Origin of the sequence: Rahnella bruchi (assembly GCF_003614975.1) — a bacterium.
GTDB lineage: Bacteria > Pseudomonadota > Gammaproteobacteria > Enterobacterales > Enterobacteriaceae > Rahnella > Rahnella bruchi.
Map to the genome: position 1 here is coordinate 57,672 of NZ_QZWI01000010.1, position 57,671 is coordinate 115,342.

Below are 57,671 nucleotides of genomic sequence, written 5' to 3' on the forward strand. Positions count from 1 at the left end.
TACGGTCTGATTCACACCAGCCCGCCGCCTCGCTGATGTAGCTCTTCTGATAAAGCCCCGGCACGTTGTTTTCCTGAATGGCTTTCAGGGTATTGAAAAACTCAGCGGGGGAGCGGTCGATGTCTGCTGCCGGATAAAGGCTGATATAGAGTTCCGGGGGCATCTCCAGCGCGGCATGGCCGGTTGAAATTACGCCATGCACATCTACTGCTGCGATATAACGGTTGAACACCGGGCGCGGTACCGGCGAGTTCGCCGCCGAGCCTTCCGGTGTCCAGATATGCACAATGAGGGAACCTTCGGCGCGGGCAATGGCCGCTGGCAACGCAATAACGGGGATCAGACCGGGAGGTGCCATCATGGCGGAAAGCGTAACGCCGTCGCGCATTTTAAAAGCGCGGTATGCCAGTGGAATACATTGGATCCCACCGAGGATCATGATCATGCCGACAAACTGTGAAATGGTGCCGTGGTGATGGGTGGGATAGGGCAAAAACAGAAACAGGGCAAAAATCAGCTGAGCAACACCGCTGAAAAAGACCTGACGCCAGCGGTCATACCGCACCACCCAGGCTGACGCCATGACAAAAAGACCGGTAATGAAAAACGCGAAACCAAATAAAATGGCCAGCAGCAGATTACTGCTCTCGCGACCTGACAGGATCAACACCGCAATAAAGCAAAATATGCCGCCCTTAAAATAGAAGACTGACTTTTTCGCGCCGGACGCACTCCCGGCCAGAAAAAGCGTCACCAGGCTTTCTGCCAGCAGGATCAGACCGAAAACATGAAAAGGGAAGTAGCGCATTCCTTCCAGACCATCCATAAAGACAATCACGCCCAGCCCGCTCCATAACACGCCCATAATGGCCAGAACCGGCGCAGATTTACGCACAAAATTGGCACCCATCAGTAACAGTGCAAGTTGCAGCATCGCTTACGCCTCCCTGACTGTTCGGGTGAAGCCCCGGTTGGGCAATTCTTCTGACCAGGAGCCAATAATGACCACACCTTCCGGTTGCGGCAGGCCTGTCAGTTTCGTTTCCTGAAGCTGTATTTTTATTTTCGGCGAGAGCTGGATCAGGAAAGAGAAAGTGTCTGTGACCATGCCGCCGTGGCTGATGGTTTCCCAGCGCGCGCGCATTCGTTTTGCGTCGTCCGGCGAAAGCAGCGCCAGCAGCTCATCCGCATGATGAATCTTCAGAAGATGTTGCGTAAGAGGCGTAACCGACGTCTGGTCCCAGGTCAGACGCCCGCTTTGAGGGATCAGATAATAAGAGGACGCCATACCCGGCACATTCCGCTTAAGCACATACACAAAATTTAGCAGCAAAGCGGTGCCGGAGAGATAGCATTGCGCCAGCAGCAGCGGTTCTCCTGACCGTAAGCCCGGAATAAACAGCGGGCCAAGACGGTGCCAGGAGCAATAAATAACAATCGTGCTGAAACTGAGAAAGGCCAGTGCACCAAGACGGTTACCGCTGGCAATCGGGATGGCGATCATGATCATGACCGGGATGCAGGCCAGGATAAAATGCAACGCTTCGCTACGCGCATCATCAAAAGGTTGACTGAAAACCCACGCGGCGCAAAGACATAACCCTATCCATAATCCGCCACCGGTCAGGCATTTACGTAAAACTAAGGGTTCCGGTTTCCAGAACAATCCCATGATAATGGTGGTCAGCAAAATGGTGCCGACCACATTCGCCGACCACCAGATCCACAGCGTCTGAACAAAATTGATATTGTGACGATACAACACCCATCCCGCGCCTGCAGCCGCGGCGACTGCGCTTATTACCACCGTGGCAGCCAGCCAGATCAGCACGTTGACCTGCATGTCATCCGGACGTCTGAAGCGCCGCACGAGCCACGCAATCGCAAAATCGTTGCCCAGTGAAATCATCGAATGCACCAGCGAGGTTTCCAGCGAGTGCCGCATCGTGACGTCCAGCAGCGTCCGTACGATAAACAAACCTAAAAACAGAGGAGGCCAGAACCTGCGTGGTGTTAACAAAAATGCCGCCACCGCAAGGCCAGCGGGAAACCAGACAAATGAAACCTGGCTCAGGGGATCATCAAGAAACAAAGAGATATACCCGAGAGAAAAGTAGAGCGCGCACCATAACAGCAGCTGTAAATAGAATTTAGCAGGGGACAAAGCGACCTCGCGATTAGATTCAAAGCACTGAGTTGTAGCTAAAGCGTAGAACAAATGGATCCAACAGAGAGGGTTTTACCTCTGTCAGCGAAAACCTCGAAGAAGGCAGGCCGGGAACGCAGGAGAGTATAAACTTTAAAGCTGGCGTCTTTTCTTTTTCAAATCAGAAGGTGTTATGTACAAAATCTATCTTATTCTTGCCGTTTCGATATGCGCAGAAACACTGGCTACCTCAATGATGAAAGCGTCTGACGGTTTTACCCGATTATTCCCCAGTATCATTGTGGTCGTGGGTTATGCGATTTCATTTTATGGGCTTTCTCAGGTCGTAAAAGTCATGAATATCGGCATCGCCTATGCCATCTGGGCGGGTATGGGGATTTTCCTGGTATCGACCCTGTCATTTTTCATCTACAAACAACGACTGGATATCCCCGCGCTGATTGGTATGGCCTGTATCGCCATCGGCATCATGATTATTCAGCTCTACTCAAAATCAGTGACGCACTAACCGGTCTACGCCGCGTGTGATTTATCGCCCTGCCAAATGATGATTACCGGCCATATCCGCCGGTTTTATGGTGGCGCTTACATTAGTTACAACATACTTATATGTGGAGACATTTTCTGATCGAGTTATCTGTATGTGCCTTTTTCGTTTGAGACTCTGCGCGCCTCTGTAGCCCGCATGGCAGGCGGGAACTGGCTTAGCTGCGTAACGGATAAGAATTACCCTAACAGTCATTATGAAAATGCCTTGACCCTGTGATAGTGATCACGTTTATTACGATGATTCTACCGTTTTGAAATAATTCACCTTGCTAAGTATAAGGATAATAAATAATGACTGAGTGCTCATCGCTGGACACCCGGCCAGAAACCTCTGCTTTCCGCCGCTGGCTGGCGGTTTTCTCACTCGCCTGCGGCACGTTCGCGCTGGTTAATACTGAATTTCTGCCGATCGGATTGCTTTCGCCAATCGCGCAATCTCTGGGTGTCACTGAAGGTCATGCCGGGCTGGCGGTGATGTTGCCCGGTTTGGTGGCGGCGATTTCTGCGCCGCTGATCATGTTGTTCGCCCGCAAAATGGACCGACGCAACCTGCTGCTGTTGCTCTCCGCGACGGTGATTGTGGCCAACGGAATCGCCGTGATGGCGCAGACTTTCAACATTCTGCTGATCGGACGCATCATTCTGGGCATCGGCGTGGGCGGCTTCTGGTCGTTTGCCATTCCGTCCGGGCGACGGCTGGTGTCGGAAGAGCAGGGCGCACGGGCGATTTCCCTGATCACCGCAGGCGTGGCGGTCGGCACCGTCGCGGGGGTTCCGGCGGGCGCGTTTATTGGCGACCTGTTTGGCTGGCGCATGGCGTTTACCCTGAACGCGGTGCTGGCGCTGGTATTCTTCGTGTTGCAATGGCTGGCGCTGCCTTCGTTGCCCGCGCAGCAATCTATAGGCCTGCGTGCCATGCTGGGCGTCACCAAAGTGGCGGGGATACGTTACGCGCTGATCATCGGCATCTTCATGGCGGGCGGTCATTTCGCGGCTTATACCTATCTTGAGCCGTGGCTGCGCTTCAATCTGCATCTTTCTGCCAGTGACATCTCGTTGCTGCTGATGGGTTATGGCGTCGCGGGTCTGGTGGGAACGCTGACGACTGAAATCAGCGTGCGTGAATTCGGCGTGAAGAGAGCGTTCATGCTCAATATGCTGCTGCTCAGCGTATCGGTGCTGGTGTTGTCACTGTTTCAGGTGCCGTTAGCGCTGGCCTGTGCGCTGGTGATCTTGTGGGGATTAGCGTTTGGCGCACTGCCGGTGTGTCTGAATATCTGGACGTATCAGGCATCGCCTGCGCTTTTCGAAACCGGTTCGGCGTTGCTGGTGTGTGTCTTTCAGACCTCGCTGGCGCTGGGCGCGTTGTTTGGCGGGATCCTGGCTGACAATTCCGGCGTCAGCAGTGCTTTCCTGCTCGGCGGCGTGCTGACATTGCTGGCGGGCATTACGATTTTCCTGTCACGCCCGCAGCCCGTTACCTTGCATGGTTCGACGCAGTGATCGGATAACGATCAGGAAATCTTTCCACATTTGAAAATTCTTCTTTTCCAAAGCCTGCATAGTGCGGGCTTTAATTTTTTCTGGTTTTTTGCATTAGGTTATTTCATTTTCGTATTTGCCGATCGGGAATCGATTTGAAACACTGTCGGCTTAACAGTTTGTTTCAACTTGAATATTTATTCACGGAAAGAGTAAACCTTTATGCGCACCTTATTAAAACTATCCGTTCTGGCATTATCTCTGGCGGGCGCACTGGCGCTGAGCGCTTGTGATCAGAAATCCAATGAGAATCACATCAAGGTCGGGATCAGTGCAGGTATCGATCAGCAGATGTGGGAAACCATCAAAAAAACCGCCAAAGACAAATACAATCTGGATGTCGACGTGGTGACGTTCAACGATTTTGTATTGCCGAATTCCGCGCTGAGCAGCGGTGATATCGACGTTAACGCCTTCCAGCACCGTCCTTATCTGGATAAACAAATCAAAGAACGCGGTTACAAGCTGGCGGAAGTGGGGAAAACCTTCGTTTATCCGATCGCTGGATATTCCCGCAAAATTAAATCCATCGATCAGCTGAGTGACGGCGCACAGGTGGCGGTGCCTAACGATCCGACAAATCTTGGCCGCTCGCTGTTGCTGCTGCAAAAAGTCGGGCTGATCAAACTGAAAGAGGGCGTGGGTCTGTTGCCGACGTCGCTGGATATTATCGAAAATCCAAAGCATCTGAAGATTGTTGAAATCGAAGCGCCTCAGCTGACCCGCGCGATTGACGATAACAAAATCGAGCTGGCGATCATCAATACGACGTATTCAGGCCAGATCGGGCTGACGCCAGGTAAAAACGGACTCTTTGTGGAAGACAAAGATTCACCTTACGTGAACATCATTGTGGCGCGTGAAGATAACAAAGACAGTCAGGCGGTGAAGGAACTGGTGGAAGCTTATCAGACTGACGCCACCGTCAAAGCGGCAGATGCCATCTATCATGGCGATGCAGTAAAAGGCTGGTAATACGTAGATAAGTATTAATGATTATTGAATCCTGAGATTCTAAAATCTCAGGATTTTTTGTTTCTGCGAAGTTAGACTCAGCAAACGCCGAAATCGCCTTCTTCCTGATACAGGCTCACGGTATCTGCTTTCACTTCAATTTCCTTTGCACCGAACTCGTCCTGACGCGTACACCACAGGGTGTCGCCTTCAACACGTTGCACGACCAGTTTCGGGCCGCCGGTCTTGGACTGAACGATATCTTGGGGGTTAAACATGTTTTTTCCTCTGTTTTCAATGACGTTGTAATGATGGAAAAACGTGTCCGCAGGCCGCATAGCCCGGCCAACCTCGCGAAACACCGATCTGAAGCTATACTTAAAGTTAATGTAATACAAACCGGAGGAAAACATGACCATTCATAAGAAAGGGCAGGCGCATTGGGAAGGTGACATCAAACACGGTAAAGGTCACATCTCTTCTGAAAGCGGCGCGCTGAAGGAACAGCCTTATGGTTTCAACACCCGTTTTGAAGGAAAACCCGGAACGAACCCGGAAGAATTAATAGCAGCAGCGCATTCTGCCTGCTTCTCGATGGCTCTTTCGCTGATGCTCGGTGAAGCGGGTCACACTCCTGAAAGTATCGATACCGTCGCAGACGTTTCACTGGATAAAGTGGATGGCGGCTTTGCGATCACCAAAATCGCGCTCGACAGCAAAGTAAAACTGCCGGGGATCGATAAAGACACATTCGACGAAATCATCAAAAAAGCCAAAGCCGGTTGCCCGGTATCTCAGGTACTGAAAGCAGAAATCACGCTGACGTATCAGCTTGAAAATTGATGAAAGCCTGAAATTTTGAATCTGAAAGCCACGCGAAGTTTGCGTGGCTTTTCTGTTGTTAGCCCATGATCAACTTTTTAAACAACAGTTCCTGAACATTTTGCCGCTGCGAAAGAAGCACGTACACGGAGATAAGGTTTGCCGATTCATCATAGGTATAAATGATGCGGTAACCATTCAATGTATTACATTCGCGAAATTTGATGATACCCAGCGCGGCGAGATCGGGTGCAACCGGGCAGGATAAAGGAAAAACTTTCACTTTTGCTTCAAACTCATCCAACACTGCGTTGATGATTTTTAGCGCATCGTTTCCCTGTGAGGTCTGGAACGACGCAATTTCATCAATAGACAACTTTACAGTTTGCAGGTACTCAATCGTGATTTTACTTTTCGTCGCAGACATAAATTGATCCCAATAATCAGCAGATCAGATGAGAGGTTCATCTGGCAAGATCTGCTAACAACTGTTCTCTCGTGAATGTCCGGCCCTCTGCTTTATCATTTTCTGCCAGTGTAAGCAGCTTGAGTAAAGCAATGGTTTCATCCCTTTTTTGTCTGTCTTCAAAGGATTCAATCACGTAAGCCGGTTCACCATTCTGAGTGACCAGTATCGGTTGTGATAAATCAAGTACAGCAGCATGCTTCTTTACGAAGCTGATAGTCTGTATTTGCATGTTTAATTTCTCCGCCAAGTTTTACGGTCTAAATATAGTTCTTTTAAAGACTGCTTGCAAAGTAAGTTTCCCATTCTCCGGTATGCCTCGCAAAACGCCTGTCCCCGGTTTGACAAAAATCCGCCCTCTGCCATTACTTGATCATTCCCTAAAACCGAATGCTGACGCTAAGGATTCGGTTTTTTAATGCGATGAGAGAGTCGTTATGCTGACGCTGCGCCAGATCCGCCATTTTATTGCCGTTGCCGAGACCGGATCGATATCCGCTGCTGCCCAGGCCTCTTTTGTTTCACAGTCCTCGCTGACTCAGGCGATTCAGCAACTTGAGACGGAAACGGAGGCGCGTCTTTTTGACCGCCACCCCAAAGGGATGACGCTGACCCATCAGGGGCATCAGTTTTTACGCCAGTCCTATCTTATTCTCGCCACCGTCGATAACGCCAAACGCAGCCTGCAAATGGGTACCGAAAATGTCACCGGTCAGCTGACGCTGGGCGTGACCAGCCTGGTGGCCGGATACTTTCTGGTGGATTTACTCAAGCAATTCAACGCCTATTACCCGAATGTCGACGTCAAAGTGGTGGAGGATGAACGCCAGTACATCGAACATCTGCTGGTTAGCGGCGAAATAGACATTGGGGTGCTGATCCTCTCAAATCTGGAAGACCGCGATGCGCTGCAAACCGAGGTGCTGACGCATTCTTCGTACCGCCTTTGGCTGCCGCCGCTGCATCCTTTGCTTGAACGTGAAAGCATTTCTCTGGCGGATATTGCGAATGAACCGCTGATCCAGCTCAACGTGGATGAGATGGAAAAACATGCGCAGCGGCTGTGGGCGCGTGCCGGGCTGAAGCCTAATATTGCGATGAAAACCGCGTCAACGGAGGCGGTGCGCAGTCTGGTGGCTGCCGGGCTGGGCGTATCCGTGCAGCCGGACATGGCGTACCGCGCCTGGTCACTGGAAGGAAATATGATTGAAGCCAGCAAGCTGGAAGATTCTATCGAGCCTCTGGATATCGGACTGGCATGGCGTCGCGGTAGTGCGCGGCCAGAACTGGTGACGCCTTTCCTGACGATTGCCCGTGAAAACAGCGCCAAGAGAAAGCCGTCATAACCGGAGCATTCGTTTTTTCCGAACGCAGCCTTCAGTAATTGCTATTTGTTGCCCTCAGAGAAATTACCTAATGTGAATTAGCAGTTTTGTTACTAGCTAATAACATTTTTGTTAATTGATGGTGACTGACTTCTCTGAGGGGCAGTACGATGTCGGATGCAGAATTTGTTGCCATTTTCTCTGATAAACACGCAATCAACGGCGACCTTCTGCACGGCGAGGGCGCAACGCAAAGTATTTTTAATCCCGCCAGCGGAGAGGTGATTGCAGAAGTGGCGGAAACGTCACTGGCACAGGTGAATATGGCGGTGAATGCTGCCAGTCAGGCGTTTACCCGCTGGTCACGTACCACTCCCGCCGAACGTGCCACTCTCCTGTTGCGGATTGCCGATGCTATTGAAAGGCAGGCGCCGCAGCTGGCGCGTCTTGAAGCCCTGAACTGCGGTAAACCGCTGTATCAGGCGCTGAATGACGACCTGCCTGCAGCCGTGGATGTGTTCCGTTTTTTCGCCGGAGCTGTCCGGTGTCAGCAGGGTCAGTTGTCCGGTGAATATCTGCCCGGTCATACCTCGATGGTGCGCCGTGATCCGCTGGGCGTGGTCGCTTCTATCGCGCCGTGGAATTACCCGCTGATGATGTCAGCGTGGAAAATCGCCCCGGCGCTGGCTGCCGGAAACACCGTCGTTTTCAAACCTTCCGAACATACTCCGCTGACCATTCTTGCCTTACTGCCTGCCCTGCAGGACATCCTGCCGCCGGGCGTTCTTAACGTGATCACCGGCAGCGGCGAAGGTGTCGGCAACGCACTGGTCAGCCATTCTCACGTTCGTCTGATTTCCCTGACCGGCGATATCGTCACCGGTCAGCGGATTTTGCAGGCCGCCGTGAAAACTGTGAAACGCACCCATCTTGAACTGGGCGGCAAAGCGCCGGTGATTGTGTGTAATGACGCGGATATCGACGATGTGGTTCACGCCGTCAGCACCTGGGGTTATTACAACGCCGGACAGGATTGCACCTCCGCCTGTCGCGTATATGCGCAGGCCGGAATTTATGAGCGTCTGGTGGAAAGACTGGGCGACGCCGTGGCGCAGCTGCCGTTTGCCAAAAAGAACGACAGCGAAAACTTTATGGGGCCGCTGATAAGCAGCCGACAGCGCGACCGCGTGTCCAGCTTTGTCGAACGGGCACTGAGCCAGCCGCATATCGAGCGCATTACCGGCGCGGCGTCGCATTCCGGCTCCGGTTTTTACTATCAGCCGACGCTGCTGGCGGGCTGCCTGCAAACTGATGAAATCGTGCAGCGCGAAGTGTTCGGGCCGGTGGTCAGCGTCACGCGTTTTGACTCGCTCGAACAGGTCGTCAGCTGGGCCAACGAATCCGAATACGGGCTGGCATCGTCAGTCTGGACACAAAATATCGACCTCGCCATGCAGATTTCCTCGCATCTGCAATATGGCACCACGTGGATTAACACCCACTTTTCTCTGGTCAGTGAAATGCCGCACGGCGGACTCAAACGCTCCGGCTACGGTAACGATCTTTCCAGTTATTCCTTACAGGACTACAGCGTAGTCAGACACATCATGGCGAAGTTCAAACCTCAATTCTAAAAACAACATTTACGACGACAGGACAGGAGTAAGCGATGAATAAGAACAACGGTGTTTACGCTTTATCTGCAATTTGTTTGGGCCTGCTGAGTTTCTTAAATAGCGCGCTGGCCGCAGACGCACCCACCAGTATTGGCAAAGGCGAAGGCCAGTTAAATATTGTCGCGTGGCCGGGTTATATCGAGCGCGGCGAGAGCGACAAAAATTACGACTGGGTGACGCAGTTTGAAAAGCAAACCAGTTGCAAGGTGAATGTAAAAACCGCAGCGACGTCCGATGAAATGGTCAGCCTGATGGCGAAAGGCGGCTATGACCTGGTGACGGCGTCCGGTGATGCGTCGCTGCGTCTGATTTACGGTAAACGCGTGCAGCCTATTAATCCTGCGCTGATCCCGAACTGGAAGAACGTCGACCCGCGCCTGACGAAAGGCGCATGGTTCAATGTCGGCGGCAAAGTTTACGGTACGCCGTACCAGTGGGGGCCGAACCTGCTGATGTACAACACTAAAACGTTCCCGACGCCGCCGGACAGCTGGGCGGTGATTTTCGTGCCGCAAAATCTGCCGGATGGTAAACCGAATCAGGGACGCGTTCAGGCGTATGACGGTCCGATTGCCATTGCTGACGCCGCGCTGTACCTGAAAAGCACGCAGCCGGATCTCAAAATCGAAGACCCGTATCAGCTCAACGACACCCAGTATCAGGCTGTGCTGAAACTACTGCGCGCCCAGCATCCGCTGATCCACCGCTACTGGCACGATGCGTCGGTGCAGATGAGCGATTTCAAAAACGAAGGCGTGGTCGCCAGCTCCTCATGGCCGTATCAGGCCAACTCGCTGAAAGGCGAAAAACAACCAATCGCCACCGTATTCCCGAAAGAAGGCGTCACCGGCTGGGCGGATACCACCATGTTAGCGGCGGATTCCGAACATCCGAACTGTGCCTATCAGTGGATGAACTGGTCGCTTGAGCCGAAAGTGCAGGGCGACGTCGCCGCCTGGTTTGGTTCCGTGCCCGCTGTTCCGGCAGGATGTAAAGCCAGCCCGTTGCTCGGTGCAGAAGGCTGTCAGACCAACGGTTTCGATAAATTTACGTCGATTTCATTCTGGAAAACGCCACAGTCCGAAGGCGGCAAGTTCGTTCCATACAGTAAATGGACTCAAGACTATATCGCCATCATGGGCGGCCGTTAATACGCGGCATCCTTTGCTTATTCCAGTGAAAACTTTGAAACCGGGAGCGAACTATGCCCGCCGTACAATTTATCAATGTTTCCCGAATATTCGGGGAAACTAAAGCCGTCGATAATGTGTCTATCGATATTCAGGACGGCGAGTTCTTTTCGATGCTCGGGCCTTCGGGCTCGGGGAAAACCACCTGCCTGCGCCTGATTGCCGGGTTTGAAACGCTGTCATCCGGTTCCATCCGCATTCATGGTAAAGAGGCCACAAAGCTCGCGCCGTATGAGCGGGATGTGAATACCGTCTTTCAGGATTATGCGCTGTTTCCGCACATGACCGTGCTGGAGAACGTCGCGTATGGCCTGATGGTGAAAGGCGTGGGCAAAAAGGAGCGCAATATCCGCGCGATGGAAGCCCTTGAGCGGGTGGCGCTCGGGTTTACTGCGGCACGCAAGCCGGCATTTTTATCCGGCGGTCAGCGTCAGCGCGTGGCTCTGGCGCGGGCGCTGGTCAATCAGCCCAGCGTTTTGCTGCTTGATGAACCACTCGGTGCGCTCGATCTCAAACTGCGGGAGCAGATGCAGGGGGAGCTGAAAAAACTGCAACGCGAACTGGGTATTACCTTTATTTTCGTCACTCACGATCAGAGTGAAGCGTTGTCGATGTCAGACCGCGTGGCGGTGTTTAATAACGGGCGCATCGAGCAGGTGGATTCACCGCGCGAGCTGTACCTCAATCCGCGCACGGCGTTTGTCGCGCAGTTTGTCGGTACAGCCAATGTGCTCAATTCAGATCTCTCCCTCAGGCTCACCGGGCTTTCCGGCAGCCGTTCGATTCGTCCTGAACATATCCGCCTGACACCACAACCCCAAGCCGACAGCAATGTCGTGCAGGTCAGCGCTATTCTGAAAGATATCCATTTTCAGGGAGCGGCGACGCGCTACGAACTGGCGCTGGACGGCGGCGAGCGGCTGTTTGTCAGTGAACCGAATAATCTGGCGGCCAGCCAGCAAACGCGCTTCCAGACCGGCCAGCCGGTGGTGGCATGCTGGGATCGTGACGCTATGGTGGCGCTGCTTGAGGGTTAAACGATGGATATCAGTATGACTCCTTATGAGAAGCGGGCGCGGCGTGGCCGGGCGCTGATCACCTTTCTGCATCATCGCCCCGGATTTTATCTGGCGCTGCTGCTGGTTCCGCCACTGTTGTGGTTCGGTGCCATCTATTTAGGCTCACTGTTTGCGCTGCTGTGGCAGGGTTTGTATACCTTCGACGATTTCACCATGACGGTGTCGTCGACGCTGACCACCGCAAATCTGCGCGCGCTGTTCGATCCGGTGAACGCTGACATCATTATCCGCACGGTGAGTATGGCGCTGCTGGTGTCGTTTTTCAGCGCGGTGCTGGCGTTTCCGATCGCTTATTACATGGCGCGCTACATTACGGGCAAGAAAAAAGCCTTCTTCTATGTCGCGATCATGTTGCCGATGTGGGCGAGTTACATCGTCAAAGCCTATGCGTGGACGTTGCTGCTTTCCAAAGGCGGCGTGCTGCAATGGTTCCTGGAACATCTCGGGCTGGAACCGCTGCTCGCGGCGATGCTGAGTTTGCCGGGCATCGGCGGCAATACGCTGTCAACGTCGGGGATTGGTCGCTTCTGGGTGTTCGTCTACATCTGGCTGCCGTTCATGATATTGCCGATTCAGGCGGCGCTGGAACGTCTGCCACCGTCGCTGATCCAGGCATCTGAAGACTTAGGCGCAAAACCCTGGCAGACGCTGCGTTATGTCATCTTTCCGCTGTCGGTGCCGGGCATTGCGGCCGGTTCGATTTTCACCTTCTCCCTGACGCTTGGCGATTACATCATCCCGCAATTGGTGGGGCCTCCGGGGTATTACATCGGCAATATGGTGTATTCCCAGCAGGGGTCGATTGGCAACATGCCGATGGCGGCGGCGTTCACGCTGGTGCCGATTGTGCTGATTGCTGTTTATCTGTCGATGGTTAAACGACTGGGAGCTTTCGATGCACTCTAAACGCGCACCCTGGTTACTCAAACTTTCCGCGTGGGGCGGGCTGGTATTCCTGCATTTCCCGCTGCTCATCATCGCGGTATACGCCTTTAACACTGAAGACGCGGCGTTCAGTTTTCCGCCGAAAGGCTTCACGCTGCACTGGTTTGCGGTGGCGGCCGGACGGCATGACATCCTCGACGCCATCTGGCTTTCGGTGCAAATCGCCTGTTACGCCACGGTGATTGCGATGGTGCTCGGCACGCTGGCGGCAGCGGCATTGTACCGGCGCAATTTCTACGGCAAAAACAGCATCACTTTACTGTTCATGCTGCCGATTGCCTTACCGGGGATCATCACCGGTCTGGCGCTGCTTAACGCATTTCATGCGGCGCAAATCGAGCCGGGCATGCTGACCATCGTTATCGGTCACGCCACGTTCTGCATGGTGATTGTTTATAACAACGTGATCGCGCGGTTCCGGCGCATCACCCACAGCCTGATTGAAGCCTCGATGGATTTAGGCGCGGACGGCTGGCAGACCTTCCGCTACATCATTTTACCCAACCTCAGCACTGCGCTACTGGCGGGCGGAATGCTGGCGTTTGCGCTGTCTTTCGACGAAATCATCGTCACTACGTTCACCGCCGGACACGAGCGCACGCTGCCTATCTGGCTGCTCAATCAGCTGGGACGTCCGCGCGAAGTACCGGTCACTAACGTGGTAGCGCTGTGCCTGATGGTACTGACCATGATCCCGATCCTGGGCGCGTGGTATCTGACAAGAAACGGGTCTGATGTGGCCGGTGACGGCAAATAATAAGGAAAAATAATGCAAACGAATATGCTGATTAATGGTGAGCTGGTTGCCGGAGAAGGGACGTCGTTGCCGGTTTACAACCCGCATAACGGGCAGGAAATTGTGCGTCTGGCGCAGGCCAGCGAGCAGCAGACCAAACAGGCCGTCGATCAGGCGCATCGCGCTTTTACCGACTGGGGACAGACCACGCCGAAAACCCGTTCCGAACTTTTGCTGGCGCTGGCTGACCGCATCGAAGCTAACGCCGAAGCGCTCGCGCAACTCGAATCGCTGAACTGCGGCAAACCTCTTCATCTGGCGCTGGGGGATGAAATCCCGGCGGTAGCCGATGTATTTCGCTACTTTGCCGGTGCCAGCCGCTGTCTGAACGGGCTGGCCAGCGGCGAGTATCTGACCGGACATACTTCGATGATCCGCCGTGATCCGCTGGGGGTGATTGCCTCTATCGCGCCGTGGAATTACCCGCTGATGATGGCCGCCTGGAAAATTGCTCCGGCGCTGGCGGCGGGCAACTGCGTGGTGATTAAGCCTTCCGAGATCACACCGCTGACGGCGCTGAAACTGGGCGAACTGGCGCAGGATTTATTCCCGGCAGGTGTGCTGAATGTGTTGTTCGGCGACGGACAGACAGTCGGTAATGCGCTGACGCATCACGATAAAGTGCGGATGATCTCCCTGACCGGCTCAGTCGCCACTGGCGAGAAAATTGTCGCGCAGGCCACCAGCGGCATCAAACGCACGCATATGGAACTTGGCGGCAAAGCGCCGGTGATTGTATTCGATGACGCGGATATCGGTCAGGTGGTGGAAGGCGTGCGCACGTTCGGTTTCTACAATGCCGGACAAGACTGCACCGCAGCCTGCCGACTCTACGTACAAAAAGGCGTGTACGCGCAACTGGTGAAAGCGCTGGGCGAGGCGGTTTCAACGATTAAACTCGGAACGGACGAAAACGCAGAGATGGGACCGTTAGTCTCTGCGGCGCATTTAGAACGTGTGGAAGGTTTCGTGCAACGCGCCAAACAGCAGGCGCATATTCAGGTTGTCACCGGCGGTGAACGCGTGCGCGGCGAAGGCTACTATTTTCAGCCTACCGTGCTGGCCGGTGCGCGTCAGGAAGATGAAATCGTACAGCGTGAAGTATTCGGCCCGGTGGTCAGCATCACCGAATTCGACACTGAAGAACAGGTTCTCGATTGGGCCAACGAGTCAAACTACGGGCTGGCCTCATCCGTCTGGACGCAGAACATCGGTCGCGCCCATCGCCTCAGCGCCCGCCTGCAATACGGCTGTACCTGGGTGAACACGCACTTCATGCTGGTCAGCGAGATGCCGCACGGCGGACAAAAACAATCCGGCTATGGCAAAGATATGTCGATGTACGGGCTGGAAGATTACACGGCTATCCGGCACGTGATGATAAAACACTGAATACAACAATGATAACAGCAGGGAATTTTCCATTCCCTGCTGATCGAAAATCAGAACTCTTTATTCCGCAGTGGTCGAGGCAATCTTTTTCCGGGCGATATCAATAAATAAAATGCTGGCTGCAAAGGATATTCCCGCCCCAGTTATAATAGTGAGCAAATATGAAGTGAGATAATTATATTCTTTATCAATTAATGTCAGCTGCTCTGAAATTAAATCAATATTGTCAATGACATATCCCCTGGCGAAATACAGGCCACACCAGAAAGCGCTGAAACCAATTAAGCACGTATAACAGACGTAGCTGAATTTTCTGTCAATGTATTCGAGATAAAACTTAGGATCGGAGTAAGCCATTTTAAGCAGGCCTAAAAAACAGCCCAGATAAATACCGATCAACCACTTCATGATGTCCCAGTTCATACAACTCTCTGAATGCAGCCGCTGCCGGCGTTGATGTATAAAAACGAAAACGATGCCCGCAAGACTTCATAATGAAGTATGAGCACCGCCACTAAAACCTTAATGATTTGTTTTTACTCGACTTTTGTCTGAAATGACGCGCCGTATTATCACACTCCGCCCACATTCTGGCAAGAATGATGACATTGTACGGTCAGTCAGTTCTGAAGGAATACAGGGGTGGATATTGGATGAAAACAGAAAGGCTGGCGAATGCCGCACCAGCCTCACAAGGGCTATCAGATCTTTTTCGCCAGCAGTGTCGCAAAACGGAGTTTATAACGGTCACCATTTTCGTCACGTTTATGCAATTCGCCGACGTCTTCGTTGTACTTCACGATTTCCCAGCCACGGTAATAATCACGTAATTCTTCCGGCTGGAAGGTGAACGGGAAGGGCAACTGACACGGATAATCGGGACTGTCCATCGCGGCGACAATCAGGTTATAGCCTCCGGTTTTCGTTGCAGCGTGCATGTCTTTAATAATGTGCGGGATGCTGTCACGTTGCAGGAACATCATCACCACCGTTGAAAAGATAAAATCGTATTCGCCGGTAAAACGGTGCGTGTTCAGATCCTGCTCGCTGATGTCGATATTTTGCAGGGATTCTGCGGCAATAATCTCATGCACTTTTGCGACGCTCATCGCATTGTTGTCCCAGCCGGTGACATCAAAGCCTTTCAGGTTGAGATACAGTGAGTTACGTCCGCTGCCACAACCTAAATCCAGCGCTTTACCCGGCTTAACATATTTTACCGCGTTGAGAATTTCGGAATGGGTACGGGTCAGACCGTATTTTTCGGTGTAATAGTCTTCTGGTGCGAGTTGCTGTGTCATTCGCTGGTTTCCTGAAAAGTGAATCGTATACCCGCGATTATCCTCTAAAATAGGGTGTGCGCACCATGACTCTTAGTGGGGTCAGCGCCATGCACCCTCTGGTCATTGATATAAGGAGATAACATGTCTGGCCCGTCACCCGATAACAAGCATCCGATGGAGGGGTTTCCTCAGGTCTGCTTCATCAAGAACACCGTCAGCAATCCCAATATTATTATTGGCGACTACACCTACTATGACGACCCGGTCGATTCAGAAGATTTCGAGCGCAATGTGCTTTATCACTTTCCGTTTATTGGCGATAAGCTGGTGATTGGAAAGTTCTGTGCGCTGGCCCGCGGAGTGAAATTCATCATGAACGGGGCCAATCACATGCTGTCTGGCATTTCGACTTATCCGTTTCAGATTTTTGGCAACGGTTGGGAAAAGGTGATGCCCGCCGCAGAAGACCTGCCTTATAAAGGCGATACGGTGATCGGAAATGATGTCTGGATTGGCTATGAAGCCTTGTTTATGCCGGGCGTTCAGGTCGGGAACGGCGCCATTGTTTCGTCGAAATCGGTGGTCACCGGCGATGTTCCGGCGTATGCCATTGTGGGAGGCAATCCGGCTAAAGTCATCCGGCACCGATTCGACCCTGAGACCATCGCCTGCCTGGAGCAGATTGCCTGGTGGAACTGGCCAGCAGATAAAATTTCCAAAAATCTGGCGTTGATAACCGCAGGCGACGTTGACGCGCTGGCCGCCTGCGGATTTTGACGATCAGCGGGTTGTGCGGTGATCTGTCTGCCGGTAAAGGTAACTGCCTACGCCATGTACCGGATCACCTTCAAAACCGACTTTTTGCATGCCGATTTTCTCCAGCACGCGCTGCGAAGCCAGATGGTTTTCGCGCACGGTGGCGGAGATCCGATCAATGCCCAGTTTCTCAAAACCGGCATTCAGCGATGCGCTGGCAAATTCCGTTGCCAGCCCTTTTCCCCAGGCGCCGGTCGCAAAACGATAGCCAAGAAACACCCGGTGATTTTCGTAGCCTTCGCGAACGCCCAATCCACCAAAACCGATAATTTCCTCAGGCTTGTGACTACGTGTTATCGCCCAATGGCCGAAGCCGTGATCCGGCCATGCCTGTAACCAACCGTTCAGTTTTTCCTGCGCCGCCGCCATATCTTTGAGCGGACCGCGCGGATTAAACAGGTTAGTTTGCGGATCGCCGTAAATTGCAAAAAGAGAAAAGATATCTTCAGCCTCAACAGGCCGCAACAGCAACCGCGATGTTTCAAGGATCATAGTCAGTGTTTTCCTTCTGTTAGCTGTTGTAGAGCTTAGTCTGAGCGGGAAACTGTGCCAATATATCTGCCACTGGAAAAGAAATCAGTCACCAAACGTAATGTAATACAGCGTCAACATGTCGATGAAATCGCATTCCATCGACATGTTGGCGCGATATGTTTATATCATCGACACATCGTTCAGACCTGTCGATGGAAATGGCCGGGCAGGCCGCATTCTCAAAATTATCTCCTATTGATTATTCAGATGATGCTCACTCCGCCATCTGTTTTTGCAAAAAATCAATAAACCGTCTTACCTTCTCCGGCACATGACGGGTGTTGGGATACAGCGCGAAAATGCCCTGAGGTGGGAAACGGTGATCGGGCAGCAAATGGCATAAACGCTGTGCGTCGATTTCCGGTTGCACCAGCCAGTCCGGCAGCAGGGCGACACCCGCTCCCGCAAGCGCGAAAGCTAACAACGCCGACGCGCTGTCGGCGGTCACGGCCGGAGGCGAAGCAACTCGAAAGGGGATCTTTTCTCCACGGGTATTGGTCACCGGCCAGCTCATCGGCAGCGGCAGACGGCTGTGGGCAATCCATGAGGCCTGAGCCAGCTGTTCCGGCGTTTGAATATTTCCCGAACGCTGCAAGTACGCCGCCGAGGCCACCGGCAGGATTTCAAAATTTCCCAGCGTGGCGGCATGATGGCTGGAATCGGCTAACTGTCCGAGGCGGATCGCCAGATCAAAGCGTCCGGCAATCAGGTCATCGTGATTAGAAGAGGCAACGTGCTGAATACGCAGTTGCGGATGCAGTGCGGAAAACGCCGCCAGCGCCGGAACCACCACGCGCGCACCGTATTCTGGCGTGCTGGTGATGCGCAACTGTCCGCTCAGGCCGCCGTGATCGCGGCGCACATCGTCCAGCACCGCTTCGGCTTCCTGCAATAAATCCTGGCAACGCTGATAAAAGCGTTCGCCCGATTCAGTCAGCGCCAGCCGTCGTGTGCTGCGTGTCAGCAACGCGACGCCGGTTTCGCTTTCCAGCTGTTTGACGTTGAAACTGACGACTGCTTTGGTCAGCCCGAGCAAAGCCGCCGCGCCGGTAAAGCTGCCTGCGTTAACCACCGCGACGAAAATCTCCAGCCGCTGTAAATTCAGCATTTCCTGCGCCTTGATTGTCAAAATTATTTTGACAGTGTAACTGCTCCGCGCCCGTTTATCCCTGAGAAGTTCTCCGCTACATTGCCTGCCTTAACGGATCGTGGATGAGTGCAGATGAGTCACAGGGCGCGGGTTGCCGCAGTATATTTGCTCGGTTTTTTCGTTGATCTGATCAACATGTTTATCGCCAACGTGGCGTATCCCGGTATCGCGCGGCAGTTTACTGCGCCGGTCAGCGCGCTGGCATGGGTCAGCACGGGATATATTCTCGGGCTGACGCTGGTTATCCCGCTCAGCCGCGGTCTGGCCGGTCGGTTCGGTGCGCGACGGGTGTTTATTTTGTCGCTGACGATTTTTATGTTCGCCTCACTCGGTGCGGCCAGCGCCACAAATCTGACCACGCTGATTGGCTGGCGCATTGTGCAGGGGCTGGGCGGCGGATTGCTGATCCCGCTCGGTCAGACGCTGACGTATGCGCTTTACCGCAGCCATGAGCGCGCCAGACTGTCGGCGGTGATCATGCTGGTCGGGCTGCTGGCACCGGCACTTTCTCCGGCCATCGGCGGCATTATCGTGGACAGTTTCAGCTGGCGCTGGGTATTTGTTGCCAGCCTGCCTCTGGCGCTGCTGGCCTGGGTTCTGGCGTTTTGCTGGCTGCCACAAACCCCGCGGGAACCGGCAGAAAGGTTCGATGTGAAGGGATTTGCGCTGCTCAACGGCGGGCTGGCGCTGGTGTTATGGGGGCTGACGTCTCTGGGTGAAAGCCGCGAATGGCTGAGCGGTGGCGCATTATTGCTGGCGGGCGCAGGGCTCATGACGATGTTTGTGCGGAGATCGCAAAAAAGCACGCGGCCTTTGCTGGAGCTGACGTTAATGAAAGATCCGCTGTTGCGCACCGGCATGCTGGTTTATCAATGCATTCCCGGCGTGTTTACCGGCGTCAGCCTGATTGCCATGCTGTATCTGCAAAATGAACATCACTTTTCGGCGGCGCAGTCGGGCGGGCTGATGTTGCCGTGGTCGCTGGCATCGTTTGCCGCCATCAGTTTTACCGGCAAAATGTTTAACCGCATCGGGCCGCGGGCGCTCTTTATTCCGGGCTGCCTGATCCAGGGCGCAGGTATTGGCTTGCTGGCGCTGCTCAGCGGGTTTCCCGCACAGCCTTGGCTGGCGGTCGCCGCGTTCACGCTGATGGGAGCGGGCAGCAGTTTGTGCAGCAGCACGGCGCAAAGTGGCGCGTTCTTACATGTTCAGACACAGAAACTGGCGGATGCCAGTGCGCTCTGGAACATCAACCGCCAGCTGAGTTTTTGTCTTGGCGTGACGCTGGTCAGCGTGATGCTCAATATTTTGCAGATTTACGCCCCGCAATCGGCCTTCCGCCTGGCGTTCATTTTTGCCGCCGCCAGCGTTATTGTTCCGGTCATGCTGTGCCTGCGGTTGCCGGGCCGTGAAATTGTGCAGGAACTCAATCAACAGAGTCGTTAACAGGAAAGAAAATGAATCGTTTTGTGAAAGAAGTGTTTGATGCGCATGTGTTAATTCAGCGCTGGTTTTCTGATGCGCAAGCGGCTGAACAAACGTGTGACGATCTGCTGGCGCGGTTTAGTCCGGCCTATTCGATGGTAACGATCACCGGTCACCGGCTGGACTATCCGGGCTTGCGTGCTTTTTTCCGGGCGCAGCGAGGCGCGAAAAGCGGGCTGAATATTGAAGTCGAAAAGCCGGTGGTGATTACTGAGAGTGAAAAAGGTGCGGTCGTCGCGTATCAGGAACGCCAGCAGTTGCCCGGACAGCCGGAAACGCTGCGTTATTCCACGGTGATATTCGAGGTGGATGCACAAGGGAAAATTCTGTGGCGCCATTTGCATGAAACCCCCGCCGCCTGAGCACGCATATAAAAACGGCCTTCCGCGAGGAAAGCCGTTTGAGCCTGCAAGACTGATTACTTCGTCAGGGTTTTTCTGACTTCGCTGACGTCTTTCGCCGTGACTGCCGGTGCGTTGTTGCCCCAGCCCTGACGGATGAAGGTCGACAATTGCGCCGCTTCTTCGTCAGTCAGACGGTTTGCAAAGCCCGGCATCGCCAGTGTGGACGGTGCGCGTGCGGTGGACGGTTGCTGTGCGCCCGCGAGGATGGTGTGGATCAACCCGGTCGGGTCTTTCGCATTCACAATCGTTGCCTGATCCAGCTGCGGGAACACGCCCGGTGCGCCTTTGCCGGTCACAAAGTGGCAGGCTCCGCAGTTATCCAGATACAAACGCTCGCCTTCGCTGAGGTTTTTCGCCGCGGTCAGTTTGGCTTCGGTCGCGCTGGCTTTTTGCGTGTCCTCTGCCGGAACCGGCGGGTTGCCACCCAGGAATTTGATGTACGCCGCGATGGCTTTGAGGTCATCATCGGTCATGTGAGCGGTACTGTTTTCCACCACAGACGTCATTTCGCCGCCCACCGCCGCTTTGTCATTACGTCCTTTGCCCAGATAATCGACGATTTCCTGCTCATTCCAGTGCGCGACGCCGCGCAGGGAAGGCACATCCCAGTTATTCAGGCTGCCGCCCGCCAGGAAATCAGAGTCGCTGCTGTCGAGCGCTTTTTCGTTCATGCCGAAACCGCGCGGTGTATGGCAGCTGCCACAGTGACCGAGACTCTCCACAAGATACGCGCCACGGTTGACCTGCTCAGAAGCGCCGCCGATGGGCTGGAAGGGCTTATCAGACGCGAACGCCCAGTTCCAGAAACGCATCCCCCAGCGCTGGCTGAACGGGAAACTCAGATCCGTTTCCGGCGGTTGTTCCGCGCTCGGTTTTACGCCCTGCATAAAGTAAACGTAGAGCGCATGCATATCTTCATCATTGATTTTGGCGTAATCCGGATAAGGCATCGCCGGATATAAACGGGTACCGTCCGGCAGAACACCTTTTCGCACCGCATCGGAGAACTGCGCTTCGGTGTAACCACCAATGCCATGGTCCTTATCCGGTGTGATGTTGGTCGAATAAATAGTGCCCAGATTCGAATTGATCGCCAGTCCGCCGGAAAACGCCGGTTTTCCCGCCACCGTATGACACGCGCCGCAGTCGCCCAGACGCGCCACATATTCACCCTGTTTGATCAGCGCTGCGTTGTCAGGCTGTACATTCGTGTCTGCCTGCGCATTCGCCATAAAACCCGCACCGAGCAGCAAGGCGTTAGCGATAAATAAACTTTTGAGTTTCATCCTGTTCATCTCCGCTTATGCCTGAACCAGTGGACCAGGGTTTTTCAGGTACTGATCTTTAATCGCCTGCGCCGCCATCAGGGTAATCGCGCCGATGGTATCGGTCGGGTTGGCCTGGAAGTTTTGCGGGAACGCGTTTCCTCCCGGCACAAAGACGTTATGCACATCCCAGCTTTGCAGGAACTTGTTCAGCGCCGAGGTTTTCGGGTTATCGCCCATCACCGCACCGCCCACGTTGTGCGTGGAAACGTACTTGGTCAGGTCAAAGTGCGCGTCCATCGGCAGGAAGCTTTCGCTGTAGCTGTCCGGGTTCAGCTCTTTGGTGATATTGCCGACGATGCCTTTCAGGTATTGCTGCAATTTGAGCTCGTTCTGTTTCCAGTCGAAAGTCATGCGCAGCAGCGGATAGCCATATTCATCTTTGTAGTTCGGATCAAGATCCAGATAAATGTCGCGATACGACTGGCAGGTGGTGGTGATGCTGATTTTCATCGAATGGCCGTACCATTCTTCCATCCCTTCTTTCCAGCCTGTGCCCCACGCAGGCGTGCCTTTTGGCAGCGAGGTGCTGATTGGCGTGCCGGTGGCCTGAGAACTGTGGATTTTCGCGCCGCCGATGAACCCTAAAGAAGGGCCATCAAAGTTGCCCGGAGAGATGTCGTTAAACATCTGGCCGGTGGCGCCCGCGGTGGCGAACGGGTTGAAGTTTTTATCTTTGAAGAACAGCGTCGAGCCGCCGTTGCTCAGGAACGCGTAGTTACGGCCAATCACGCCTTCTTCGGTGATCGGGTTGTATGGTTTGCCGATGCCGGACAGCAGCATCAGGCGCACGTTACAGAACTGGAAGCTGCTCAGTACCACGATTTTTGCCGGCTGGAAGCATTCGTTGCCGTCTGCATCCATGTAGATCACGCCTTTGGCGGTTTTCTTATCATCGTGCAACTCGACTTTCAGCACGTTGGCGTGGACTTCATAGGAGAAGTTATCCATGCGTTTCAGTGCGTCCATTACGGCAGTTTGCGGCGAGGCTTTCGAGTAGTTCAGGCACGGATATTTACTGCAATAACCGCAGTAGTTACAGGGTGCGATCTGGTTGCCATACGGGTTGGTCCAGGCGCGGGACACGCAGGCAGACGGGTTCGGGAACGGGTGATAGCCCATCTTTTTGGTGACTTCGGCAAACATGCTGCTGTTGAGCGTATCTTCCAGCGCTGGCAGCGGATACGGCTCGGAACGCGGCCCTTCGAACGGGTCACCGCCTTCCATAATCTGGCCGCGCAGGTTGCCGGTTTTGCCGGACTGGCCGCAGATGTGCTCAAACTTGGTGTAATACGGCTCGATTTCATCCCAGGTGAACGGGAAATCCATGATCCGCATGTCTTCCTGCAAGATACCCGGCTTGTACGCTTCATCGGCGTAAGTTTTGAGTTTTAAATCGGTTGGCGTCGGGCGGATCAGAACCGCCGTCCAGTGCAGACCGGAACCGCCCACGCCCGTACCCGGCGCAAACGCGCCCCATTTACGGGTGGGCAGGGCGGTTTCACTCATGTTGTATCGCACGGTGACCGCCGCTTCAGCCGGGGTCGCCATGACTTTGTTGCGCACCGCGTAGGCGTACTCGTCCGCCGGTTTCGGGTATGCAAATTCTTCGTAGCCGCGATCGCCGCCGCGTTCGAGCGCGCGAACGGTCAGGCCTGCCATTGCCAGCTCGATACTCATCAGCGAGCCAGCCCAGCCGAGGCCGACGACAACGACGTCGACTTCTGGTTTCGTTACTTTTGCCATCTTAAATCCTGTCAGTCATCAGAAAAGGGGAATAGGGCGAGGCACTCAGGCACGCGCGCCCTGCAGGCTCACAGGCCCCAGCGGATACGGGACGTTGTGCTGCTTAACCCATTCGGTGAAACTGGCACGTGCGCCGGGGAATCCGATGGCAATCCACGCCTTCATCCCTTTGTTTCCGCCATAGATCGGATCTGCCAGATAACCGTGTTTGGTATCTGAAAGCAGCTCGCTGAAGAATTGCGAAGCGACGAGATTTTCTTCGCCTGCATCCGCAAATTTGATGCCGTTTTTCTGAAGCTGTGTCAGAACGTCGTCTTTGTCCTGATCGTTCAGCTCATGGAAGGCTTTCTGATGATTTTGCTGACACCAGCTGTTCGCGATGCGAATGCCGGTTTTGTAGATTTGCTGCGGACGGAAAGGGATCTGATATCCCATCGTCGCCGGAGCATGCACGTTGAACGGGCCCTGCATGTAAATTTCTTCACCGAAATCGCCGTGCATTTGCTGATCGATAAAAATCGGCACGTTGGTTTCCAGCGCGCCCGGCGCTTTGCCTTTACCGCCTGCGGGGATCAGACGGTCAGCAGCGGCCATAATAAACTGCCACTCCTCGGCGCTGAAAAAGATCGGTTTATAATCGAGTAAATCCGGAGCCGCCATTTCCGCAGCTTGTGCCGCTGACAGTCCTTTCATCATGATGGTGCCGACAGGCAACGCCATCAGCGACCCAAGTAAAAACTTGCGACGGGTTGTTTTTTTTTGAAGGAGCATAGAATTACGACTCTCACATGCCTGATGTTAAGTTTGGGTTAATTATTATTATTTTTGGGTACAAATTTATAATATCACCGCTACATCCAAAATAAATGAATAAATTCCACATGAACTGTGCGGCGGATTATTTCCGCAGTAGGTTTTAGGATGTGCCTCGCTTTAAAATTGTTTAAAAACAACAGATTAAAATCATTTTAATTTGATAAAGCCCACATTAAATTAGCATTAATTATCAAAGTTAATTCCCCGATTTCACTGTCTTAATTTAGATCAATATAATTACGCCAGGGAAAGGCCTGTTATTTTATGTTGTAAATGTTAGCTAACATTTTTAACAAATGGGAACGGGTTTCAATTGCATGTATATATTTGGAAAAAAAGAAAATTCACCAACCTGTATTAGTTACATTTAGAAATCATCCTGCATACTCCGTGTACAAACGTAAGTTGTTGAAAAGGGATTCTTGGTATAACTATGAAAGCAATTGTTATTGACGACCACCCTCTGGCTCGTATCGCTATTAAAAATTTGTTGGAAAACAACGAGATTACGGTCATCAGAGAGTTGGAGGACGGTGAGGTTGCGGTGCTTGCGGTAGAATCGACTGATCCTGATCTGGTGGTAATAGATATAGATATACCTGTTGTAAATGGCATGGAGATACTGGAACGCCTGAGAAAGAGAGGGTATGAAGGTATTATCATTGTAGTGTCGTCGAAAAATGAACGGTTTTACAGCAGACGCAGTTCAGAAGCGGGTGCAAGTGGTTTTGTCAGTAAAAAAGAAGGGCTGAGCAACCTCATGGCTGCCGTTACTGCTGCACAAAATGGCTACAGCTATTTTCCGTTATTTTTAGGACAATATGTTGGGAAATGGACGTCAGATGAGAAAAAGCTAGACTCGTTGTCACTTCAGGAATTCAATGTGTTACTTTATATTCTCCAGGGTGCAGATAACAATACGATTGCGGAAAAAATGAAACTCAGTAACAAAACAGTCAGCACCTATAAGAAAAGGTTGTTAGAAAAGTTAGATTGTAAATCACTGATAGATCTCTTTGCTTTCTCTACTCATAATAATGTCGGGTAAAGCGATGCGCATTGTGCTAAACATTTTATCCATTTTATTATTAATGGTACTGTCAAATGCTTATGCTGACGGTATATATGAATCCTACAGTCAAATAAAAAATAGCAATTTAACTTATGCAAACAAGGTTGAGCTCAATGAAGAAGAATCACGTTGGGTTGAGCATAAAAAGAATCTTATAATTGCTACTTCTCCTTTTGAAATCTCAACGTTACTTTCCAAAGATTCATCTTCACGTGCTCAGGGTATATTGGCAGATTATTTCCATCTTATGGAAAAGTCACTGAAACTGAAGGTCATTATTCATGAATATCCTACGCAAGAAAAGGCACTTGCTGCATTGGAAAGTAATCAAGCCGACATGGTGCTTTCATCTTTTACAGAGATGAAGGTGGGAAAGGAAAAATATCTCACATCATCGCCCATTCTAAGCAGTTCTCCAGCGCTCATTTCCTCAAAAAAAAACACCATGCTTCCCTCTGGCAGCAATCATCATGTGAGCATCGCCAGAGCAGGTAATAGTCCTTCTGATAATTTCATTAAAGAACAGTTTCCGAATGCAAAAATAACATCCTTCAAAAGTTATTATCAGGCAATGTCAGAAGTAGATAGTAATGAAACAGACTATTTCTTTGGGAATGGTTTAATAACAGCCGCATTTATGTCTAAGTCTTTTCCAAATTCTCTAAATTTAATAAAAAATTATCGGGAGCCGGTGGCAGAAACCTACTTTATTTCAAAAAACGATCAACCTCTTCTGGCAAGATTGATTGAGCGCTTTATTACATCATTAAGCAGTGATATCAGAACCCAAATTCTAAGAAACTGGATCGGTGTTGATATCTGCTTTTTTACACAAAAAAATTGCCGTTTTACAATGGAAGAGTTGAATTGGATAAAACAAAATAAAAAATTCTCAGTGCTGGTAAATCCATACTTCCCTCCTTTTACATTATTGGATGATAATGGGGCCGTCAGAGGGATAATGGGCGATATCCTCAATATTGTCCATCTGCAAACCGGTATTGATTTTGATATCATTGATGTGAGCTCTAACGAGCAACTATATAAAGATGCAGAGATGAAAAATAATAGCCTCATACTGGCTGCCTCATTTAATGAATTCCGCAATGAGCATATTACATTTACTGATACAATTCTTACTTCGCCTGTGGTGTTTGTTTCGAAGTTAGATAAAGCAACGTTAAAAATAAAAAACTTAGAACGTAAGATGAAGGTGGGTATGCCTTCACATTACGCACAGGAAGCAGAACTGAGGAACCGTTATCCCGAGGTTCAGTGGGTCACTGTCGATAATTCCAGTTCATCACTACAATCGGTTGCTGAAGGTAAGCTTGATGCAGTAGTAACTACCGAACTTACGGCTCGTTTTATGATTGAGCATTACTATGTTGATATATTATATTATTCAGTTTTACCCGATATAAGTGATGCGTCTATAAGTTTCGCTTTTCCACAGAATAACATGGTATTTAAAAGTATATTAAACAAGGTGTTAAATAACATTCCGGAAAGCGAGATTTCAAGGATTACGGAAAAATGGTTGCAAACTCCTGAGATAAGAATATCCACATGGGAGTTGTATAAAAAAGAAATCTATTTTCTTGTTTTTATATCATTGTCGCTGTTTATCATTGGGCTAACAGGGTGGGTATTTTTACAAAAGAATATCAGAAGGAAGATAAAGCACCAGCAGCATTTAGAAAATCTTCTGAAGTTTAGGCAGACATTAACAGACTCTATGCCTTTACCCGTCTATCTGGTAAGCCAGCGCGGGGAGATCCTTAGTTACAATGAATCCTTTAGGCTCTTTTTTACAGAACGCACTAAGCGAGTAGTCCCCCATACATTAACCGATGACCAATCCCCATTACATGAAGTTTTTTTACAATTACAACATTTTATTCTCAGCGATATCAACGAAAAAATGGTGACGCAAGAAATGGTTATACACCAGGGTGAGGAAACGAGACAGGTTTCACACTGGATTGCCGCTTGCCGACACTTAGTTGCACAGGATGATTTTTATATCTGCGGATGGGAGGATGTGACTGAGTCAAAACATCTTATCGCCGAGCTGGAAGCTGAAAGAAATAAAGCGATACACGCCACTCAAGCAAAGAGTCAATTTTTAGCCTACATGAGCCATGAAATCAGAACGCCTGTAAGTTCAGTTATAGGATTTCTTGAATTATTAACCAACCGACGCCTGACTAAATCTGAAAGTACTGAAGCCTTGGCCCTTGCTTACACATCCGCGCGATCGCTACTTGGATTGATAGGGGATGTACTTGATATGGATAAGATTGAAAGCGGAAATTACTCAGTTGAACCCCAATGGGTTGACCTCTTTCAGTTGATTAATGAGACGACACGTTCGTTTGAAGCCGAAGCAAAAATGAAAAATATCTCATTGAATTTAAAGCATGGATTTAATGGTGAGAGTGATTTATTTATTGACCCTCAGGCATTCAGGCAAATTTACAGTAATATTTTAAGCAATGCTGTAAAATTCACAGATACTGGAAGTGTTGAAATTGTGTCAAACATCATAACTGAATCCTCAGATAAATTTCGATTAAGTATTTCAGTTTCTGATACAGGATGTGGCGTTTCTGACAGCGAGCAGGAAAAGCTGTTTAAAAAATATCAGCGGGCAGTAAATGGCACAAAAAGTAGTGGTTCAGGATTGGGGCTGGTCATTTGCAAAAAGCTCATCTCCATGATGTCAGGAAACATTATTTTTGAAAGCGTTAAGGGTCAGGGAACACACGTCGAGTTATCATTTCCCGTTGCGATCAGGCATACCCACTTTGAACCTAAAGTGGAGGGCGAAGAGGGCAAAAATTCCCATCTGTTGGTTAATATTTTGATTGCCGACGATCACCCTACCAATCGGATATTATTAGAACGTCAGCTGGACGAGAACAACTATCATGTTGAAACCGCTGTTGATGGCGAAGATGCATTGCGCAAGGTGAAGCGCAGACATTACGACTTACTCATTACCGATCTGCATATGCCGGGACTGAATGGCCTCGAACTTACGCGTGAAATCCGCAAGTTCAACAGTTCAATGGCGATTTGGGGATTAACGGCCAGCGTACAAGCCCATGATACTCAATCCTGTCTCGAGGCCGGAATGGATAAATGTTTGTTTAAGCCCATTAGCAGAAGGTTATTAATAAATTCCATTGAAGAGTTATCTTTCTCATTATCTCCAAGGGATCTTGATGACTATTTTGATATGTCTTTAATCTTAGAAAATTCGCCAAAGGACCCTAATTTAGTCAATAAGATACTGATAACATTCCAAAGCGAAACCTTAAAGGATATTGCTGCAGCGAAGTCAGCTGTTGAAACCCTTGACCTCCACGCACTCCGACAAGCTACCCATAAGATTTATGGTGCCGCACAGTTGCTTAATATTAAACCTATTATAGACGCAGCTTTATTTTTTGAATCTATGGCGGTATACAATTCAAAGACTGACGTTGTGATAAGTCAGTTTGATACGTTAGAAAGAGTAGTTATGAAAGTTATAAACGAAATCAGTACCCATTCTTCATAAATTTACCTATTGGTTTGTTTCATTATTTTATGTGTCAGCCTACGCCTGTAGGTCATTATTTTGCTGTCTGTAAATACCCTCCGATATCTGTCTGTTATATCTCTCTCTATTATGCGGGGCTTACCGTCGCTCTTTTCGGCGGATTGAAGTTTCCTCCAGGACGGAGGAGGCGCGTGCCTTTTACACTTAGTGAGATAAACCCCATGTTGAAGAAATCCCTGTTAGCCCTCGCCCTGACCGCCGTTGCCAGCTCTGCCTTTGCCGCACCGGTTGCTAACCTCAAAGTCACCGGCAGCATCACGCCGCCGACCTGTACGGTTAACGGCGTAGATGAAGCCGACGTGCTGTACACCTTTGATGTCTCTCCGGGTCTGTTCCCGGCGAGTGGCAACCTGACTATGGCACCGCAGTCGCAAAATATTCAGGTGGTCTGTGACGCACAGACCTATCTGGCTTTCAACGCCACCGATGAGCGCGCGGGTACCGAGCTGACCGCAGGTAATACCAACTTTGGTCTGGGTCTGTATGGCGACGACACCAAGGTCGGTTTTTACAAAGTGACCATGGAAAATGCGACGGTCAAAGCGAATGAAAGTGCCGCGGATACATCAGTCGGCGTGCTGGTGGGCAGCACTTACGCGACCAGTGGCGTTATCGATAAAACGCAGACGGTGTCCTGGGCGACTGACAAAGACACACTGGCCGCCGCTCAGGTGTTTGCCGCTGACTTCGCAGTACAGCCTACGCTCAACGCGGACATGAAGAGCAGCGACGGCACGGCACAGCTGGACGGCCACGCGGTGCTGACGTTCGCCTTCGGTGTCTAAGCCTGTCATTCTTGCGAACCTGCCTGAGAGGGCGGGTTAATTTGATAATAAACACGATGATGGAAGCAATATGAATAAGCAAACCCTTGGGATTTTAGTGGCCTCCGTGCTGGCCAGTGCAAGCGTGACGGCGGCACCGGTGGCGAATTTGAAAATCAACGGGGACATCAAGCCGCCGACCTGTACGGTGAACGGCGGTGACCAGGCGGATTTGGTGTATAACCTGGGTGCAGTGTCGCCGTCGGTTATCCCGCAATCAAAAGGCTATAACGGCCTACCCGCATTGTCTAATAAGTTGACAGTAACCTGTGACGCGGCCACGTACCTAACCTTTAAGGCGACGGACACTTACCAAAACCCCTTGATTCAGGCGCCGTGGATGGCCCCAAACCTCAAAACTATCAACTTTAATCTTGTCGATGCCAACTCTCCGGAGAAGACCGTGGGTGGTGTCAGTTACGTGTGGACAAAACCTACCGCAGATGGAAAGACTGTAAGCATTTCTCGTGCAAATGATGGCGTAGAAGACGATGGTGTCTGGGCTGGAGCGACGATAATGGTAAAAGATGCGACGAACGGATGGACAACAAATCAACAAAAATATGTTGCGCCTGCAGAATTGGAGTTGGTCTCTGCCAAAGTATTCTCAGCGAATATTGTCAACTCTGCCGTAACTCACTCAGGATTACAGGATACCTATCTGTTATCCAAAGATGAATTAGTCAAACAAGGTGTCGATCTTTCCGAGGGCCTTGATTACACGGGGAATACTATGCTGACATTTAACTTCGGCGTGTAATAAGCATAGACAATGAGTTTGTGCCTCTCCCTTCTGATTATCGAGAGCGTTCATAATTCTGTGTCACGTTAAAAGCTCATTACAACGTCATCACTTTATCGAGGCGGCCTTCAAAATAAATCGCCAATTGGGACAATGTCAAATTCCAGCTCTGGATCGGCATTGTCCATTTTTTCTGCGCATTCATTAACCCCAGATAAAGTAGCTTCAACAGACTGTTTTCATTGGGGAATGCCCCTTTATTTTTCGTCAGCTTCCTGAACTGCCTGTGTACCGATTCAATCGCATTCGTTGTGTAAATCACCTTACGGATCGTCGCAGGATAGCGGAAGTAATGTGACAAATCCTCCCATTTTCTTCGCCATGACGGGATGACTACTGGGTACTGCTGGCTCCACTTAACCTCCAGCACATCCAGTGCCGTTTCTGCTGCTTCTTTCGATACGGCCCGATAAACGGGCTTAAGATCGGCCATGAACGCCTTATGGTGTTTTGAGGCGATATATTTAATCGAATTGCGGATCTGATGGATAACGCAGAGCTGGACTTCGGTATCCGGGTAAATACTGTTTATCGCTTCCGGGAACCCCGTCAGACCATCCACACAGGCAATCAGAATGTCGTTCAGGCCACGGTTTTGTAAATCGGTCACCACTGACAGCCAGAAGTTAGCCCCCTCGTTTTCAGACAGATACAGACCCAGTACCTCTTTCTTGCCTTCCATATTCAGCGCAAGGACGGTGTATAAGGCTTTGCTCTGGTAGCGCCCGTCTTCGCGGATTTTATAGTGAATGGCATCCAGCCAGACAAAGGGATAAACCGCCTCAAGAGGGCGTTGCTGCCATTGTTTCAGCTCAGGAATAACTTTATCGGTGACGGCGCTGATTGTGGCTCTGGAGACACTGAAAGCATACAGGTCTTCAATTTCCTGGCTGATATCCTTGTAACTCATGCCCAATGCAAACATGCGGATAATGTTGCACTCAATCTCATCGGAAAGCGTAGTTTGATGCTTTTTGACCAGTTGAGGCTCAAAAGTACCATTACGATCGCGGGCGTGGCGTGGTGAGTTCAAAGGTACCGGTGGATGTTTTTAGTGTCTTTTTCGACGAAGCATTTTTACGGTTAGCGGCAACATCCTGAGCGAGATGAGAGTCCAGTTAGGCAGCGAGAGCGGCCTCAGTTAACTGTTTGATTAATGACGTCAAGATGCCATCTTTTCCGGTCAGTGCCTGACCATCCTGAAGTGCTTTCAGGGTTTTATCGAAATCGAAGGGCTGGGGCATGTGTCATTCCTTTTTGTCGGGATTTTACTGGAATGACACAGAATTTCTAACACTCGCTGATTATCGGAAGGGGGGATTATTCTGATCTTCTCCTAACTTATTTAAGTTTTCTAATGCTTTCCGGATTACGGGTGTAGGTCATTATTTTGCTGTCTGTAAATACCCTCTGATATCTGTCTGCTTTCCCTCTCTCTATTATGCGCGGCTTACCGTCGCCCTTTTCGGCGGATTGAAGTTTCCTCCAGGACGGAGGAGGCGCGTGCCTTTTACACTTAGTGAGATAAACCCCATGTTGAAGAAATCCCTGTTAGCCCTCGCCCTGACCGCCGTTGCCAGCTCTGCCTTTGCCGCACCGGTTGCTAACCTCAAAGTCACCGGCAGCATCACGCCGCCGACCTGTACGGTTAACGGCGTAGATGAAGCCGACGTGCTGTACACCTTTGATGTCTCTCCGGGTCTGTTCCCGGCGAGTGGCAACCTGACTATGGCACCGCAGTCGCAAAATATTCAGGTGGTCTGTGACGCACAGACCTATCTGGCTTTCAACGCCACCGATGAGCGCGCGGGTACCGAGCTGACCGCAGGTAATACCAACTTTGGTCTGGGTCTGTATGGCGACGACACCAAGGTCGGTTTTTACAAAGTGACCATGGAAAATGCGACGGTCAAAGCGAATGAAAGTGCCGCGGATACATCAGTCGGCGTGCTGGTGGGCAGCACTTACGCGACCAGTGGCGTTATCGATAAAACGCAGACGGTGTCCTGGGCGACTGACAAAGACACACTGGCCGCCGCTCAGGTGTTTGCCGCTGACTTCGCAGTACAGCCTACGCTCAACGCGGACATGAAGAGCAGCGACGGCACGGCACAGCTGGACGGCCACGCGGTGCTGACGTTCGCCTTCGGTGTCTAAGCCTGTCATTCTTGCGAACCTGCCTGAGAGGGCGGGTTAATTTGATAATAAACACGATGATGGAAGCAATATGAATAAGCAAACCCTTGGGATTTTAGTGGCCTCCGTGCTGGCCAGTGCAAGCGTGACGGCGGCGCCGGTGGCGAATTTGAAAATCAACGGCGACATCAAGCCGCCAACCTGTACGGTGAACGGCGGTGACCAGGCGGATTTGATTTATAACCTGGGTGCAGTATCTCCCTCGGTGATTCCTCAGTCAGCGGGGTATAACGGCCTGCCTAGAGTCACTAATACGCTAACCGTAGATTGTGATGCTGCAACCTATCTGACCTTTAAGGCGACGGATACTTATCAAAATCCTTTTATTCAGCCTCCGGGGATGAATATTAACGTGAGCGCTACTGCGTTCAATCTGGTAGATGTAAACGCTCCTGATAAAACTATCGGTGGCATATCATATATGTGGTCTAAAATAAAGGCAGATGGTAAAGAAGCTTATCTCTCCCGGGCCAATGATGGTACTAATGATAATGGTACGTGGAATTCCGGGATATACATAGTAAAAGACGCTACCATCGGCTGGACTAAAACACAGCAAAAATTTGTGGATCCATCTAATCTTGACTTGATTTCGGCAAAAGAGTTCTCGGCATCAATAAATAATATTACAATAAAAAACTATGGTTGGAGCGCTACATATATCTTATCCAAAGATGAACTTGAAAAGCAGAGTGTTGATATTTCAGACGGTATTGACTATACCAGCAATGTCATGTTGACCTTTAATTTCGGTGTTTAATAAGAATTAATCTCCCAATATGTTGTGATTTCCTACATGAGTAGGAAATCCCTTACCGAATTGAAATGGCATTCTCATAGGATGTAAGTCTTATAAGAGTATTATCCCTTCCAGATAATTCGTACAAGAATAACGCTATTTATTTCTCCGACGTGAGTCACGCGACCTTACCCTCTGTCGCTGAGTAAAACGCAGGTCAATATACATGATTACCTTTAAATTAATATGTCATTTCAGTTATCGCTGGTCTGTGCAAATTCTTTTGACTCTTTTAGTCATCGGGACATCTTCAAACGCCAAAGCGCGAAGTGTTGCTCAAATGGAGATCCCGCCCATTGAGATACAAGCCGCACCCTCTTGTGATATTCAGGCCCCGGATGGGGGAGAATATGCTTACGCACAGCTTCATGCTAGTCAGTTTCACCTGCAGCAAACCACATCGCTACCGCCGATGACAAGACGGTGGGCAGTCGTGTGTGACGCACCGACAACGCTTATTCTTCAGGTGCGAGATATCCAGAGTAACAGTGCACCAGCAGGAGACAGTACCCAATTTGGCCTGGGTATGGTCAACGGGCGAGGTTATCTGGGGCAATATCAAATCACTCTGAGCAATGCCAGTATTGATGGTAAATCCGCCAAGGTCTATGAAACCAGCGATGCGTCCGTCCCCGGGGTACCCGCCGCCAAATGGGATGTCTCAACCGAAAAATATTATGGATGGACGGAAAGCAATGGTGAAGCCAGCAATGGGAAATTATTTTTTGCTGATATTACAGTATCTCCTTTGTTAAATAGTTTGCAGTTTACCAATGGTCCTTTGGTTAATGGGGCTGAGCTTAATGGTCAGGCGGAGATGATTTTCTCTTTTGGTATTTGATTATTCATTAGTAATTATTCTGGATGTGGCGAAAGCTAATTTCCTCCGGAAGGAATCTGGCAGGTCTTTATTATGCGTTATTCTCCGCTCGTTATCGGAATTCTGATTGCCCTGTCAGGGGCGACGGCTGCGCGGTCAAGTGAAATTGACACCGTCAACAAATCTACTGGTGTAGTTGATTTTGATCTGGATTCCCTGAAGTCTCTGGGTTATGGCCCAGAAGTCGCTCAATTTTTCAAAAACGGCAATCAATTTTATCCCGGTCAGCATGACGTCGTGATGAATGTCAACGGTGCTGGTAATTATTCCACCACCATTACCACGGGCGACCACGGCCAGGTCTGCGCCACACCTGAACTGCTGAAACTGTTACGTTTAAAAGCTGTACCTCAAGGGCCAGGATGTGTCGCGTTGAATACGCTGATCCCAGAGGCACGTATCACGCCCCATCCAGCCAGGTTCAGCATTGATGTTGTCGTGCCGGAAGAGGCTTTTGACGATGAATTACGTGGTAGCAACCTCACCTCAGGTGGATTTGCTCTGCTCAACAATTACCGTGTCTACGGCATGCGTATGCAAAACCGTGATTCGCAGCAGTTCTATCAGGGACAGTTTGAAACGGGGATGAACCTGCGCAACTGGGTCTTGCGAAACAACAGCAGCTTTACATCGGGTAACGACAGCTCTAAATACGAATTCAACGAGACGACCCTAAGCCGTGCTATTGAACCCTTAAAAGCGATTCTGGAGATGGGGCAGATTAATACGCAGGGAGCCCAGTTTGGGGGCACCCCGCTCAATGGTTTGCAGCTCTTTAGCGACGCTGCCTCACAAGATGGGGGGCGTTTGTTAGTGCCTATAACCGGACTGACACAAGCCCCCTCGACGGTCGAAGTGAGTCAGAACGGGCGTCTGCTATACCGCACCTTAGTCTCAGCCGGTCCATTTCAGTTGGATCGCATAAATGGTGTCACAAGCGGACAGCCGCTTGATGTGAGCATTTTGCAAAATGATGGCCAGACGCAACGATTCCAGGTCAATACCTCAACGCTTAACAAAAATGCAAGAGGCCCCCTCAGCTATCAGTTTGCGCTAGGAACCTATCGTGACCGAAGCAGCGGAAACGATAGCGATAAACCGCTGTTTGTCAGTGGTGAAGGGGACATCTCTGTTGGGGGCGCGCAGTTCTCAGGCGGAACCCAACTCTCTAGCCTCTATCAGGCCGCGGGTAGCCGGATCAATCTTTACTGGTCAGGGGATCGCCCTGTAACCGTTGGAGTGGGGATGACGGGGGCCAGGAGCCGCGATGAGCAAGGGTTGCAGGTAGACACGGGTGTGGGGCTGGCTTTCGGATCAATCTCTCTGGGACTCACCACGCTGATGCGCAGTGCGCAATATCCAACGCTTGAGTCGTCGTTGCAACGCAGTGAGCCTAAACCTCAGACAGAAGAGGTGCAGAACTGGCAAACACAGGATACCGGTATTTCGACCTCGACGTCCCTCTCCCTTAGTTGGGCTGATGCAGTGTGGGGACGATTTGGATATGGGCTTGGTTACAACCAGTTTTACGGCGAGAAACAGGCCACCCTGTTGCATACCCTCAGCTACGGTCGAAAATTTGGTCTTGTCACCATGAATCTCAGTTTCCAGGCCGCCAGTGACAGGGATAATCGTGTGTTCCTGAGTGCGTCAGTGCCGCTTGGACGACGCTCCTCCCTGAGCAGCCAGATGCAGCGATATCAGGGTGAAAATAACTACACTACCACCTTTTCTCATAATCCGGATGACCTCTGGGGCTACTCTGTGGGTGCCAGTCATAATGGGGATCAAAGTCGTCTTAACGGTTCAGTACGGGCAACAACTGCTTACAGCCAGTTATCTGCCAACGGAACGTGGGGGGATGACAGTTCCCGATCCATGATGTTCTCTGCTTCAGGCGCCACCGCGTATGCCGACGGATTATTCGCCACGTCTCCTTATGCCCTCAGCGACACTTTTGGGATTGTGAGTGTGCCCGGACAGCCCGGCGTAAGAGTGAGTGCCATGGGCAGCGGCACAACCATCACCAATCATTTTGGCACGGCAGCGATACCCTCAATGCCGGTGAACAAGAAAACCACCATACAGCTTAACACGAAAGACTTGCCGCTAAATGTTCGCCTGGGAAGTACCTCCTTTGACGTCGCTGTTTCCCGGGGGACGGTCATCACACGCGAAATCAAAGCCGCCGTGGTCAAGCAACTTCTCCTCACCGTCAAGATGCTCAATGGTGAAATGGCCCCTACAGGTGCGAGCGCGCTGGATAAGCAAGGTGTGCTCGCCGGAGTAGTGATGGGTAAGGGCAATCTAATGTTAAGTAACGATCAAATTGATAAACAGCTCTTTCTTCGTATTCCCAACCAGAGTGATTGCCGTCTGAGTTTTAAAGTTCCTGAATATTTTGACCCTAACGCGCTTTACGAAGAAGCCGATGCGTATTGTAAGTAAACCAACCCCTGGAGTTTTCATGTTTAATCCGTTTTATGCAGTGCAACAAACTAAACGCCATGCCGGAAAAGTGATTTTTGCCCTCGCCACCCTTCTGGCTACGCCTGTTGTTCATGCCAGTTTCCAACTGGAAACAATGACCGTGATCCTCGATGCCGGCGATGGCCGTAAGGTCTTTAGTGTGAAGAACATGTCGAAGGAGCCTATCTTATTGTCCACGCAGGTAGAGGACATTCCAGGCGACCAACCTATTGCTAAAGATATCTTGGTCTCTCCCCCTATCATCCGTATTGAACCTGAGGAAAGTCAGCAAATTAACTTTGTACTCAAAAAAGGTACCGCGGTCCCGCATGAATTGCTGCTCAAAGCTTCATTTCAGGGGGTAGGCGCGGCGAAACAAAATGTCACTAAGATGCCTATACGTCAGGAAGTCGCGATGTTGGTGATCCCTGAAGGAATGGTTGAGAGTCAGAAACCTTGGGAAAACATGTCGGTCAAGCAAACCGGTAACCAGTTAACCCTTACCAACAAGGGACAACAGGTCATTCGTATGTCGCCTAATTTCACAACATTACCGGATGGTAAAGGGCATGGGATCGGCCAGTTCTATCTTCGTTCTGGCGAGGTAAAAACTGTGAATGTGGAAGGAATTGTGAAAGCGCTAAAGCTGACGCCTTTAAGCCGATACGGTTTTCGTATGGCGAATGATGTCACGATCCCTGTGAAGCAATAACGGATTAACAGTTTCCACCCTATTGTTATTAGAGAGAAAAGTAATGAAAAAGAAAATCGTAGTGATGGGGTGGCTTACCGTCTTCTTTCTCCTCCCGACATTGTCAGTCAACGCAGAAACGTTGCGAACAGATGAACAGTCTGCGGCTTCAAACGGAGATGTGCGTGCGCAGGTCAGGCTGGGCGTCATGTATGCCTCCGGCAAGGGAGAAACGCGTAACCTCGAACTGGCGCAGCGCTGGTTGATGGAAGCGGCAAAACAAGGAGATGCAGAAGCTGCCTACAATCTTGGGGTGCTGAGCGCGGATGGGAGTGCAAATTTGCAGGATTATCAACGAGCCTTTCGTTGGTTTATTCGGGCTGCAAACAGTGGCTACAAAGACGCGCAGTTCAATCTCGGCGTGATGTACAGCAATGGCCTGGGTGTTCAAAAAAACCAGGCAGAGGCCGAAAAGTGGTTTAGCGCTGCCGCCGAGCAGGGTACACCGGAAGAACAATATCGGCTGGGGATTGCATACAGAGAGGGTAAGGATGTCGATATGTCTCCGGAAAAGGCACGGATATGGTTACGCAAAGCAGCCGAAGGCGGCCATATGCTGTCTCAATATAGTCTGGGCATTATGCTTGGAGAAGGTGAAGGCGGACCGCGGGATTATGCCCTTGCACTCGAATGGCTCACGTTGGCTGCACATCAAGGAGATGTTTTAGCGCAAGAAAGCATCCAAGCATTAACGAGTCGTGGGCTGGGCAAAGGAGAAGATGCTGCATCAGCCCCTCCAATCGAGGTTGACCAAGCTGAAGCTCAGGCACCGTGTATTACCTGCCAGACGGAGGTTCTTGTTGAGGAAGAAATACCTAGATCTCAGGATATCGATGAAATAAATGAAAGGGAACTGTATCAGCAAATGATGCTCCCAACTGTAAACCTTTTTAACGCGCAAGCGCCTACGGAATAAAGTCTGCGTGCGTTGGGAATGCTGCCAAAAGGTTGCCGTAATAATCCGGACTGAATATGTCACAAATGAATGAGAGTACAGAGAGTAAATGCACGCTGCGGGGTAGGGGGAATGCCCATTCCACACGCATCGACACGGCCATCATAATCGACGATCACCCTATGGCAATGTTGGCATTGGAAACGTTGCTCAATAAAAATGGTATAGATGTGATAAATAAGTGTGGACAGGGCGAGGAGGGACTTGGGCAACTGCTGAAGATGAGGCCAGACATTGCCATTATTGATATCGATATGCCCGGGATCAGTGGCCTGGAAGTGATTGGGTCTGCCAGACTCGCTGGGCTTGACAGTATCCTTATTGCTTTTTCAGCTAAAAATGATGTCTTCTACGGCAAAAAGTGTCTGGCAACAGGAGCGAATGGTTTTGTCAGCAAAAAGAATGGCATAGATAATATCATCGGCGCAATTAACGCGGCCAGAAATGGATACAGTTATTTCCCCTTCATATTGAATAGTTTTGTCGGACATATATCTTCAGAAGAAACGAAGATTGAAAGCTTATCAGAGCAAGAGGTTAGGGTATTGCATTATCTCTTGAAAGGGATGAGCATTGGTACAATGGCACAAACCATGAAAATTAATGTTAAAACTGTGAGCACTTATAAATTTCGATTGATGCAAAAACTCGATTGCAGCTCATTAATTGAGTTGGTGAATTTTGCAGCCAGAAATAATATAACTTGATATGAAAAATATTCTGCCCTGGATTTTTATTTTCTGTGCATTTTGGACAGGGATAACATTTGCCGGAAATGAGGTGACATTAAAAAGTGAACTGGATTTCATGCCGTCTGTTTCAGCGGAACCGCTTAACCCTGGTTCGCTGACTGTAGGAGTTTACCGACCACTGTCGATGCCCTCGAGTTTTCTCGATAATTATGGTGCCTTTCGTGGACTCGATGCTGAATATATTTCACTTTTAACACATCACCTGAATGTAAGAAGCAAAATCAAAATATATGACAGCAGGGAACTGGCACTGACAGCATTAGTAAATGGAGAGGCAGATATTATTTTGACATCATTTTCTGACTCATCTGAAAAAATCTCTCGTGCGAAAAAGACCCCCTATCAAGGAATACCGATATTAAAAACGCAGATGGTTGCCGTTACCAACATGCAACATCTGGTATCCTTGCCGGAGGAGAGGGGGAATGAAAGGATCGCCACATTATCCGATCCCGTATACACTGACTTCATCAAAAAGACCTACCCCCAAGCTTGTGTGAAAAGATTTAGTAACATTTATTCTGCATTGAGTTCCGTCGAACGCGGAGAGAGTGATATGTATATTGGTAATAACCTTGATGCAGGGTATTACCTTACCAATGATTTCTCACATACTCTTGAAATAAAAAAAGCGTGGGAAAAGCAGGCATCTGTAAAGTATTTTCTTATCAATTCTCATAACACCTCCTTATACGCTAAAGTCAGTGATTTTTGCCATCGTCTGTCATTAAGACAAAAAAATAATCTCCTCGATTATTGGCTAGATACCAATAAGTTGCTGCTGACAGCCGGTGAAATGCCTCTCACAGAGAAAGAAAAACAATGGGTACAAAAGAATCCTACCATTAAGATTTTAGCTAACCCTTATTATGCTCCCTTAACCATGATGAGTACCACTGAGGATATTAACGGCGTGGCGGGTGACCTTATTCAGCTAATTTCACTGAAAACGGGCCTGAAATTTGATGTGGATTATGTGAATACTGAAAATGACATGGCCGATAGGATAAAAAATGGTCAATGGGAAGTAATCCCGGCTGCTACGGCAACCCCTGAGAGAGAGAAGGTCGCCCTTTTTTCGAACAGTTATCTTTCAGTACCCTACGTTTTTATATCCCGACATAATAAAAGAACCCAGCCTGGCAATGCAAAACTTACCAGAATCGCTGTACCTAATCACTTCGCATTATTTCGTTTTTTACAAAAAAAATACCCACAGGCAATATTTGTTCCTGTCGGTAGCTCAACTCAGGCATTGACTTATCTGATTGAGAATAAAGCAGATATCGCCGTTGCGAATAAAGTCACAGCACGATTTTTTATAGACCACTATTTCCGGGGAGCAATGACTTACGCCGATATCCCCGACGCTCCCCCGGCAAATATCGCCTTTGCCATCAATAAAAATAAACCTGAGTTGCAAGCTATCATCAACAAAGTGTTAGAAAGCGTGCCCTCAAAACAAATTTTCTATTCGGTTGATAAGTGGAACCGTGTTACAGACCCAGGTATTAATACTTGGAATCTTTATCGTAGGGAATTTTACGGTGTTTCGGCTTTTTTGTTACTGCTCATCGCAAGCAGTCTGGTCTGGGCTGTATACCTACAACGTGAAGTGCGTAAAAGAAAGGTATTTGAAAGACATCTTTTAGACCAACTCAACTACAGCCATGAACTCTCTAACTTACTTCCTTTTCCCCTGTATATGGTCGACCTTAATGGACAGATATTAAGGTCTAATGCCGCTTACATACATTCCATAGGATCCCATTTCGCCACTGATACCATTTCCGTCAGTCATCCCCTTTTTGAGGTGTTTACGCAAATTAAAAATCATCTTCAGGCTGGTCTGCTTCCTCATGTAGTTGTCACGACTGAACTTCTACTCGGTCTTCGTGGGCAAACGCGGGATGTACAGCATTGGTTTGTGCCTTTCAGGCGGAACGGTGAGTCAACCACAACCTTTATTTGCGGCTGGCAAGATATGACGGAGTATAAAAAATTACTGCATTGTCTGCAGTCGGAAAAAGAAAATGCTATTCGTGCAAATGAGGCAAAACGACTTTTCCTCGCCAGAATGAGCCACGAAATAAGGACACCTGTGAGCGCAGTGATGGGATTTCTTGAGATCTTAAAACACAAATACGCACACGACGACGATTTCGGACTGGCTTATTCGGTCGCGTTTGGATTGCTTGATGTTGTCGGGGATGTCATTGATATTGAGAAAATTGAGTCTGGAAACTACACGATCAACAATCAATGGCTGACATTGGGGTTCATGTTTGAGCATATAACCCATATGTTTGATGGGTTGGTTGAACAGAAACAAATCCAGTTGTCATGCCCTGAACCACTCGATGATACGTTTGAATATTACCTTGCCCCACAACCCCTGCGTCAGATCATGGTCAATCTGCTGAGTAATGCCGTCAAATTTACGGAAAAAGGATCTGTCTGCGTCACCAGCCGGATCGAGTATCTGGACGTAGAGCATGCCATGCTGGTGGTCGCAGTGACCGATTCAGGTGTGGGTATTTCATGCGCAGAACAAAATAAACTGTTTTTACCCTTCAGTCAGACGGAGTCTGGCAACAAGTTGACAGGGTCGGGGCTAGGGTTATCCATTTGTCGCCATCTCAGCGACATGATGGGAGGTAAGCTCGAGGTCTCTTCCGAACCTAACGTCGGGAGCACGTTTACGCTGATGCTCCCGGTGAAGTTTAGAGTGAACAGAACGTATGAGTTGCCACAAGAAGAATGCTGTCCCTGCGCGGTAAAGCAGAGTGATTTGACTATATTAATCGTTGATGACAATCTCAATAACAGACTGCTTTTGAAAAAACAGCTGATGATCTTAGGATATCTGGCTGAAGAAGCCGGTGATGGGAAGGAGGCATTAGCCGCGATCAAATATACTTCTTATGATCTGATCATAACCGATCTCGATATGCCCAAGATGAGCGGCGCCGAACTTGTCAGTGCGGTTCGTAAATTTGATAACCAGGCAGTCATTATCGGCCTTACCGCTCATGCTCAGGAAAGTGAAAGAAGACGGTGTATTGAGGCCGGCATGAATGACCTGTCCTTCAAGCCTCTCGGGTTGCAAAAGTTAAATGAGCTGCTTCTCAACTGCCCAGTACGCCGGCAGCGGGAAGAATTTCCCGCCTTAAATGAACTGTTCGGCAAAGACAGAGCAGCCTATTACGAATTTTTGCGGCAAGCTCAAGCAGATGTTTTATTTGACCTCCAGACACTACGTCAAGCACGCGTAGAAGAAGACCCCGAGGTGATTGCCAAAAAGATTCACCGCCTTTCCGGAACAGCTCAGATACTCAATGAAGAGGCGCTTTGCAACCAACTTGAGAAATACAAAGCCATCGACAAAAATGATCCTGATGAGATTAAGAAATACTTTACAACGTTGGTCAAGCAGCTTCATGTGGTGTTGGCGAAAATAGAGAGCGTGATGAAGAGGCTATCAAACGAGGGAGGATAAAAATATCATTGCTGTCCTGATGATTGCTCAATGCGTAGACAAGTCTGATTATCAATACTTATCTACACGTTGAGACAATATGACAGCAAGATTTCAAGGAAAATGTAGAAGGTTACGGTTTTGTAATTAAGAGGTAATTCACCAATGAAGAGAACCTTGCAGTGTAATTTTCGACACTATTACCGACAGATATCCCGACGCCACCATTGTTGATAAAGTATTTTCCCGACACATACACAGACGGGGTACTGTTAACCCGCAGTTCTTTAGCGGCTTCATTCTGTTTATAAATAAGGGACTTCACAGGCAAGGTGTTTTTAACATTTTCATAAGATTCTGTACTGACCCCAGCCATGTTGAAGATATATTCAATATCTTTGGCGTTAGTGACGGAGTGGTTTTTCTGGATGCCATCAAAGAGAGGTTTCTCAATTTTATCCTCAATCCCTAGCACCATTGCAACTGCCCAGGCTTCGGTTAACTCATTGCCGAGGCTGCCCATGCTGCTAACGTGATATTTCACAAAATGGGTATTCTCAGGCATATTCTGGCTTACGGTTTTACCGATATGGTATTCATAATTGAATAGATAACATGGGCGGCAGTAGAACGAAAAGAATTCTACCGTGTCCGGCATCCAGGGCACGTTATGCGAGATGACCTGATATTCTTGGCCAGATTTGAATTCGGAGGCATGCGTGAATGGCGAGAGTATAGTAAGAAAAACAAGAGCAGATTTTATATGAGTTTGATAAAGCATGCACATATCCAATGAGTAAAAAGAAGCCGTTGATTAGTGTATTTTCAATACATATCTGTTCGGGAGGCCGTAGAATCACGTAATGCTCTCCTGAACACTAATATCAGATTTGTGATCAGGATATAATTTTCTATCGATAAGGTATATGAGTGCCGCGTCCTGAGTATGTAGTCTTATCCCTACAAAGGTAATCAATAAAGGGCATGTAATACCCAACACTTTAATGTGAGTATGTGTCTTAAAGAAAAGATGATACATCAAAGAGAGTCTACTGAGTTTCATTTAAGGTTGGTTAAGGAAAGAAGAACTAAGATAACCTTGCATTGCAGGTAAGAAAGCAACACACAACAAGGAGGCTGTATGTTAGAAAATTATTTCCCTCATGAAACATCTGAAATCCAAAAACAGCGCGTTATTGCCGTCAACACTGCACTTGAATTAATTAAAGCCACACTTGCAGATGCTAATGATGGTCAAAGCATTGAGCATCAACTTCGGGCAGCAACGGCAAGCATTGCCCCTCTCGCTGATGCAATACAACGGGCGGTGGAAGTGTAGTGCACAGTCTTAAATATTAAAAACTTCGTTTAAGTCATCCAGGTGAACCAGATGCCTGATCACACTCTGTTAACCTGGACGCTTTGAAATGTTATGTTTTATGAAGCCTGTACGCTGGTGGGGGATTTTTATTTGGCTCTTTTGCCCGATTGCCTTCGCTCAGTTAACGGGTAGGGGCGGTGAGATGATTTGGCAAACACGTCTTCCTGAAAGCCGGGGTCTCATTGAGGCTGCGGAGCAGTATCGTATCGAGTATCCCTCTGTCGACGGTATTGACGGTATCACTCCACGCGTGGACAGTGCGGCTGTCTTTATACCTAGGGGCGTCGCGCCTTCAGTTGGCTGGCCTGTCGTTGTTTGGATGCACGGTACTGTTGGGGTGGCTCATGATTGCGCTCCTTCACTTAATGCGCGCACGGCCCGTGACAGTCAGTATCTCAATACTTGGCTTTCCTTAGGATTTGCCGTCGTAGCCCCCGATTATGCCGGATTGGGGTCAAAAGGCTTGCATCATTATCTCCACGCACGTAGTGAAGCCTGGAGTACTCTGGATGCGGCAAATGCAGCCATTACCTCATTCCCTCTGCAAAATAAACTGGTACTGGTTGGGCAGTCACAGGGCGCACATGCTGCCTTTTCAAGTGCTGGGTATCAACCCACCTACGCACCCTCGCTCAATATCGTCGCTACCGTGCTCACTGGCACCCCTTATTTTCCGCAAGACATGTCAGCCGTTAAAAGTCTGTTGACCTCACCTCGTGAAAGCCCAGCGAGCGGTGATCCAAAGATCCCCTATATTTTCTATATGTATCATTCTGCGGCAAACCGAACCCCCGGACTTGACGCAATGAATTATTTTCTACCGGTTGCTTTACCCTTATTAAAAGACGCGTTAACACAGTGTATTCATCAACAAACAGAGCAAGTTTTAGTGAAGAGACTGAGCATGGAGAATACCGTTAAACCAGATATTTATAATGTCTTGTCAAATCTTCTACCTGATCTCGTTTATCCAACGTTGAAGATTAATCATGCGGTTTTTATTGGTATAGGTGATGAAGACGTGAATGTACCCACTGATATGCAGGTCAAGTTTGCACAAGATATCAAGCATGCGGGAACGCGCGCCGAGGTGCACCGTTATATCGGGTTAGACCATAGCGGCGTTGTCAATCCATCCCTTCGTGATTCATTGCCCTTCGTCCTGCAAGAAATGAGCAGGCATTGATGAAATTTTAATTTAACCTTGTCGGCTTGAGGTAGAATTTATTCAACAACACGATTACTTCTGTAGGGAAAACCTGACAAAGTCTGCATCCTGCTCTGATACTTTTTGTTCATGAAGTATGTAAATCTTACGGCAATGATTATGTAAGCTTTGCGTAGAGGGATGTATGTGTTGTTCTGATTCGGTAATATCTAATAATTATTATTTCAACTTGTGTTTTAGCAGGTTATTAAGGGGGGAATTACTTAGACAAAATTTTTACATCATAGATATCGAAACTACGGATTATTCCTTGGTTAAAAAATACGTACTCCATGGGAAAAAGATTTTTGCATTCATCTCCAATGACCTGGATTACTATGCTCTCAAATCACTAAAAAATATTATTTTTATCGACAAGTGCAGTAGTTTGGATGATGTTCTAATTTGTCTTGTTGTCGATAATTCACGGTGTAATTATAAAGTTAAGCAAAATCTTTCAAAACGCGAGAATGACGCGATGATGTGTATATTTGATGGTCTCACTATGCATGAATCCGTTGAACGGTTGAAAATCACTACGAAAGCATTTTATGCCAGTCGTCATCGACTGATAATTAAATTACAGCTAGGTAATAGAAACTCTTTTTATCAAAGCATTGCAAAATATCAATACGATCCCTATTACGATGAGGATTTTTTATGAGTATATTTTCAATGCGAAGTAACAGGTTTTTTAGTTCGATATATTAAAAGAGAATTATCAAAGAAGATCCGAAAACCTGGGAAGTTAATTCTCGAGCAAAGAGTATATCTACGGCGTAGAAAATGATATTGGCTGATTTTCCAATTCCCCGACTCAGGAAAACGACGATATCGCGAGATCCCGGGATTCTTTTACAACCTCAACCTCATCCTCATGCAAAGAGAGGGGAGAGTTAAACAGCGGCCCAAAACCGCGGTCGCCGGATGTGCCTCCTCTCATTCGGGAGCATTTTTTACAACAGATGAGCTTTTCAGATGCCAACGTAACGCCTTCAATAACTGTAAATGCATAATGTTCATTCTAAATTTTCGTAATGTTGACATGATGGCTTGTAAACGTCGTCTGACCGTCCGGGACGTCATGAATCACTGAAACTTCTTTTGGCCGATTGAAGAGATTTACTGAGTTTGGCCACCTGTACAGAGGTGATATGCTTAACTCAGAACAACAGGAGTGCCTAGGTGGCATTCAGTGATCGACAATTAAAGAGATTCATTCATGTAAAGAGTATTTTTTGATTTTATCAAAAAGCGTGCTTTTGGCTATATTTAGCGCATCAGCCGTTTTGGTTAAATTTCCATCGTGTTGATTAAGCTCATCGAGTATTATACTGCGCTCAAAACTATCGACAATATCTGCAAGGGACTTTCCAATACAATCTTCACTTTTAACGTCCTGTAGGCCAAGTACAAATCTTTCCGCTTGATTACGCAATTCCCTCACATTTCCCGGCCATTGTTTTGACATCAGCACGTGCAAAAAGGAGCGGTTAATTTCTGGAATATTACGACCAAACGATAATGCAGCCTGATGGACAAAGAGGCTGAAAAGCAGGGGGATGTCCTCTATTCTTTCACGTAATGGTGGCATTTCAATATTAATTACGCTTAGCCTAAAGTGGAGATCTGAACGAAACTGTCCTGCGTTGACCAGCTCCTGAAGATTGCTTTTCCCTGCCGTGATGATTCTTATGTCTATCGCCAAGGATTGATTAGAGCCTAAACGTTCAAAACACCTTTCTTGCAAAACACGCAGTAATTTAATCTGTAAATTTAATGGCATACTCTCGATTTCGTCGAGGAACAGCGTTCCTTTATCGGCATACTCAATTTTACCAATACGTTGTTTGGAAGCACCAAGAAATGCACCTGAATCATGGCCGAATATCTCGCTATCAAATAAGTGTTCGGGTACTCCGCCACAATTTAGTGCGACAAAAGGACCGGTTCGTTCACTGAGATCATGGATACATTTAGCAACCAACTCCTTTCCTGTTCCCGTCTCGCCATAAATCATGATATTTGCGGGTATCGTTGCCACATCTTTTATTTTTTCTCTTACTTCTGTAATGGCTACCGAGTTACCTATTATGCGGCTCTCCAGCACACTGGCATCTATAAGTCTGCGGCGGAGCTGGCGATTTTCATCGGTCAATCTACGTTTATCGAGTGCTCGTCTGACGATATTCGTGAGTTGTTGAGGGCTAAAGGGTTTTTGAAGAAAATCGTAGGCACCATTATGCATTGCCTCGACGGCGGTTTCGATATCACCATGACCGGTAATAATGATGATAGGTACATCTCGGTCAGTCTGATTAAAACTTTTCTGAAAGGCAAAACCACTCATGCCAGGTAATTGCATATCTGTCACAATGACACCATGATGGCGCAAAGCCGGAAGAAAATAGCGAGCATCTTCTACTGAACCAACTCCCACTGCATGAATTTTCTCAAGTTTCAAAGCCTGGACACAGCCAAGCTGAACATCCAAATCATCTTCTATTACCAGAACATCGACGTTATTCATCATTTCACTCCTTACTATGATTTTTTGCCACTGGTAGGCGTAAGGTAAAACATGCACCGCGCTCACCATTACTTGCGCGTAAGGTACCATGGTAAGACTTGATGATATCGGCAGAGATGGCCAATCCTAATCCTAAACCATGATTCTTCTTGGTAGTAAAGAAGGGTTCAAATATTGACTCGTTGATCTCTGCAGGGATACCTGGACCGCTATCTTCAATTTCTATGATGGCATAATTCCCCTCAATAAACGCCCTGACATAAATGACTCGGTCATGATCATTAACCATGACAGCATCAAGGGCGTTACTGATGAGGTTTACCAGTACTTGTTCAAGTCTTAGATGATTACACATACACCAAACGTCTTGGGGAGCTTTGACCAATGCGCAACCTATTTTTTTAAACCTATGACTCAGAAGCAGCATTGCATTATCAATGCTAATCTTTATCGATACAGGGTTTACGGTATCATCTCCCGTTCTGGAGAAAGTTCTAAGCTGATTACTGAGTTGACCAATAAAATCAACAGACCGTAAAATACGCTTGATATTTTCTCTCGCCTCATCCATATCACCGATATCCATAAATTTTAATGTGTTAGCGGACATCATGCTAATGGCTGATAATGGCTGATTGATTTCATGAGCCAAGCCGGCCGACAATTGTCCTATAACGGCAAGCTTTTCATTATGTAGCAGTTCATTTTGGGTGTTTCTCAAAATAGTTTCAGTGTTAATCCGTTCTTGGATTTCCATCTCGAGGAATATGCTTTTATTTTCTAGCTCTTTTGTTCTTTCAGCGATTAAAAATTCCAGTTTTTCGTTTTGGTGCTCGAGTACCTGTTGTTTTTCAATCTTAAGTTTAGAAATCTGATTTCTTTGTTTTGTGATAAATACCAAAATTACAATTAAAATAAAAATCAAGTTTATAATAATCGAATCAGGAAGCGTATTCATTATAACTGCTTCTAGAGGTAGTAGGGTGGCTATTACCATTTTGAATTCAGGGATGCATTGATAAGTATAAATAAAATACTTTTTTTTGAAATGAATTATCCCTGCTTTGTCGCCAAGGAACATTTTATGCTTGACTTCAGGATATTTGATATTGTTGTTGTAATACCTTTTTTCCAGGTTGATTTTATTGCTCTCTGATTCAGGTAATGTCTTTAGTGCATGATAGAACCACTCAGGATTAGAAGAACAGGCAACAATCTTGTCTCTGTCCAGTAAAACGGTCTGGTATCCAACGGTGCGATTGTTAAGATACTCATTCAAGTTGATCTTAACTACAATGACTCCAATTTTAACCCCTTCAACGAAAATGCCATGCGCCTGATAGTAGCCGGAAACTGAATTCGTGGTCCCGACAGCATAATAACCCAAGGTCTCACCCTGTTTTGCATCTTTAAAATAGGGACGATATGATAAATTTTTCCCTATCGCACTAGCCGTGGTGCCAATATCACTGGCCGCAACAACAGATGCTTGATCATCAAGAAGATAGACCGCCAATGCTCCTGTATTTTGCTGTATTGAATGCAGATAATAGCTCAACGTTTCCTGTTCTTTACTGGTTTTCTTGGGTTTAAGGAGGAAATGCGTGATCTTGTCATCAAGCGAAAGTGAATAGGGAATAAACTCGTATCGCTTTACCCGAAGTTTCAACTCAAGGCTTTTTTGATTGAGTTGATAACTCAAAAAATCAATTTGATGTTTAAGCTCAGTGTAAATAAGAATCCCAGCAGAAGAAAAATAGGTAATGATTATCATTATTAGTACAATCAGAGCTTGACGAAGATTGATGGACCTCTTTAGAAAGAGAGACTCTGAAAATGTCGAAAGGATACGCCTCATGGAACCTCAACAAATCGTTCGATGATCAAACCCATGTTGGGTATCGATAGATCGTATGTAATGTAGCCTTATGAAATTATAGCATACAACTGGCCATGCTCACTACCTGCGTATAAAAGAACAGGTGGTTTAGAATATTCTCTATACAATTATTTGTTCTGAAAAAAATAAACATAAAGCCCAAATTTCCGGTTTCCCGAATTATTGCTGCTAATATCTTTCGGGAATCCGGAAACTTTTAATTATTAAATCTAATAATATTAAATCAGAGTGTTTTGATTGATCTGTGTCATTATTTTTCGCTCTATGCGAGCAATATAATTCAGCCTCCTAAAGCGCAGAGTAACCATAGGGTTGAATTGTGCTAAGTAATATTATTGACGTGGAACCAGAATCTTCATTTATCCTTTTTGGATAAGTGAATTCAATCTATACTTTATTCTTCATGAGGAATTATAGGTCGTGAATTTTATACACTCAATCTTCCATTTGAGCCCCGAGATAGCGCTATTCATTGCGCTCGCACTAGGCACATGGATTGGAAAATTTAAGTTTGGCAAGTTTCAATTAGGTGGTGTAGCAGGTGCGTTAGTCATTTCAGTCATTTTAAGCCAGTTTGGCGTGACGATTGATGATGGTATCAAAGGCGTATTGTTCGCACTGTTTATTTATGCTGTTGGTTTTGAAAGTGGCCCACAGTTTTTCAGTTCACTGGGTCTTAAAACCATTAAGGAGATTGTTCTTGCAGTCGTATTAGCCATCAGCGGTTTAGTGACCGTTGTAATCTTAGCCAGAATGTTTGATCTCGACAAAGGTACCGCAGCGGGCATCGCTGCAGGCGCACTTACTCAGTCGGCGATTATTGGCACAGCCAGTTCAGCTATAGATAAATTAGGCTTAGCGCCAGACATCTCTCAACACTTACAGTCAAATGTAGCCATTGGTTATGCGGTCACCTATATCTTCGGCTCCCTAGGGGCCATCATTATTTGTGTCAACATTCTCCCATGGTTTATGCGCCGTGGATTGCGTGAGGATGCCATTAAAGCCGAAGCGGCTTTATTAAGTGGGCAAAAAAAATACGAACCAGGTGAAACACCAGCACTTCCCGATTTGGTTGGACGCGTCTTTAAAGTTGCTAACGCTGCGGGTAAAACTGTTTCGCAAATTGAAGATTGTGCATCGGCCGGGAAAATTACTGTTGAAAGAATAAAACGTCGTGGGGACATTCTAGGCATAAGCTCCCATTTAGTTTTGGAAAATGAAGATATTTTGTTAATTGTGGGTAGACGGGCTGGCATGGTTCATCTCGATGAACTAATTGGTCCAGAAACGACCGATACTGACGGGATGGAAATGGTTGTAGTCACCCGGGATATCATCATTTCTAACAAAATTTATGCAAACAAAACCATCTCGCAACTACAAACTACCAGTAAGGCTCTACGACATGGCATCTATTTCTTAAATCTTACAAGAGGACAGCAACGGGTCCCTCTTTCAAGTTCTACGACCATTAAGGCCGGTGATGTTGTTACTGTCTATGGGTTGAATGAAGATATTCTACGTCTCGCTCAAGAAATTGGTCCTGTCATCGCGGTCAGTGAGAAAACTGATTTTATTTATCACGGTATCGGTGTAGCCGTTGGTTTATTAATTGGGTTGGCTGTTGTTCATATTGGTGCGATTCCATTAACCCTAGGTGCAGGGGGGGGGGCTCTATTTTCTGGTTTGATTTTCGGTTGGTATCGCACCCGTCATATGGTGATGGGGAATATGCCCACAGCAGCATCTGGCCTATTGAAAGATCTCGGACTAGCAGGATTTGTCGCCGTCGTTGGCCTTCAGTCTGGTCAACAAGCCATACATACAATAGCACACAGTGGTATCTCAATATTCTTTATTGGTGTGGTGGTGACCATCATTCCTTTAATCATAACGATGTTGGTGGGTAAATATATTTTACGTTATGACAATACCGCAATCTTCGCCGGTGCGTTATCGGGTACGCGAAGTGCCAATCCAGCATTTGGTGAAATATTGGTAAAGGCAGGAAATTCAGTACCTACAGTTCCATTCGCGATCACTTACGCTCTGGCTAATGTTTTCTTAACATTATTAGGCCCATTAATTGTTGCACTTGTTTGACTATAGAGAGACTATATTATGACTGATTTAAAAAAACTTGCTCAACTTAGCCCATTTGAACTTAAAGATGAGCTTATCCAGCACGCTTCAAGCGATAAAAATCACACCATGTTAAATGCGGGCCGTGGTAATCCTAACTTTTTGGCCACGTTGCCACGCCGAGCTTTCTTTCAGCTAGGTTTATTTGCTACCAGTGAATCTGAGCTTTCTTATTCCTATATGAAGCAAGACATTGGTGGCATTCCAGATGGTGAAGGAATGATGGACCGTTTCGAACGTTTTACTAACGAAAATGGACACCTTCCAGAAGTTAACTTCCTACGCAGTACCATAAGCTATGTTAAAGATCAGCTCGGCTTATCTGCGCAAGGTTATCTTCAAGAACTTGTAGAAGGCATCCTGGGTTGTAATTATCCCGTTCCTTCACGTATGTTAAAAATCAGTGAACAAATAGTTCGTCATTATCTACTGCGTGAAATGTCAGGAAGCGATGCTTCAACTGATGATATTGAAGTTTTTGCCGTTGAAGGTGGTACAGCTGCGATGGCGTATATATTCGATTCACTCAAAGAGAATAACCTTGTCAAAAAGGGTGACAAAGTGGCCATCGGAATGCCAGTCTTTACTCCCTATATTGAAATTCCAGAACTTGAAGAGTACGGTCTTGAAATTGTAGAGATCAATTCTTATGCAGAGAATAACTGGCAATATACTGACGCTGAACTTGAGAAGTTAAAAGATCCTGCGATTAAAGTTTTCTTCTGTGTTAACCCAAGCAACCCTGCTTCGGTTAAACTCGACGACCGCTGTTTGGATACAATCAAGGGCATTGTTGATAATGACCGAAAGGATCTTATTATTCTTACCGACGATGTTTACGGTACTTTTGCTGATGACTTTAAATCTCTCTTTGCAGTTTGTCCGCACAATACGATTCTCGTCTATTCATTTTCAAAATACTTTGGTGCTACCGGTTGGCGTCTGGGTACCATAGCGATCCATAAACATAATGTACTCGATGAAAAACTGAAAAACTTATCTGCGGAAATGAAGGAGCAGTTAAATCGACGTTACACGTCAATTATTACTAATGTGGAAGAGCTGCACTTTATCGACCGATTAGTAGCCGATAGCCGTGCGGTCGCCCTCAACCATACTGCGGGTCTTTCACTACCCCAGCAGATTCAGATGGTGATGTTTTCACTGTTTGCGCTAATGGATGAAGATGATCTCTACAAAAATGTACTGAAGAAAGTTATCCGTAAACGTCAGTGCACCCTTTATCGCGAACTTGGTGTATCTATCCCACAAGATCCGTACTCTGTTGACTATTACACCTTGTTGGATTTAGAAAGCATCGCCACCGAATTGTTTGATGCAGACTTTGCCCAGTGGTTACGCAATAACTTCTCGCATAATGAGCTGTTTTTCCGCATTGCCTCGGAAACAGGGATCGTGCTCTTGCCGGGTAAAGGTTTTGGTAGCCAACATCCATCAGGTCGCGTGTCTTTAGCGAACCTTAACGAATATCAATATGCCCAAATTGGGCGCATGTTGAAGAAAATGGCTAGCGAATATTATCAGTTATATAAAAACAGCTGATAGCCATGAGTATCATGGGGCGAACCTGTTCGCCCCATCCTAATTTATTGAGTATCTGCACATATTGCTCCTGTCTCCCTGTGAGAACTCCCTTCTTAACGCCAATACTTTCATTTTGATCTTGCCTGTTGTTTCTGGTTCAGTACAAAAAGGAAGGGGTTTTACGACGCTTACTGATAGAAACCTCTAACCTCTCATAAATCAATTTAGTCTTCATTTTTGAGGCTTTGCGCTGCTAATTCTACCAATACCCCACCTATGTTCTTTTAGTCAGTAATGGCCTCAGTTATTGTGGCATCATATATTGTATGCACAGCTCGAAAAAAAAACTCCTTGTACATGAGAAGAAAGACCAGAAGTGTGGAAAAGGCATTGCGTCATGTGGACATTCTGTCGAACCGCTGTGTCTCCAGGTTCCCGGGATGGTCTCTATAGAACTATGCTCGCAGGCACAATGCCGAATGCACATTGATGAGTCCCTATCACCGAATTTGCCTTAGAGCATAACGATGTTGATTATCGTCGCACTGGGTAGCTATTGTCTCCTGAAGGATTTCGCGTTAATCACCAGGGCTTTTCGCGGGAAGCCCCTTCCTTTAGGGTGGGGAGAATGTCAAAAGCATGTGATCCGGTTTTTATAGTTAATGGCCTGGGGGAAAGAGAATGACGACGTCATAAGCACAGGTGACAAGGCTCTTGCCGCCGCGCTGTACGATGACTCGAATCTGAGTTGAGCGATGCATTTCGTTTAAGGCATTGACCAAATCTCTGATCTGTGAGGATGGTCTGACGATGTAGATTTAAGATTATTGACAGATTTAAGTGGCACAGCCGCAATGAAGACATGAATAATCACCGATTCAACCAGTTGAGTCATGCCAGGATAATGATCAGCTATGGACCTAAATAGTATTTTGATTCCCGTCCCTCAAGGAAACGTTCTCATATAATCTCACAATTTATGACGGGTTGTAGAAAGGATAAGCATGAAGGTAATAGTATAATTAATTGAATGCGTACTCAAATACTGAAGCCGGTTGGAAGAACCCTGTCCAAAATTACGGATGAACAGAATATTGCCAAGGGTGCGAGGTTGTGAAATTTCTTTGTTATTTTCTCTATTCGAGGTAATAACAAATGCGACTAAATATTTAATATTTTAGACGATGCCAGTTTTTTTTCTAAAGATCCTTTACAAATCTTGAACGCTGGCATCGATTATTTCATTTAAATGGCTTTGTCGTTTGAATTTTCATCACTGCTTGAGCAAAGAAAACGGCTGTGAGTGAACCATGTGTTCATTGTTACTGCAATAAGAATGAACAACATCAGAAATAAGCTATAAAATCCAAAGTGCGAACTTAATTTCGCAGTGATATATGCTCCTGCTGAGAAGTGGATAAGAACAAGCAAATAATGTAAGCCTTCTCTAAGTGAGGCCTGCCGCTCTGATTTTGAAATATTATGATTCAAGTAATTCACGAGGCTTGTCGTCATTAGAACATACACAGTAGTCACGACAGATGTCGTCGTTGGATAGTTTGTTCCCCCGCTTTTAATTAAGTAGTTTTGGATATACATAAACATAAGGCCAATTATTATAAGAGGTGTTATTGACGGGGTTGGCAGGCTACCTAAGACTCCAGATGTTAGCATGTATTGCCCTATGAGAATAAAGGATGCTAATAAAAAGCAATTTATAGTTAATGAAATGGCATACCCATGCCAAGGCGTCCTCTTTCTGAAGTTCGTGAATTTAATCATGCATAACTGATGAATTGCTGCAATTAACATCCAGATAACAACAATGCCAATATGATATAATGAAATATAGTCAAACTTTCCATTAGCGAAAGTGTTTATTCCGAATATCAAATTGGATGTCATAAATCCTATTAATGCTTTGAACAAAAATATAAAACTAATAACTTCAACCCCCCCACCAATAAAACTCATCGCATAGTGTATTTGATGGTTGATGGAAGTAAATGTACAGGGTGCGGACTTTTTCATAGTGTTTTTGATAGCTTAAGCGTTAATTTTGTAATGAGTGTTATGTATTCAAGCTATACATATCACAACGATTTACATCTAAAATCAGTACCAAATAAGGTATTCATTAAAAATGAACATTTTTCAACCTTTCATTGTGCTCCCTCCAAAATTTAATGTTTGATTGACCCATGAAAATTGAATATTTGGATTAAAAATTAAAGCGTGAATTCATGGGGTTGTTAAGCTTTAAGTAAAAGCTCTACTGATTACCTTTAGACACTGTCTTTTTATATAAACTTAATTATGTTAGAGGCGCTTCCCCTTTGCCTGTATTTTTTTAAATTAATTATATTTTTTAAATGCCTTTTCTATTATTTTTAAAAATAACAACACATCCTTCGGACTGGATTAAGTTTTTATAATCATGTAACTCTTTATGTTATTGTTATAAGCAATTCGTGTGCGATAAATAAAAGTATATGCGGAATTATTTTATTTCATTCATGATATTGGTCAATTTTCTGTCAATTAAGAAGACATAATTGGCTTCCTAGTTTTCTTGTTCGGAATACCGTTAGCTTTACCAATACGAGTTTCGGGATTCCGAATCAACTTGATACGAAAATTCTTAAAAAGAGATGTCCGGTTAGAATGGAAACAAAACCACACTCCGCACCCCATGATTCAAAAATGTTATTGCATCTTGAGTTGCCTTATTTTTTTTGAATTAAGTTGGTTAAATGGAATGTAGAAAGTGAATCCTTGAATGACAATAGATGAGAGGGGTGAAACTGCTGCAGTTAAGTACGTATTGCTGTGTATTTTTTCTGAATTCTATTAATGATTTGGAAATGTATCGACTAGGTTACTGCAATTCGATAATAGGTAAGGTGGGTGTGCTTGTGAAGAATGCTATCGTATATGAATTCATACTATTTAATCCGAATAAACTTCATAATGGCTTGGATTCATAAAATTAATGACATATCTCTAATTGTAATAACTTTCATTCTACGGGTTCTGTAAAATTCCGCTATCGCGATAGACATTTTTGATGATTCGGCCGACGTCATCAGACTTCGCAATAGTCATCTGCCGGTGCTCAAAGAGCTGGGATTATCGCCGGGCGGCCCCTAAAATGGCTTTTTCAGTATTTTGGAAGATCTCTAAAAATGAATGCCTCGAGTCGCAGAGAGGTGTATGCAACTACGGCTACACCCCGTGTTTAACTCCAGTACAGACTCAGCGGGGCAAAATGATACCTGAGATCACTGCGTTTTAACGTTATGGAAAACCCGCACAATGTTAATGAAACTCCCTTCACGTCGCGTCGCCATTTTTGCTGCGGTGATGCTTACAGTTCTTATCACCGTCTCCTTGTTGTTCCTGCGCAGCGCGCCAGTCCCGGAGTATGTCACGGCTCCGGTACGTAAAGGGGATATTGAAAATTCCGTACTGGCTACCGGGCGAATCGATGCGATTGAGCGCGTTAATGTCGGTGCTCAGGTCTCAGGCCAGGTAAAATCACTGAAAGTGAAGCCTGGCGATCGAGTTACTAAAGGGCAGCCGATAGCAGACATTGACGATGTGCCGCAGCGTAATGATTTGCGCACCGCCGAAGCCGCACTCAACGTGGTCAAAGCCGATCTGCAAGCCAAGCAGGCGCTCTTAAAACAGGCTGAACTCCGTTTCAAACGGCAGCGGCAGATGCTTAACCAAGAAGCCAGCTCACGTGAAGATTTTGAGTCCGCAGAAGCCACGCTGGCGACCACGCGTGCGGAGCTACTGTCACTCAATGCGCGCCTCGTGCAGGCGCAGATCGAGGTGGATAAGAAAAAGGTCGACCTGAGCTACACACGTGTCGTCGCGCCGATGGACGGCATCGTTATCGCAGTGGTGA

The 57,671-nt window shown here is 47.8% G+C and carries 47 protein-coding genes and 1 pseudogene (2 of these 48 cut by a window edge); 31 read left to right on the forward strand and 17 right to left on the reverse strand.

Going from position 1 to position 57,671, the window contains the following annotated elements:
- Together D5398_RS16580 and D5398_RS16585 are read right to left on the reverse strand one after the other, a co-directional pair.
- Window positions 1-934, reverse strand: partial view of an HdeD family acid-resistance protein gene (locus D5398_RS16580; protein ID WP_120508610.1) — the 5' portion only. It extends 350 nt beyond the left edge of the window; the window shows 934 of its 1,284 coding nt (coding positions 1-934); its start codon is at window positions 932-934; the stop codon falls past the left edge of the window.
- Between the two features lie 3 nt (window positions 935-937).
- Window positions 938-2,164, reverse strand: a complete 1,227-nt coding sequence (locus D5398_RS16585) for a diguanylate cyclase family protein (RefSeq protein ID WP_162940775.1) — start codon at window positions 2,162-2,164, stop codon at window positions 938-940.
- Between the two features lie 175 nt (window positions 2,165-2,339).
- On the opposite strand from D5398_RS16585, the gene D5398_RS16590 reads away from it, so the two are divergent.
- From D5398_RS16590 to metQ, 3 genes are all read left to right on the forward strand, one after another.
- Window positions 2,340-2,675 carry a DMT family transporter gene (locus tag D5398_RS16590; protein WP_120508612.1) on the forward strand — a complete coding sequence of 112 codons (336 nt, stop codon included), beginning with the start codon at window positions 2,340-2,342 and terminating at the stop codon, window positions 2,673-2,675.
- Between the two features lie 332 nt (window positions 2,676-3,007).
- The gene (locus D5398_RS16595; RefSeq protein ID WP_120508613.1) at window positions 3,008-4,219 is read left to right on the forward strand and encodes an MFS transporter; all 1,212 of its coding nucleotides are present in this window, start codon (window positions 3,008-3,010) and stop codon (window positions 4,217-4,219) included.
- A gap of 201 nt (window positions 4,220-4,420) precedes the next feature.
- Window positions 4,421-5,233 carry a methionine ABC transporter substrate-binding lipoprotein MetQ gene (gene metQ, locus D5398_RS16600; protein ID WP_120508614.1) on the forward strand — a complete coding sequence of 271 codons (813 nt, stop codon included), beginning with the start codon at window positions 4,421-4,423 and terminating at the stop codon, window positions 5,231-5,233.
- Window positions 5,234-5,310: 77 nt separating this feature from the next.
- Here the strand turns inward: metQ and D5398_RS16605 are convergent, their stop codons facing one another.
- Window positions 5,311-5,490 (reverse strand): YodC family protein, encoded by a 180-nt coding sequence (locus D5398_RS16605; protein WP_120508615.1) that lies wholly within the window; start codon window positions 5,488-5,490, stop codon window positions 5,311-5,313.
- Between the two features lie 133 nt (window positions 5,491-5,623).
- On the opposite strand from D5398_RS16605, the gene D5398_RS16610 reads away from it, so the two are divergent.
- Window positions 5,624-6,055, forward strand: a complete 432-nt coding sequence (locus tag D5398_RS16610; RefSeq protein WP_120508616.1) for an OsmC family protein — start codon at window positions 5,624-5,626, stop codon at window positions 6,053-6,055.
- Between the two features lie 58 nt (window positions 6,056-6,113).
- On the opposite strand, the gene D5398_RS16615 is transcribed toward D5398_RS16610, so the two are convergent.
- On the reverse strand, window positions 6,114-6,461 hold the full coding sequence (locus D5398_RS16615) for a type II toxin-antitoxin system RelE/ParE family toxin (protein WP_120508617.1): 348 nt from the start codon (window positions 6,459-6,461) through the stop codon (window positions 6,114-6,116).
- Between the two features lie 37 nt (window positions 6,462-6,498).
- Window positions 6,499-6,732 (reverse strand): type II toxin-antitoxin system Phd/YefM family antitoxin, encoded by a 234-nt coding sequence (locus tag D5398_RS16620; RefSeq protein ID WP_120508618.1) that lies wholly within the window; start codon window positions 6,730-6,732, stop codon window positions 6,499-6,501.
- Between the two features lie 205 nt (window positions 6,733-6,937).
- On the opposite strand from D5398_RS16620, the gene D5398_RS16625 reads away from it, so the two are divergent.
- The 7 genes from D5398_RS16625 to D5398_RS16655 all read left to right on the forward strand — a co-directional run bounded on the left by D5398_RS16625 (window position 6,938) and on the right by D5398_RS16655 (window position 14,903).
- Window positions 6,938-7,846 carry a LysR substrate-binding domain-containing protein gene (locus tag D5398_RS16625; protein ID WP_120508619.1) on the forward strand — a complete coding sequence of 303 codons (909 nt, stop codon included), beginning with the start codon at window positions 6,938-6,940 and terminating at the stop codon, window positions 7,844-7,846.
- Window positions 7,847-7,995: 149 nt separating this feature from the next.
- The gene (locus tag D5398_RS16630; protein WP_120508620.1) at window positions 7,996-9,459 is read left to right on the forward strand and encodes a gamma-aminobutyraldehyde dehydrogenase; all 1,464 of its coding nucleotides are present in this window, start codon (window positions 7,996-7,998) and stop codon (window positions 9,457-9,459) included.
- 35 nt (window positions 9,460-9,494) lie between these two features.
- A complete protein-coding gene (gene ydcS / locus D5398_RS16635) occupies window positions 9,495-10,652 on the forward strand; it encodes a putative ABC transporter substrate-binding protein YdcS (RefSeq protein WP_120508621.1) in 1,158 nt (385 codons plus the stop codon).
- Window positions 10,653-10,705: 53 nt separating this feature from the next.
- A complete protein-coding gene (locus tag D5398_RS16640; protein WP_120508622.1) occupies window positions 10,706-11,728 on the forward strand; it encodes an ABC transporter ATP-binding protein in 1,023 nt (340 codons plus the stop codon).
- A gap of 15 nt (window positions 11,729-11,743) precedes the next feature.
- Complete coding sequence (locus D5398_RS16645) at window positions 11,744-12,676, forward strand: ABC transporter permease (protein ID WP_208645994.1); 933 nt, start codon at window positions 11,744-11,746, stop codon at window positions 12,674-12,676.
- On the forward strand, window positions 12,666-13,472 hold the full coding sequence (locus D5398_RS16650; protein WP_120508624.1) for an ABC transporter permease: 807 nt from the start codon (window positions 12,666-12,668) through the stop codon (window positions 13,470-13,472). The genes D5398_RS16645 and D5398_RS16650 overlap by 11 nt, the downstream gene beginning before the upstream one ends.
- Window positions 13,473-13,484: 12 nt before the next feature.
- Entirely contained in the window at window positions 13,485-14,903 is a 1,419-nt protein-coding gene (locus tag D5398_RS16655; protein ID WP_120508625.1) for a gamma-aminobutyraldehyde dehydrogenase, read from the forward strand.
- Between the two features lie 60 nt (window positions 14,904-14,963).
- Here the strand turns inward: D5398_RS16655 and D5398_RS16660 are convergent, their stop codons facing one another.
- Window positions 14,964-15,326, reverse strand: coding sequence for a hypothetical protein (locus D5398_RS16660; RefSeq protein ID WP_120508626.1), 363 nt, complete (start codon window positions 15,324-15,326; stop codon window positions 14,964-14,966).
- Window positions 15,327-15,604: 278 nt separating this feature from the next.
- Entirely contained in the window at window positions 15,605-16,204 is a 600-nt protein-coding gene (tehB, locus tag D5398_RS16665) for a tellurite resistance methyltransferase TehB (protein WP_120508627.1), read from the reverse strand.
- A 123-nt stretch (window positions 16,205-16,327) separates the two neighbouring features.
- On the opposite strand from tehB, the gene D5398_RS16670 reads away from it, so the two are divergent.
- Window positions 16,328-16,963, forward strand: coding sequence for a Vat family streptogramin A O-acetyltransferase (locus D5398_RS16670; protein ID WP_120508628.1), 636 nt, complete (start codon window positions 16,328-16,330; stop codon window positions 16,961-16,963).
- Between the two features lie 3 nt (window positions 16,964-16,966).
- Here D5398_RS16670 and D5398_RS16675 read toward each other — a convergent pair whose 3' ends face one another.
- Both D5398_RS16675 and D5398_RS16680 read right to left on the reverse strand, forming a co-directional pair.
- Window positions 16,967-17,494, reverse strand: coding sequence for a GNAT family N-acetyltransferase (locus D5398_RS16675; RefSeq protein WP_120508629.1), 528 nt, complete (start codon window positions 17,492-17,494; stop codon window positions 16,967-16,969).
- Window positions 17,495-17,750: 256 nt separating this feature from the next.
- Complete coding sequence (locus tag D5398_RS16680) at window positions 17,751-18,644, reverse strand: LysR family transcriptional regulator (RefSeq protein ID WP_120508630.1); 894 nt, start codon at window positions 18,642-18,644, stop codon at window positions 17,751-17,753.
- Between the two features lie 114 nt (window positions 18,645-18,758).
- On the opposite strand from D5398_RS16680, the gene D5398_RS16685 reads away from it, so the two are divergent.
- Both D5398_RS16685 and D5398_RS16690 read left to right on the forward strand, forming a co-directional pair.
- Window positions 18,759-20,132, forward strand: a complete 1,374-nt coding sequence (locus tag D5398_RS16685; protein ID WP_120508631.1) for an MFS transporter — start codon at window positions 18,759-18,761, stop codon at window positions 20,130-20,132.
- 11 nt (window positions 20,133-20,143) lie between these two features.
- Window positions 20,144-20,533, forward strand: a complete 390-nt coding sequence (locus tag D5398_RS16690; RefSeq protein WP_120508632.1) for a DUF4440 domain-containing protein — start codon at window positions 20,144-20,146, stop codon at window positions 20,531-20,533.
- Window positions 20,534-20,589: 56 nt separating this feature from the next.
- Here D5398_RS16690 and D5398_RS16695 read toward each other — a convergent pair whose 3' ends face one another.
- From D5398_RS16695 to D5398_RS16705, 3 genes are read right to left on the reverse strand one after another with little or no spacing between them, the layout of a single operon-like run.
- The gene (locus tag D5398_RS16695) at window positions 20,590-21,861 is read right to left on the reverse strand and encodes a c-type cytochrome (RefSeq protein ID WP_415838552.1); all 1,272 of its coding nucleotides are present in this window, start codon (window positions 21,859-21,861) and stop codon (window positions 20,590-20,592) included.
- A 15-nt stretch (window positions 21,862-21,876) separates the two neighbouring features.
- The gene (locus D5398_RS16700; protein ID WP_095925350.1) at window positions 21,877-23,646 is read right to left on the reverse strand and encodes a GMC family oxidoreductase; all 1,770 of its coding nucleotides are present in this window, start codon (window positions 23,644-23,646) and stop codon (window positions 21,877-21,879) included.
- 45 nt (window positions 23,647-23,691) lie between these two features.
- Window positions 23,692-24,417 (reverse strand): gluconate 2-dehydrogenase subunit 3 family protein, encoded by a 726-nt coding sequence (locus tag D5398_RS16705; protein WP_119825913.1) that lies wholly within the window; start codon window positions 24,415-24,417, stop codon window positions 23,692-23,694.
- A gap of 478 nt (window positions 24,418-24,895) precedes the next feature.
- Here D5398_RS16705 and evgA (D5398_RS16710) point away from each other — a divergent pair, with 478 nt between their 5' ends.
- From evgA (D5398_RS16710) to D5398_RS16725, 4 genes are all read left to right on the forward strand, one after another.
- Window positions 24,896-25,510 (forward strand): acid-sensing system DNA-binding response regulator EvgA, encoded by a 615-nt coding sequence (gene evgA, locus D5398_RS16710; RefSeq protein ID WP_120508634.1) that lies wholly within the window; start codon window positions 24,896-24,898, stop codon window positions 25,508-25,510.
- Between the two features lie 4 nt (window positions 25,511-25,514).
- The gene (locus D5398_RS16715) at window positions 25,515-29,102 is read left to right on the forward strand and encodes a response regulator (RefSeq protein WP_162940776.1); all 3,588 of its coding nucleotides are present in this window, start codon (window positions 25,515-25,517) and stop codon (window positions 29,100-29,102) included.
- A gap of 203 nt (window positions 29,103-29,305) precedes the next feature.
- Complete coding sequence (locus D5398_RS16720; RefSeq protein WP_120508636.1) at window positions 29,306-29,929, forward strand: fimbrial protein; 624 nt, start codon at window positions 29,306-29,308, stop codon at window positions 29,927-29,929.
- Window positions 29,930-29,999: 70 nt separating this feature from the next.
- Window positions 30,000-30,728: a type 1 fimbrial protein gene (locus D5398_RS16725; RefSeq protein ID WP_120508637.1), complete on the forward strand. Its 729-nt coding sequence runs from the start codon at window positions 30,000-30,002 to the stop codon at window positions 30,726-30,728.
- A gap of 79 nt (window positions 30,729-30,807) precedes the next feature.
- Here D5398_RS16725 and D5398_RS16730 read toward each other — a convergent pair.
- A pseudogene (locus tag D5398_RS16730) lies at window positions 30,808-32,014 on the reverse strand (IS256 family transposase).
- 289 nt (window positions 32,015-32,303) lie between these two features.
- Here D5398_RS16730 and D5398_RS16735 point away from each other — a divergent pair.
- The 8 genes from D5398_RS16735 to D5398_RS16770 all read left to right on the forward strand — a co-directional run bounded on the left by D5398_RS16735 (window position 32,304) and on the right by D5398_RS16770 (window position 43,071).
- A complete protein-coding gene (locus D5398_RS16735) occupies window positions 32,304-32,927 on the forward strand; it encodes a fimbrial protein (RefSeq protein ID WP_120508636.1) in 624 nt (207 codons plus the stop codon).
- Window positions 32,928-32,997: 70 nt separating this feature from the next.
- Window positions 32,998-33,726 (forward strand): type 1 fimbrial protein, encoded by a 729-nt coding sequence (locus D5398_RS16740; protein ID WP_120508638.1) that lies wholly within the window; start codon window positions 32,998-33,000, stop codon window positions 33,724-33,726.
- 205 nt (window positions 33,727-33,931) lie between these two features.
- Window positions 33,932-34,606, forward strand: coding sequence for a DUF1120 domain-containing protein (locus D5398_RS16745; RefSeq protein ID WP_120508639.1), 675 nt, complete (start codon window positions 33,932-33,934; stop codon window positions 34,604-34,606).
- 72 nt (window positions 34,607-34,678) lie between these two features.
- A complete protein-coding gene (locus D5398_RS16750) occupies window positions 34,679-37,093 on the forward strand; it encodes a fimbria/pilus outer membrane usher protein (protein WP_120508640.1) in 2,415 nt (804 codons plus the stop codon).
- A gap of 19 nt (window positions 37,094-37,112) precedes the next feature.
- Window positions 37,113-37,826: a fimbria/pilus chaperone family protein gene (locus D5398_RS16755; protein WP_120508641.1), complete on the forward strand. Its 714-nt coding sequence runs from the start codon at window positions 37,113-37,115 to the stop codon at window positions 37,824-37,826.
- Window positions 37,827-37,869: 43 nt separating this feature from the next.
- Window positions 37,870-38,781 carry a tetratricopeptide repeat protein gene (locus D5398_RS16760; RefSeq protein ID WP_120508642.1) on the forward strand — a complete coding sequence of 304 codons (912 nt, stop codon included), beginning with the start codon at window positions 37,870-37,872 and terminating at the stop codon, window positions 38,779-38,781.
- 56 nt (window positions 38,782-38,837) lie between these two features.
- Window positions 38,838-39,527, forward strand: a complete 690-nt coding sequence (evgA, locus tag D5398_RS16765) for an acid-sensing system DNA-binding response regulator EvgA (protein ID WP_279635010.1) — start codon at window positions 38,838-38,840, stop codon at window positions 39,525-39,527.
- A gap of 1 nt (window position 39,528) precedes the next feature.
- On the forward strand, window positions 39,529-43,071 hold the full coding sequence (locus D5398_RS16770) for an ATP-binding protein (protein ID WP_120508643.1): 3,543 nt from the start codon (window positions 39,529-39,531) through the stop codon (window positions 43,069-43,071).
- Window positions 43,072-43,183: 112 nt separating this feature from the next.
- Here D5398_RS16770 and D5398_RS16775 read toward each other — a convergent pair whose 3' ends face one another.
- Complete coding sequence (locus tag D5398_RS16775) at window positions 43,184-43,831, reverse strand: DsbA family protein (protein ID WP_162940777.1); 648 nt, start codon at window positions 43,829-43,831, stop codon at window positions 43,184-43,186.
- A 360-nt stretch (window positions 43,832-44,191) separates the two neighbouring features.
- Between D5398_RS16775 and D5398_RS16780 the strand changes: the two genes are divergently transcribed.
- Window positions 44,192-44,389 carry a hypothetical protein gene (locus tag D5398_RS16780; RefSeq protein WP_120508645.1) on the forward strand — a complete coding sequence of 66 codons (198 nt, stop codon included), beginning with the start codon at window positions 44,192-44,194 and terminating at the stop codon, window positions 44,387-44,389.
- 100 nt (window positions 44,390-44,489) lie between these two features.
- Complete coding sequence (locus D5398_RS16785; protein ID WP_208645988.1) at window positions 44,490-45,617, forward strand: alpha/beta fold hydrolase; 1,128 nt, start codon at window positions 44,490-44,492, stop codon at window positions 45,615-45,617.
- A gap of 1,237 nt (window positions 45,618-46,854) precedes the next feature.
- Here the strand turns inward: D5398_RS16785 and D5398_RS16795 are convergent.
- Window positions 46,855-48,168 (reverse strand): sigma-54-dependent transcriptional regulator, encoded by a 1,314-nt coding sequence (locus tag D5398_RS16795; RefSeq protein WP_208645990.1) that lies wholly within the window; start codon window positions 48,166-48,168, stop codon window positions 46,855-46,857.
- Between the two features lie 4 nt (window positions 48,169-48,172).
- Entirely contained in the window at window positions 48,173-49,942 is a 1,770-nt protein-coding gene (locus D5398_RS16800; RefSeq protein ID WP_162940778.1) for a sensor histidine kinase, read from the reverse strand.
- A gap of 546 nt (window positions 49,943-50,488) precedes the next feature.
- Between D5398_RS16800 and aspT the strand changes: the two genes are divergently transcribed.
- Together aspT and D5398_RS16810 are read left to right on the forward strand one after the other, a co-directional pair.
- Window positions 50,489-52,174 carry an aspartate-alanine antiporter gene (aspT, locus tag D5398_RS16805; RefSeq protein ID WP_120508649.1) on the forward strand — a complete coding sequence of 562 codons (1,686 nt, stop codon included), beginning with the start codon at window positions 50,489-50,491 and terminating at the stop codon, window positions 52,172-52,174.
- Between the two features lie 18 nt (window positions 52,175-52,192).
- A complete protein-coding gene (locus D5398_RS16810; protein ID WP_120508650.1) occupies window positions 52,193-53,776 on the forward strand; it encodes a bifunctional aspartate transaminase/aspartate 4-decarboxylase in 1,584 nt (527 codons plus the stop codon).
- Window positions 53,777-55,003: 1,227 nt separating this feature from the next.
- Here the strand turns inward: D5398_RS16810 and D5398_RS16815 are convergent.
- Entirely contained in the window at window positions 55,004-55,789 is a 786-nt protein-coding gene (locus D5398_RS16815) for a YoaK family protein (protein ID WP_120508651.1), read from the reverse strand.
- A 1,284-nt stretch (window positions 55,790-57,073) separates the two neighbouring features.
- Here D5398_RS16815 and etsA point away from each other — a divergent pair.
- Window positions 57,074-57,671 carry the 5' portion of a macrolide efflux RND transporter periplasmic adaptor subunit EtsA gene (gene etsA / locus D5398_RS16820; protein ID WP_120508652.1) on the forward strand. The gene runs 590 nt beyond the window's last position, so only the first 598 of its 1,188 coding nucleotides appear in the window; its start codon is at window positions 57,074-57,076; its stop codon lies off the right edge, out of view.

What these genes read in the sequence shown, in the direction of transcription:
- D5398_RS16590 (WP_120508612.1), top strand. Translation starts at nt 2,340, where the DNA reads ATGTACAAAATCTATCTTATTCTTGCCGTTTCGATATGCGCAGAAACA.
- D5398_RS16595 (WP_120508613.1), top strand. Translation starts at nt 3,008, where the DNA reads ATGACTGAGTGCTCATCGCTGGACACCCGGCCAGAAACCTCTGCTTTC.
- metQ (WP_120508614.1), top strand. Translation starts at nt 4,421, where the DNA reads ATGCGCACCTTATTAAAACTATCCGTTCTGGCATTATCTCTGGCGGGC.
- D5398_RS16605 (WP_120508615.1), bottom strand. Translation starts at nt 5,490, where the DNA reads ATGTTTAACCCCCAAGATATCGTTCAGTCCAAGACCGGCGGCCCGAAA.
- D5398_RS16610 (WP_120508616.1), top strand. Translation starts at nt 5,624, where the DNA reads ATGACCATTCATAAGAAAGGGCAGGCGCATTGGGAAGGTGACATCAAA.
- D5398_RS16615 (WP_120508617.1), bottom strand. Translation starts at nt 6,461, where the DNA reads ATGTCTGCGACGAAAAGTAAAATCACGATTGAGTACCTGCAAACTGTA.
- D5398_RS16620 (WP_120508618.1), bottom strand. Translation starts at nt 6,732, where the DNA reads ATGCAAATACAGACTATCAGCTTCGTAAAGAAGCATGCTGCTGTACTT.
- D5398_RS16625 (WP_120508619.1), top strand. Translation starts at nt 6,938, where the DNA reads ATGCTGACGCTGCGCCAGATCCGCCATTTTATTGCCGTTGCCGAGACC.
- D5398_RS16630 (WP_120508620.1), top strand. Translation starts at nt 7,996, where the DNA reads ATGTCGGATGCAGAATTTGTTGCCATTTTCTCTGATAAACACGCAATC.
- ydcS (WP_120508621.1), top strand. Translation starts at nt 9,495, where the DNA reads ATGAATAAGAACAACGGTGTTTACGCTTTATCTGCAATTTGTTTGGGC.
- D5398_RS16640 (WP_120508622.1), top strand. Translation starts at nt 10,706, where the DNA reads ATGCCCGCCGTACAATTTATCAATGTTTCCCGAATATTCGGGGAAACT.
- D5398_RS16645 (WP_208645994.1), top strand. Translation starts at nt 11,744, where the DNA reads ATGACTCCTTATGAGAAGCGGGCGCGGCGTGGCCGGGCGCTGATCACC.
- D5398_RS16650 (WP_120508624.1), top strand. Translation starts at nt 12,666, where the DNA reads ATGCACTCTAAACGCGCACCCTGGTTACTCAAACTTTCCGCGTGGGGC.
- D5398_RS16655 (WP_120508625.1), top strand. Translation starts at nt 13,485, where the DNA reads ATGCAAACGAATATGCTGATTAATGGTGAGCTGGTTGCCGGAGAAGGG.
- D5398_RS16660 (WP_120508626.1), bottom strand. Translation starts at nt 15,326, where the DNA reads ATGAACTGGGACATCATGAAGTGGTTGATCGGTATTTATCTGGGCTGT.
- tehB (WP_120508627.1), bottom strand. Translation starts at nt 16,204, where the DNA reads ATGACACAGCAACTCGCACCAGAAGACTATTACACCGAAAAATACGGT.
- D5398_RS16670 (WP_120508628.1), top strand. Translation starts at nt 16,328, where the DNA reads ATGTCTGGCCCGTCACCCGATAACAAGCATCCGATGGAGGGGTTTCCT.
- D5398_RS16675 (WP_120508629.1), bottom strand. Translation starts at nt 17,494, where the DNA reads ATGATCCTTGAAACATCGCGGTTGCTGTTGCGGCCTGTTGAGGCTGAA.
- D5398_RS16680 (WP_120508630.1), bottom strand. Translation starts at nt 18,644, where the DNA reads ATGCTGAATTTACAGCGGCTGGAGATTTTCGTCGCGGTGGTTAACGCA.
- D5398_RS16685 (WP_120508631.1), top strand. Translation starts at nt 18,759, where the DNA reads ATGAGTCACAGGGCGCGGGTTGCCGCAGTATATTTGCTCGGTTTTTTC.
- D5398_RS16690 (WP_120508632.1), top strand. Translation starts at nt 20,144, where the DNA reads ATGAATCGTTTTGTGAAAGAAGTGTTTGATGCGCATGTGTTAATTCAG.
- D5398_RS16695 (WP_415838552.1), bottom strand. Translation starts at nt 21,861, where the DNA reads ATGAAACTCAAAAGTTTATTTATCGCTAACGCCTTGCTGCTCGGTGCG.
- D5398_RS16700 (WP_095925350.1), bottom strand. Translation starts at nt 23,646, where the DNA reads ATGGCAAAAGTAACGAAACCAGAAGTCGACGTCGTTGTCGTCGGCCTC.
- D5398_RS16705 (WP_119825913.1), bottom strand. Translation starts at nt 24,417, where the DNA reads ATGCTCCTTCAAAAAAAAACAACCCGTCGCAAGTTTTTACTTGGGTCG.
- evgA (WP_120508634.1), top strand. Translation starts at nt 24,896, where the DNA reads ATGAAAGCAATTGTTATTGACGACCACCCTCTGGCTCGTATCGCTATT.
- D5398_RS16715 (WP_162940776.1), top strand. Translation starts at nt 25,515, where the DNA reads ATGCGCATTGTGCTAAACATTTTATCCATTTTATTATTAATGGTACTG.
- D5398_RS16720 (WP_120508636.1), top strand. Translation starts at nt 29,306, where the DNA reads ATGTTGAAGAAATCCCTGTTAGCCCTCGCCCTGACCGCCGTTGCCAGC.
- D5398_RS16725 (WP_120508637.1), top strand. Translation starts at nt 30,000, where the DNA reads ATGAATAAGCAAACCCTTGGGATTTTAGTGGCCTCCGTGCTGGCCAGT.
- D5398_RS16735 (WP_120508636.1), top strand. Translation starts at nt 32,304, where the DNA reads ATGTTGAAGAAATCCCTGTTAGCCCTCGCCCTGACCGCCGTTGCCAGC.
- D5398_RS16740 (WP_120508638.1), top strand. Translation starts at nt 32,998, where the DNA reads ATGAATAAGCAAACCCTTGGGATTTTAGTGGCCTCCGTGCTGGCCAGT.
- D5398_RS16745 (WP_120508639.1), top strand. Translation starts at nt 33,932, where the DNA reads ATGATTACCTTTAAATTAATATGTCATTTCAGTTATCGCTGGTCTGTG.
- D5398_RS16750 (WP_120508640.1), top strand. Translation starts at nt 34,679, where the DNA reads ATGCGTTATTCTCCGCTCGTTATCGGAATTCTGATTGCCCTGTCAGGG.
- D5398_RS16755 (WP_120508641.1), top strand. Translation starts at nt 37,113, where the DNA reads ATGTTTAATCCGTTTTATGCAGTGCAACAAACTAAACGCCATGCCGGA.
- D5398_RS16760 (WP_120508642.1), top strand. Translation starts at nt 37,870, where the DNA reads ATGAAAAAGAAAATCGTAGTGATGGGGTGGCTTACCGTCTTCTTTCTC.
- evgA (WP_279635010.1), top strand. Translation starts at nt 38,838, where the DNA reads ATGTCACAAATGAATGAGAGTACAGAGAGTAAATGCACGCTGCGGGGT.
- D5398_RS16770 (WP_120508643.1), top strand. Translation starts at nt 39,529, where the DNA reads ATGAAAAATATTCTGCCCTGGATTTTTATTTTCTGTGCATTTTGGACA.
- D5398_RS16775 (WP_162940777.1), bottom strand. Translation starts at nt 43,831, where the DNA reads ATGCTTTATCAAACTCATATAAAATCTGCTCTTGTTTTTCTTACTATA.
- D5398_RS16780 (WP_120508645.1), top strand. Translation starts at nt 44,192, where the DNA reads ATGTTAGAAAATTATTTCCCTCATGAAACATCTGAAATCCAAAAACAG.
- D5398_RS16785 (WP_208645988.1), top strand. Translation starts at nt 44,490, where the DNA reads ATGAAGCCTGTACGCTGGTGGGGGATTTTTATTTGGCTCTTTTGCCCG.
- D5398_RS16795 (WP_208645990.1), bottom strand. Translation starts at nt 48,168, where the DNA reads ATGAATAACGTCGATGTTCTGGTAATAGAAGATGATTTGGATGTTCAG.
- D5398_RS16800 (WP_162940778.1), bottom strand. Translation starts at nt 49,942, where the DNA reads ATGATAATCATTACCTATTTTTCTTCTGCTGGGATTCTTATTTACACT.
- D5398_RS16810 (WP_120508650.1), top strand. Translation starts at nt 52,193, where the DNA reads ATGACTGATTTAAAAAAACTTGCTCAACTTAGCCCATTTGAACTTAAA.
- D5398_RS16815 (WP_120508651.1), bottom strand. Translation starts at nt 55,789, where the DNA reads ATGAAAAAGTCCGCACCCTGTACATTTACTTCCATCAACCATCAAATA.